This window comes from Tenacibaculum aestuarii (assembly GCF_964510395.1).
GTDB classification, from domain to species: domain Bacteria; phylum Bacteroidota; class Bacteroidia; order Flavobacteriales; family Flavobacteriaceae; genus Polaribacter; species Polaribacter aestuarii.
In genome coordinates, this window is record NZ_CAZEFY010000002.1 from 57,672 (window position 1) to 115,342 (window position 57,671).

Consider the following 57,671-nt stretch of genomic DNA (forward strand, 5'->3'; position numbering starts at 1 on the left):
AATTTTGTATATAGAATCTTGGTTGATGGGACAAGGGGCAGCTGCTTTGTATAATTTAATGGAAGATGCAGCAACTGCCGAAATTTCTAGAACACAGGTATGGCTATGGTTGCAAAAAAATGAATTGTTAGAAGATGGTAGAACATTTACTAAAGGAATGTATGAGCAATTCAAAAAAGAAGAAATTCAAAAAATTAAAAACCTTTTAGGAGCAGATAGATTCGCGGACGGAAGGTTTAATAAAGCCATAGAGTTATTTGACAGTTTAGTATTGTCAGAAGAATTTGAAGAATTCTTAACCTTACCGGCTTATCAATATTTTTAGAGTAAGCTGTTTTTGGTATAAGTCTAGAAGATACTTATAGAGAAAAACATTCTAAATTAAAGACTAAAATCGAAATAGTTAAATCTCGATTATCGAAAAAAAAGCCCTTAAAAATGCGGCAACATTTAAAAGGGCAAGCTATCAATATAAATTAATAACCTTATCAATTACAAAATTATGAAAAATTTAGCACACGCTAATTATAGTTCTGCTTTACAAACTGTAAAAGAATTAAAGAAAAAGTACGGGACAACTTGGAACTCAGTTTCTTCTGAAAATGCTGCTAGAATGGTAGTGCAAAACCGTTTTAAAACAGGTTTAGATATCGCTAGATATACTGCTGCTATCATGCGAAAAGATATGGCAGCTTACGACGCAGATTCGTCAAATTATACACAATCGTTAGGGTGCTGGCACGGATTTGTAGCGCAACAAAAAATGATTGCGGTGAAAAAACATCATAAAACAACGAGTAAACGATATTTATACCTTTCAGGATGGATGGTTGCTGCGTTACGCTCTGAATTTGGACCGTTACCAGACCAATCGATGCATGAAAAGACAGCGGTTCCAGCCTTGATTGAAGAAATTTATGACTTTTTACGTCAAGCGGATGCAGTTGAGTTGAATGATTTATTCCGAAGATTAGAAAACGGAGAAGATGTGCAAGACGAAATCGATAATTTTGAAACGCATGTGGTACCTATCATAGCTGATATTGATGCTGGTTTTGGAAATGAAGAAGCAACATATTTATTGGCTAAAAAAATGATTCAAGCTGGTGCTTGTGCTATCCAGATAGAAAACCAAGTTTCTGATGCCAAACAATGCGGACATCAAGATGGAAAAGTAACTGTACCCCATGAAGATTTTATAGCGAAGTTAAATGCAATTCGATATGCTTTTTTAGAGTTAGGAGTAGAGGATGGGGTTATTGTAGCTAGAACCGATTCGGAAGGAGCTGGGTTAACTCAAAAATTACCCGTAAGTCAAGAGCCAGGAGATTTAGCTTCTCAATATTTAGCCTTTGTAGAAGCTGAAGAAATTACAATTGATGAAGCAAAAGAAGATGATGTATTGTTGAAACGTGATGGAAAATTAGTGCGTCCTGTACGTTTAGCTAACGGATTGTACAAGTTTAGAGAAGGAACCAATATTGATAGGGTAGTATTAGATTGTATTACTAGTTTACAAAACGGAGCTGATTTATTATGGATTGAAACGCCAACACCTCATGTAGGACAAATTGCACATATGGTAAATAGAGTACGAGAAGTAGTTCCTAATGCGAAGTTGGTGTATAACAATTCACCTTCGTTTAACTGGACGTTGAATTTCCGTAATCAAGTATATGATGAAATGGTTGCAGAAGGAGAAAATATGACGGGATATGACAGAAACAATTTAATGAATGCAGCTTACGACGGAACAGAACTGTGTCACAGGGCTGATGAGAAAATCCGTACTTTCCAAATAGATAGTGCAAGGGAAGCAGGAATTTTCCATCATTTAATTACATTACCAACTTATCATACCACAGCATTGCACATGAACGATTTAACCGAAGGTTATTTTGGTAGCGAAGGAATGTTAGCCTATGTAAGAGGAGTACAACGACAGGAAATTAGAAAAGGAGTTTCGTGTGTAAAGCACCAAAGAATGGCAGGTTCTGATTTAGGAGATGATCATAAAACATTTTTTGCTGGAGAAAATGCTTTAAAAGCAGGAGGAGAAAAGAATACTTCTAATCAGTTTGAAACTTCTTCAAAAAATAAAGAAGCAGTAGAAGAGGTAGCAGAAGTACTTTAATAGTTAGTGTATAAATAATCTTAGTTGTCTGTAAATTTCCCGTTTATGTTTAGTTTGTTTCAGTTGTTTGTTTGCATAGCGGGAAATTTTATCAAGTACTAAAAAATTAAAAAGTTTAAATTTATAATTAGTAGTTGTAAATTTTATTTTGAAGTTTACTCCCTTAATTTTAAGGGAGTTTTGTTTTTAGCTCCATTTTAATATTACATCGTTCGTACGGACAATTTTCTTCTACAGGAATTTCTACAAAACCATATTTTCTATAGATATAAATAGCATTTTCTAAAACAGTGTTTGAATATAAAACAAGTTTGTCAAAGTTGTTTTTTTGAGCAAAATCAATACAGTGTTGCATTAGTTTTTGTCCTATTTTGTGGCCTCTATGATAAGGTGAAACAGCCATTTTTGTTAATTCATAAACATTTGGTTCATTCATAGGCATTAAGGCAACAGTTCCTACAATTTCATCATTTAATTTGGCAAAGAAAATGTATCCGCCTTTGTCAATAATGTATTTGTTAGGGTTGCTTAAAACTTCTTCATCATATGATTCTACATAGAAAAAAGTTCGTAGCCACTCAATATTCAAATTGTAAAAACTTGAAGCGTATTTTTCTTTATAATCAATTATTTCCATCAGTTTAGTTTATTCCTATAAATATATAAAGATAATTTAGAAATTAATTAATTACCGTGTTTTTATATTCCATGGTATGTATTTGTTTTTTTTTCCATACATTTGTAATGAATTTAAAAACTAACAAAATGAAAAAAGACAAAATTATTTTTTATGTAGCTACTGGTTTGTTAACCTTATTAATGTTTTTCTCGTCAGGAATGTACTTTTTTAATTATGAAGAAGTAGCTAAAATGTTTGGCGCATTTGGGTATCCAACTTACATTATTTACCCGTATGCAGTAGTTAAATTGTTAGGATTGGTAGCGCTATGGTTTTTTAGAGGTAAGTTTTTAAATGAATGGGCGTATGCAGGGTATTTCTTTGCGTTTATTTTGGCATTTTTTGCTCATTTTATGATTGGAGATGGTGAGCAAATGGGAGCTATAATTGCCATGATTCTATTAATAGTTTCATATATTTATAGTAAAAAAATATAATGAGCAATAATCCGACTTCAAAAGTAACTTTAACAAATCGTAATTATTTGGCAGAAGCAAAAATGAGAAATCATTTTGCGATAATTGACGAACCTCTAGACAAAGGAGGAGATGATAATGCCCCCACACCTGTAGAGTATTTGTTAACTGCAATAGGTGGTTGTGTTTCTATCACTTTGCGTATGTATGCAGAACGTAAAGGTTGGGATTTAGGAAAAATCACGGTAAATGTGAGTCAAAAAGAACAGCTAACTCCCGAAGGAATAAAAAAATCATTGATTGAAGAAATTTCTTTTGAAAAAGAAGTTACAGATGAACAACGTACCAAGTTATTAGAAATAGCAGGTAAGTGTCCTGTAGCAAAAATGGTAAAAGGAGAAACAGAAATAAATTCAAAAATAACAACATAAATGAAGAAAATTATTGCATTTGCAGGTAGTAACAGTAAAAAATCCATAAACAAACAATTGGTGGTATATGCCTCTAGTTTATTAAATGACTTTGAGGTAGAAGTTTTAGATTTGAATGATTACCCACTACCAATTTATGGGGTTGATGAAGAAATGGAGAATGGTTTTCCTGAGAATGCAGTAATCTTTTTAAACAAGCTTAAAGAAGCTGATGGTATTATGTTATCATTAGCAGAACATAACGGAAATTTTACAGTGGCTTTTAAGAATATTGTAGATTGGATGTCGCGCATAGAGCAAAAACTTTGGAATAACAAACCAATGTTGCTGTTATCTACATCACCTGGAGGAAGAGGAGGAGCTTCTTCTATGGCGATTGCTAAAAACGGATTTCCGCATATGGGAGCAAATATCATAACCGATTTTTCTTTACCAAAATTTTATGATAACTTTAAAGACGGAAGTATTGTAAATGAGGAGTTTAATGAAGACTTGATAAAAGCAGTGAAGACTTTCGAGAAAGAGGTGTAGAGAAAGAGGTGTAATTCTTAAAACATAAAGTCATGTCAGGAGCTAAAGAAATTATTAAAAAGTACAGTAATGATGATATTACTGTAGTTTGGCAACCCAATAAGTGTATCCATTCTAAAAAATGTTGGAAAGGATTAATACAAGTATTCAATCCGCAGAATAAACCTTGGATTAATATGGACGGAGCTTCTACTGATAAAATAAAAAAGCAAGTAGAAGAATGTCCGTCAGGAGCATTATCCTATATATCTAAAAAGGAAGGGAGTCAAGCAGCTGCACATACTGAAACAAAAGTAGAAGCTTTAGAAGATGGTCCGTTATTAATTTACGGAACATTACATGTTACCAATTCTGATGGAAAGGTTGAAAAGAAAAGTAAAACAACGGCCTTTTGTAGGTGCGGTGCCTCTCAAAATAAACCCTACTGTGATGGAGCTCATGTAAAAGTTGAGTTTAAAGGATAATATTCCCTATAGAAAAGGGTAGTGAAAAATATTCCATTTAATTATTTGAAATAGAGTTATTTTCCTTGGTAAATAATTAAGGGTTGTTGTATTTTTGCAAAAAGAAAGGAGATTAAAATGAAGATAGTTTTATACGGAAGAAAAGGTCATGCGCATACTGTAGCTTACAAGAACTTTTTAAATTCTGCAGAAGTACCTTTTGTATACAAAGATGTTTCTATAGATGAAGAAGCTAGAGAACACAGTAAAGAATTGTATGAAGGGCAAGTAAAGTATCCAACTTTATTTATTGATGATGAAGTGTACTTAACACCAACATCAGATACATTTAACAAATTAATGCAAGATTTAAAATTAAGAGGGTAGTTAGTAGTAGCTAGCACATTTGTTATTAATTAACAGCTAAGAGCAAACAGCCAATAACCAAAACTATGGGCGATATTTCAAAAGACATCAATTCCAAATTTCCAAATGATAGAATTAAAGCATTTATCAATATAAAATATACTGCGAATTGGGTAAGTAGTAAAGAGAATGAGTTTTTTAAACAATACAGTATCTCTTCGCAACAATTTAATATTTTACGTATTTTAAGAGGAGCTAAAGAAGCAATTAAAGTGCAAACAATCAAGGATAGAATGATTGAACGCGCGCCAAATGCTACAAGATTAATGGATAAACTTTGTGAGAAAGGCTTAATTAATCGTATACGTTGCGAACATGATAGAAGAGTAGTTTACATTAATATTACTAAGAAAGGAGAGGAGTTATTGGAAGAAATTGATAAAAACTTACATTTAGATTTTATTGATAACCTTACGGAAGAGGAAGCAACGCAGCTTAGTAATTTGTTAGATAAAATAAGACAGTAATCACCGTTTTTTACTCCTTTTTTATAGCTATAATTGAGGTTGTAATTTAAAAGTTGTATCTTTAAAAGTGAGCTAAAAAGATTACAATTATGTATACATACGACACACTTTCAGAAGCCTTAAATGATTTACAAAAAAGAGGCTTTACGCATGATTTTAACCTCACTTATACACAAATAGAAAGTAAAACAACCAAAGAAGTTTATTCACCAGAAGTTTTTGAAGTAGTTGAGGTATATCGTTTTGAAGGTATGAGTAGTGCAGGTGATAATTCGGTTGTTTATGCCATTGAAACTTCACAAGGAATTAAAGGTGTTTTAGTTGATGCTTACGGAATGTATTCAGATTCCCTTTCTCCTGAAATGATTCAAAAACTCCATTTTAGTAGATAATAAAATATAAAGCTCGAAGATGTAAACTTCGAGTTTTTTGTTTTCCAAAAAATCGTATCTTGCCATTTATTATGCGTGCATAATATTTTAATACTAGAATAATGAAGTACAAACATATTTTTGAGCCATTAGACCTAGGTTTTACTACTTTAAAAAACCGAGTGTTAATGGGGTCTATGCATACGGGTTTAGAAGAAGAAAAAAACGGAATAGAACGTATTGCTGCTTACTATGCTGAACGTGCTAGAGGTGGAGTAGGGTTGATTGTTACTGGAGGAATTTCGCCTAATATTCAGGGGTGGACTGCGCCTTTTTCTGCTCGTATGAGTACTAAAAAACATGCACGTGAGCACAAAGTAATCACAGAAGCAGTGCATAAAGAAGGCGGGAAAATATGTATGCAAATTTTGCATTCAGGTCGCTATGGGTATCATCCGTTTAATGTAGCTCCTTCAAAAATTCAATCGCCAATTACACCGTTTAAACCATTTGCGTTAAAACAATCAGGAATACGAAGAACAGTAAAAGATTTTGTTAACTGCGCAAAGTTATCGCAAGAAGCAGGGTATGATGGAGTTGAAATCATGGGATCTGAAGGTTATTTAATCAATCAATTTATTGTTACAAGAACCAATAAAAGAACTGATGAGTACGGAGGAGAATATGAAAATAGAATCCGTTTAGCTGTTGAATTGGTGCGTAAAATTAGAGAAGCAGTAGGTGAAAACTTTATCATCATCTATCGTTTGTCAATGTTAGATTTGGTTGAACAAGGAAGTTCTTGGGAAGAAGTAGTACAATTAGGTAAAGAAATAGAAAAAGCTGGAGCAACCATTATCAATACAGGTATTGGTTGGCATGAAGCGAGAATACCAACTATAGCAACATCGGTTCCTAGAGCAGCATTTACTTGGGTTACCAAAAAAATGAAAGAGGAGTTGTCTATTCCATTGGTGACTTCCAACAGAATTAACATGCCAGAAACTGCTGAAAAAGTGTTAGCAGAAGGTCATGCAGATATGATTTCTATGGCTCGTCCATTTTTAGCGGATCCAGAATGGGTAAACAAAGCAAAAGAAGAAAGAGTAGATGAAATAAACACTTGTATAGCTTGTAACCAAGCTTGTTTAGACCATGCTTTTCAGAAGAAAGTGGCTAGTTGTTTGGTAAATCCGAGAGCTTGCCATGAAACGGAATTGAACTATAATCCGACTTCAAAAAAGAAAAAAATAGCAGTAGTAGGAGCAGGTCCAGCAGGTTTAGCAGCTTCAACAGTAGCAGCTCAAAGAGGGCATCAAGTAACTTTGTTTGATGCCGATTCAGAAATAGGAGGGCAATTTAATATTGCAAAGCAAATTCCAGGGAAAGAAGAATTTTACGAAACAATTAGATATTTTAACAAGCAGTTAGAGTTACATAAAGTAGATGTAAAATTAAACACGCGAGTTTCTGCAGAAGATTTATACAATGCAAATTTTGATGAGGTTATTCTAGCGACAGGAATTACTCCAAGAACTCCTAGAATTGATGGAATAGAGCATGAAAAAGTATTGAGTTATATAGATGTTGTAAAATTAAAGAAACCTGTTGGTAAGCGTGTAGCTGTTATTGGTGCAGGTGGTATCGGATTTGATGTATCTGAATATTTAGCTCATGAAGGAGAAAGTACTTCTTTAAATATTGATACTTGGTTAGAAGAATGGGGAATTGATAAAAAGTTAGAAGCACGTGCAGGAATAGAAGGTGTAACACCTAAAATTCATCCTTCTCCAAGAGAAATATTTATGTTTAAGCGTAGTTCAGGAAAGTTTGGTGGTAACTTAGGAAAAACTACAGGTTGGATTCATCGTTCTGTATTAAAAAAGAAAAAAGTACAGTTTATTAATGAAGTACAATACACAAAAATTGATGATGAAGGATTGCACTATATTCAAAATGAAGAACAAAAAGTGTTACCAGTAGACAATGTAATTATTTGTGCAGGTCAGGTACCTTTTAAAGAATTATTAGAGCCATTAGAAGCTAAAGGGATGAAAGTTCATGTAATAGGAGGTGCGGATGTTGCTGCAGAATTAGATGCAAAGAGAGCGATAAATCAAGGAAGCAGATTAGCTGCTGAAATTTAGTTTTATATAAATTTAAAATCACTAAAAAAGTCTTGCTCACGCAGGACTTTTTTTATGCGTATTATAAACATGAATAAGTGTAAATAATTACCGATATTTGTGGCTCACAATTTTTTTGAAAAAAGTAAATTATGGCAATGAACAAAAACACTGTCCTAGGTTGGGCAACGCTTATAATGATTTTAATGGGAATATTACTTATTGGATTAGCAATATTCAAGTATGATGAAATAGCTGGATATGGCTTTGGTGCTGTTGGTTTAGGTTTTTTTGCAAATGCATGGGTATTTAATGCCCTTAAAGGTAGAGTTTAATTAAGAAAATACAAGAAAATGAGCGACGATAAAAAAGTCATTTTTTCAATGAATAAGGTCTCTAAGACCTATCAAAGTACAGGAAAACAAGTTTTAAAAGATATTTATTTAAGTTTCTTTTACGGGGCTAAAATTGGTATTTTAGGTTTAAACGGTTCTGGTAAATCTACACTATTAAAGATTATTGCAGGGGTAGAAAAGAACTATCAGGGAGATGTAACGTTTTCTCCAGGATATAAGGTTGGATACTTAGAGCAAGAACCGCAATTAGATGAAGAAAAAACTGTTTTAGAGGTTGTTAAAGAAGGAGTAGCAGAAACGGTTGCTATTTTAGATGAATATAACAAAATAAACGACATGTTTGGATTAGAAGAAGTGTATTCTGATCCAGATAAAATGGATAAGTTAATGGCGCGTCAAGCGGAGTTGCAAGATAAGATTGACGCTTCTAACGCTTGGGAATTAGATACCAAGTTAGAAATAGCTATGGATGCGTTACGTACGCCTGAAGGAGACAAAAAGATCGGAGTATTATCTGGTGGAGAGCGTCGTCGTGTAGCATTATGTCGTTTATTATTACAAGAACCAGAAATTTTATTATTAGATGAGCCTACCAACCACTTAGATGCTGAGTCGGTACATTGGTTAGAGCATCATTTAGCACAATATAAAGGAACGGTAATTGCGGTAACGCACGACCGTTATTTCTTAGATAATGTAGCAGGTTGGATTTTAGAACTGGATAGAGGTGAAGGTATTCCATGGAAAGGAAACTATTCTTCTTGGTTAGATCAAAAATCTCAACGTTTAGCACAAGAAAGTAAAACTGCTTCTAAGCGTCAAAAGACCTTAGAGCGAGAGTTAGAATGGGTTCGTCAAGGAGCTAAAGGTCGTCAAACAAAGCAAAAAGCACGTTTGAAGAACTACGAAAAGTTAATGAGCCAAGACCAAAAGCAAACGGAAGAAAAATTAGAAATTTACATTCCGAATGGTCCACGTTTAGGAACCAATGTAATAGAAGCTACAGGTGTTTCTAAAGCATATGGAGATAAATTATTATACGAAAACTTAGAATTTAATCTTCCACAAGCGGGGATTGTAGGTATTATTGGTCCGAACGGAGCAGGTAAAACGACTATTTTCAGAATGATTATGGGAGAAGAAACTCCTGATGCTGGAAACTTTTCTGTTGGAGAAACAGCTAAAATAGCATATGTAGATCAGTCGCATTCAAATATCGATCCTGAAAAAACTATCTGGGAGAACTTCTCAGAAGGTCAGGATTTAGTGATGATGGGAGGAAAGCAAGTGAACTCTAGAGCATACTTAAGTCGTTTTAATTTCTCAGGAAATGAGCAAAACAAAAAAGTATCTACATTATCAGGAGGAGAGCGTAACCGTTTACACTTAGCTATGACGTTAAAGGAAGAAGGTAACGTGTTGTTATTAGATGAACCAACAAACGATTTAGATGTAAATACCTTACGAGCGTTAGAAGAAGGTTTAGAAAATTTTGCAGGATGTGCTGTGGTAATTAGTCACGATCGTTGGTTCTTAGATCGTATTTGTACACATATTTTAGCTTTCGAAGGAGATAGCCAAGTGTATTTCTTTGAAGGTTCTTTCTCTGATTATGAAGAGAACAAAAAGAAACGTTTAGGAGGCGATTTAATGCCAAAACGTATCAAATACAAGAAGTTAATTAGATAATAATTAGTTATTATAAATTAGATAAAACAAAACTCGAAGTTAGCAGCTTCGAGTTTTTTCTTTTTCTATAACAATTATCCCCCCAATGTTAAACTGTTTTGTAGATAGTTTTTCATAGTAATGGTATTATGTTACTGTTTTAAATTTTTACAATAATCATTCCGAAATGTATATTTTTTTGGTTTAATCGTTGTTTAAACTGTAATTTATAATGGTTTTAATTAAGGTATTTTAAAAAATGTAATTATTGAAAAAACAAAAGCCCACCAATGGTGAGCTTTGTATATTTTAAGGTTGAGAACCTAATGTTTAAGTCTGATAAATAAATAGAGATTAAATGGTTCTCTAGTTGTGTACTTCCTTTTTTACTGATGATAAGCAGCGTTATGCGCTAAATCTCCATTACAACTGTTACACTTTCCAGCAGCATCTCCACCACCGGCACAACCATTAGTACAAGTATAATGATATTGTCCAGAAGCATTTGGTCCACTAGTAGTAGTTGGAGCTATAGGTGTTGATATTGGTGTGTTTGAGTTCGTGTTTTGAGAATTGTGAAACGCTTGATTATGAGCAAGAGGAGTTTTACAAACAGGACAAGCGGTACCTTGGATACTTGATGTACCTCCTTCACAATTTTTAGGACATATATAATGTGCTCCTCCAATAATATTAACAGTACTATTGTTAGCATTTGGAAGTTGAGGAGCTGGACGTTCGTTAAAAGGAACTGTTAACGGATTTACTGGTGCTTTCTTTTCTTCTGTTTTACAAGAATAAAAACAGCATAATAAAACGAATAGTGTGAATATTTTTTTCATATTTCAAATATAAAAAAAACCTCACCATTTTGGTGAGGTTTGTCTATCTTTATGTGTTTTCTAAAATCTAGAAATTCAATAATCTGAATATCTATATTTTATAAGTGAATTACTTCGTCATAAGCATCAGCAACAGCTTCCATAACCGCTTCACTCATAGTTGGGTGAGGGTGGATTGCTTTTAATACTTCGTGACCAGTAGTTTCTAATTTACGACCTAATACAGCTTCAGCAATCATATCAGTTACACCAGCACCAATCATGTGGCATCCTAACCATTCACCGTATTTAGCATCGAAAATAACTTTTACAAATCCGTCAGGAGTACCTGCTGCTTTTGCTTTACCAGACGCAGAGAATGGGAATTTTCCAACTTTTAATTCGTAACCTTTTTCCTTTGCTTGCTCTTCAGTTAAACCAACAGAAGCAATTTCAGGAGTAGCATAGGTACAACCAGGAATGTTACCGTAGTCAATAGTTTCAGTATGCAATCCAGCGATTTTCTCAACACAAGTAATCCCTTCTGCAGAAGCAACGTGTGCAAGTGCAGGACCAGGAGTTACATCACCAATAGCGTAATATCCAGGAATGTTAGTTTGGTACCAGTCGTTTACTAAGATTTTATCTCTATCAGTAATAATTCCAACATCTTCTAAACCGATGTTTTCAATATTAGTTTTAATTCCAACAGCAGATAATACGATGTCTGCTTCTAAAACTTCTTCTCCTTTTTTAGTTTTTACAGTCGCTTTTACTCCGTCACCAGAAGTGTCAACAGACTCTACAGAAGAACTCGTCATCACTTTAATTCCAGCTTTTTTGAAAGAACGTTCCATTTGTTTAGAAACATCTTTATCCTCTACAGGAACAATTGTTGGCATAAATTCAACAACAGTTACATCAGTTCCCATTGAGTTATAGAAGTGAGCAAACTCAACTCCAATAGCACCAGAACCTACAACAATCATCGATTTAGGTTGTGTTGGTAAACTCATCGCTTCACGGTAACCGATTACTTTTTTACCGTCTTGAGGTAAACTCGGTAACTCACGAGAACGAGCTCCAGTAGCAATAATAATATGATCCGCAGAATACTCAGTTACTTTACCATCTTTATCGGTAACATCTACTTTTTTTCCAGGTTTTACCTTACCAAATCCGTCGATGATATCAATTTTATTTTTCTTCATTAAGAACTGAACACCTTTGCTCATTCCTTCAGCAACACCACGACTACGTTTAATTACAGCTTCGAAATCTTTATCGATAGCTTCTGCTTTTAAACCGTACTCATCAACATGTTTTAAATAATCATACACTTGAGCAGATTTTAATAAAGCTTTGGTAGGAATACACCCCCAGTTTAAGCAAATTCCACCTAAGTTTTCTTTCTCTACTACAGCGGTTTTAAACCCTAATTGAGATGCTCTAATTGCAGTTACATAACCTCCAGGACCGCTTCCGATTATTAGTACGTCGTATTTCATGTTGTTTACTTTTTACTTGTTGTTTGTTAATTTTTTACATTCTTTCAGGAACTTGAATTCCTAATAATTTGAATGCAGATTTTATAGTGTCAGCTACTTTTTTAGATAACTGAACTCTAAATACTTTTTTATCTTGATTTTCTTCTCCTAAAATTGATACATTTTGATAGAATGAGTTGAACTCTTTTACCAAGTCGTAGGTATAATTCGCAATTACAGCAGGAGAATAATTGCTAGCAGCTTGTTGAATTACTTCAGGATATTGCTCTAATTGCTTGATGAGTTCTTTTTCTTTTTCGTGTAATTCTACCGATACTGATGAAGAATAGTCAAAATCAGCTTTACGTATGATAGACTGAATTCTTGCATAGGTATACTGAACGAAAGGTCCTGTATTTCCTTGGAAATCTACCGAAGCTTGTGGGTCAAATAAAATTCTCTTTTTAGGGTCTACTTTTAAAATGAAGTATTTTAAAGCACCTAATCCGATAGTTTTATATAACTCTTCCTTTTCTTCTGTTGAATACCCTTCTAGCTTTCCTAATTCCTGAGAAATTTGACGAGCTGTATCGGTCATTTCATCCATTAAATCATCGGCATCAACTACAGTTCCTTCACGAGATTTCATTTTTCCAGAAGGTAAATCTACCATTCCGTAACTTAAGTGGAATAATTGTTTCGCCCAAGAGTATCCTAGTTTCTGTAAGATTAAGAATAATACTTTAAAGTGATAATCTTGTTCGTTACCTACAGTATATACCATTCCATTTACATCAGGGAAATCTTTAGAGCGTTGTACAGCTGTACCAATATCTTGGGTCATATACACTGCAGTTCCGTCAGAACGTAAAACTAACTTTTCATCTAAACCTTCTTCAGTTAAATCACACCAAACAGAACCGTCTTCTTTTTTGTAGAAAACTCCATTCTGTAGTCCTTCTTCAATAATATCTTTTCCTAATAAATAGGTGTTACTTTCGTAGTATAGTTTGTCAAAGTTAACTCCGATGTTTTCATAAGTAACGTCGAAACCTTTGTATACCCATCCATTCATCATTTCCCAAAGAGTTACAACTTCCTTATCTCCAGCTTCCCATTTACGAAGCATTTCTTGTGCCTCAACAAAAAGTGGAGCTTGTTTTTTAGCGTCGTCTTCAGAAATTCCTTTGGCAACTAATTCAGCTATTTCTTTTTTATACTCTTGATCGAACTTTACATAGTAATTACCAACTAGTTTATCACCTTTTAATCCTGTAGATTCAGGCGTTTCGTTATTTCCAAATTTAGCCCAAGCCAACATTGACTTACAAATATGGATACCACGATCATTGATAATTTGTGTTTTGTAAACTTTATGTCCTGCAGCTTTTAAAATTTCAGCAACCGAATATCCTAATAAAACATTACGAACATGTCCTAAGTGCAAAGGTTTGTTCGTGTTAGGGGAAGAATACTCTACCATACGTGCATCTGTTTCGTCTTCTTTTACGAAGCCATAAGTTGCATCAGCAGCTATTTGATTAAAAAAGTTTACATAGAAAGAATCATGAACTACCAAGTTTAAAAAACCTTTAACTACATTGTAGCTATTAATTTCGTTGATGTTTTCAACTAAGTATTTACCTAAATCTTCACCAATTTGAACAGGGTTTCCTTTTTTGTACCGTAGCAATGGGAAGACAACAACAGTAACGTCTCCTTCAAAATCTTTACGGGTTGCTTGAAATTCTACATTAGGAATTTCTACATCATACAAGGCTAAAAATCCTTCTTTTACTTTCGCTTCAATTAACGATTGAATATTCATTGGTTCTTTTTAGATTATCGGACAAAATTAGTGTTTTTAATTTTTTATTCCCACGATTTCACCCATGATTTTTTGAAGCACTTCTATAGCATACTTCAATACTGCTTTTGTACCTTTGCGGTATGGATAAAGACCTAGAAAACTTATCGAAATTAGCGAATGACGCTTTACAAGAAAATAAGAAGTATTTTCAAAAGTTAAAAAAGCGTACACCAAAGCGTTTAGATTTATTAATGCAAGAGTTGCATGATGAAGAATTTGAGCGTACTGATTGTTTAGCATGTGCTAATTGTTGTAAAACGACATCACCTATTTTTACAGAAAAAGATATAGAGCGCATTGCAAAGCACTTTAAAATGAAGGTGGTTGATTTTACTAAGCAGTATTTAAGAAGAGATGAAGACAATTTTATGGTGTTACAATCTGCTCCTTGTACTTTTTTAGACGAGTCTGATAATACATGTTTTATTTATGATGTGCGCCCGAAAGCCTGCTCGGAATATCCACATACCAATCGCAAGAAATTTATTCAGTTAGCTGATTTGACGATTAAAAACACAGAGGTTTGTCCTGCTACTTATAGGATTGTAGAAGAACTTAAAAAAAGGTTGCCTCAGTAAAGTAGAAAGGAAGAAAATCATATATTTTTTCTATTTTTAGAGAAAATATATCATTGTGGAAACCCTTATACATTATTTTGAAACAATTCCTTCTAGTCATAGAAGTATTATTTTAGTAGGTGGAATTGCTTTTTTTTGGCTACTAGAAGGTGCTGTACCGTTATTCAATTTTAAATATAATAAATGGAAGCATGCATGGCCTAATTTGTTTTTTACTGCAACTACGGTAATTGTCAATTTCGTTTTGGCTTTTTTATTACTAAAAACAGCCGATTGGGTACAAGCAACTAATTTTGGCTTGATTAATTTGTTACCAGAAATGCCGTTGTGGTTGTATGTGTTATTAGGGGTATTGTTTTTAGATTTCTTCGGAGCTTATCTAGCACATTTGGTAGAGCATAAAGTAAAACCTTTGTGGATGGTACACTTGGTACATCATTCAGATCATAAGGTAGACACTACCACTGCAAACCGACATCACCCGATAGAGAGCGTTATCCGTTTTACATTTACTTTGCTAGGCGTTTTTTTAGTAGGAACCCCAATAGGTATAATTATGTTGTATCAATCAATGTCATTGGTATTTACGCAATTAACACATGCTAATATTAAGATGCCAAAAAAATTAGATAAAGTATTAAGTTATGTAATTGTATCACCAGATATGCACAAAGTCCATCATCATAATTTTTTACCCTATACCGATTCTAACTATGGGAATATTTTTTCTATTTGGGATCGCTTATTAGGAACCTATATGGAACTAGATAGAGAAAAAATAGTGTATGGTGTAGATACCTTTCCCGATGAAGAAAAGAACTCTAGTTTAAAAGAGTTATTAAAGCAACCTTTTCAAGGGTACAGAAAACCTACGAATTTGGAAGAATAGTGAACTTTTTTTACTATTGCATAAAAATTAATGCTAAAAAATTGATATTATGAAAAAAATCATTCTTTCTATTGTGTTTTTCGTGGCTGTTATTCAACAGTCAAATGCTACTCAATGGATGACTTCTTTTGAAGATGCCAAAAAACTATCTATTGCTACCAATAAATTAATTGTAATTGATTTTTGGGCTACTTGGTGTAAACCTTGTATAAAAATGGAGTCTGATACATGGAATCAACCAGAAATACAAGAGCTTTTAAATGGATTCGTGCCTTTAAAAATTGATATTGATGTTTTTAGGAAGGTATCAAATAAATATTCAGCAAATAGAATTCCGTATGTATTAATTGTAGATGCTAATGGTGAGGTTATTTATAACGAAACAGGTTATAAAGATAAAAGCCAAATGTTAAAAGTATTGAAGAAGTTTACAATTAATACGTCTGCTCTTCAATCAGATTATGCAAGCTTTAATAAAGAGCCTAATGCAGAAGCTGCAATGTCTATAGCTGAGAAATATTATGATACATCTATTTATGTAAATGACGATGTAGAGAATGATTACATGAATTTAGCATCAAACTATTTACGAATGGTTAAAAAGCTTTCAACCAAAAAAGAGTATAAAGAAAAATACGAACAGAAAGTAGATTTGTTAGATGATGCTTATCGATTGCTATTAAGAGGAAAAAGCGAAAAAGTATTAGAGATTTTAAAAAATAAATTTAAAGAATCGGAAATAGCATCTGAAAATAAAGGACTATTTGATTTCATACATTTTGTAGCTTATAAAAAATTAGAAGATAAAGACAATGCCAAGTTGTGGTATGATAAATTAAAGACAGATAAAAATTATAAGTTTTATCTTTTAAAGTCAAGAAAAATATAAACAAAAAACGAGGTGTTTCACCTCGTTTTTTGTTTTTCAATCAACTCTAATATGTGTCTTCCTCTAGCTTTACAACCTTTACTTTCATGAATCACTTTAGTACGAATAACATGTTCCAATTCAGGATGTACCCAGTCTTTTTGTAAACCTAATAAGTATAAAGTATTCATGGTGTAAGCTTTAACTGCTATTTTCTGATTGGTAATTAACCAGTCAAATCCAGTTTCAATAATTAAATCTATATGTTTTTGAGTGAGTTGTTGCTGGACTTTATTTTCTGTCTTAGAAGTATGCGCAATAGCTAAGTGTTCACAAATTTTAGCACAAGGTCTTACAGCACTATCAAAGTGTACTTTGGAAATATTTTGAGTAAAAATTTCTAAATAAGGAAGAATATACTCAATTCCGTGGTGAGTGCAAATCCATTCCAATACCCAAGCAGCTTTGATGGATAGTTTATTATCGACATCAAAAGTAAATTCTACTAAGTTTTTTACTAGTATTGGATTTTGTAATACAATATTTGAAGCTTTTTCTCTGTTTATTCTAGCAGCAGTATCAACGTCATTTAAAACAGAAATTAAAAAATCAGCATTCATATTGGTATGGTTTATGTAAATTTGAATAGTAAAAGAAATAATAGCATGATAAATATAAACAGGATATTTTCAACAGCACTTCTATTGTCAGCATTTTTTATAAGCACTGCGCAGGCACAAAAAATAAATCAGTTAGATGCTAACGGGAAGAGAGATGGAGTTTGGAAAAAATATTATGACGAAGATAAAAACGATGTTCGATATACAGGACAATTCAAAAACGGTAAAGAAATAGGAACTTTTAAGTTTTATGAACCAAATTCTTATGGTGTTCCGTCTATGATTAAAGAGTTTTCAACAAAATCTGATAGTGCTTTTGTTCAATTTTTCACCCCAAAAGGAAAAGTGAAAACAGAAGGTTGGATGATAGGGAAAAAGCGAGTGGGTAAATGGACGTATTATTTTACTGATGGAAAATTATTTTCAGAAGAAGAATATGTGGATGGTAAGTTAGATGGAGTAGTAAAAAATTATTACAGAAACGGAAAACTAACCGAAGAAACCTATTATAAAGAAGGGAAAAAAAGCGGAATGTCTAAAATATTTACCGATTCAGGTATTATGATTGAAGAAGTTAATTATGTAGATGGAAAACTTGAAGGTGAAGGTAAATACTACGATTTAAAAGGAAACCTAAAAGAAAAAGGGATGTATAAAAACGGAAAAAGAGACGGTAAATGGGAGTTTTATATGGATGGAGAAGTCGTTACCGATAAAAGAAAAAGAACCGTACATTCAATACCCAAAAATTAACAGCTAGAGATAGTAGATACAAAATTAAGTTTATAAGAAATGATGATGGACTCAGGTATACTTGAGTCCATCAATTTTTATAATGATGCCATCAAATATTTCCATAATAAAAACATTTATTATTTCGTAAATTTGCAGCTTCAAAAGTACAAAATGAAAAGAGTAGTAGTAGGACTTTCAGGAGGTGTAGATAGTAGTGTAACAGCTTATTTACTAAAAGAACAAGGGTATGAAGTTATTGGGCTGTTTATGAAAAACTGGCACGATGACTCAGTAACTATTTCCGATGAATGTCCGTGGTTAGAAGATAGTAACGACGCAATGATTGTTGCTGAAAAATTAGGAATTCCTTTTCAAACGGTTGATTTAAGTGAGCAATACAAAGAACGTATTGTTGATTATATGTTTAACGAATACGAAAAAGGACGCACACCTAACCCTGATGTATTGTGTAATCGCGAAATTAAGTTTGATGTGTTTATGAATATCGCACTAAGTTTAGGAGCTGATTATGTAGCAACGGGACATTATTGTAGAAAAGCAGAAGAAATTATTGATGGAAAGCCTGTATATAAATTATTAGCAGGAAAGGATACCAATAAAGACCAGTCGTACTTTTTATGTCAGTTATCACAAGAACAATTATCAAAAGCATTGTTTCCAATAGGTGAGTTGACAAAACCTGAAGTTCGTGAAATAGCGAAAGAAGCCGATTTAATTACTGCCGATAAAAAAGATAGTCAAGGATTATGTTTTATCGGAAAAGTAAGACTTCCTGATTTCTTACAGCAAAAATTACAGCCTAAAGAAGGAGAAATAATTCAAATTCCTACAGATTTTGAACAGTACAATCGTACAACTCCTCAATTTGAGAATAAAGAAGCTGAGTTAGCTTACTTTTCTACACAGTTTTCTTACAACAAAGAAGATGGAAAAGTTGTAGGTAAGCATCAAGGAGCGCATTATTTTACAAAAGGTCAACGTAAAGGTTTAGCAGTTGGAGGAACTAAAGAACCGTTATTTGTTATCGAAACAGATGTAAATACCAACATTATTTATACAGGAGAAGGAAAAAATCACCAAGGCTTGTATCGAAGTGTATTGTTTGTGTCAAATGAAGAATTGCACTGGGTACGTGAAGATTTAGCATTACAAACTGGTGAAACGATGGAAGTAGAAGCACGTATTCGTTATCGTCAACCTTTGGAAAAAGCAACGTTACATAAAGTAGAAAAAGGCTTGTATGTTGAGTTCGAAAATCCTCAATCTGCTATTCAAGAAGGACAATTTGTGGCTTGGTATCAAAATGAAGAGTTGTTGGGCTCGGGAGTGATTTCGTAATCTTTCAATCTAAGTAAAATATAAAATAAAACCTCGATTTTCTCGAGGTTTTTTTGTGCTTCCTAGCTAATGATTGTACATTTACGAGATGCAAAATAAAATTACTAAACTATTTAATATACAGTATCCAATCGTTCAAGGTGGAATGATTTGGGTTTCAGGATGGAGACTAGCTTCAGCAGTATCTAATGCAGGCGGATTAGGATTAATCGGAGCAGGTTCTATGTATCCTGATGTATTACGAGAACATATTCAAAAATGTAAAAAAGCAACTGATAAACCTTTTGGAGTAAACGTACCAATGTTATATCCTGATATTGAAAAAATTATGGATATCATTGTTGAAGAAGGTGTAAAAATTGTATTTACTTCTGCAGGAAATCCGAAAACCTGGACTTCTTTTTTAAAGGAAAAAGGAATTACTGTAGTGCATGTAGTAAGTTCTGTGAAATTTGCTTTAAAAGTGGAAGCTGCTGGAGTTGATGCTGTAGTTTGTGAAGGTTTTGAAGCAGGAGGTCATAACGGACGAGAAGAAACCACAACATTTACGTTAATTCCGATGGTAAAAGAACAAGTGAAAATTCCAGTAATAGCGGCAGGAGGAATCGGATCGGGTAGAGGTATGTTAGCAGCGATGGTATTAGGAGCAGATGGAGTACAAATAGGAAGCCGTTTTGCTGCAACTGTAGAATCGTCAGCACATGAAAACTTCAAGAAAACAATTGTAAATGTAAAAGATGGTGACACGCATTTAACATTGAAAGAATTAGCGCCTGTTCGCTTGGTAAAAAATAAATTCTATCAAGAAATACAAGAATTATATCAACAAAACCCAACGATAGAAGATTTAAGAGAGTTATTAGGACGTGCTCGTGCTAAACGAGGAATGTTTGAAGGAAATTTAGATGATGGTGAGCTAGAAATTGGACAAGTAGCAGGATTGATTCACGAAATTAAACCAGCGAAAGAAGTGCTGGATGCTATAATTGCTGAATATGAGCAAGTAAAAAAAGAGCAATTGTTTTAATCGCAGGACGATTGTCAAAAAAAAGAAATTCGTCATTCCGAACGAGGTACGAGGAGGAATCTTAAAATTGAGAAATAAACATTCTTAAGATTTCTCTCTTCGTTCGAAATGACAACTTTTTATGAATTACTTTTAGCCTTTATAAAATCAGAAATTAGATAGCTGATATATTTTCCAACTTGTCCGTTAGCAATTTCATCTTTAACTACTGCGGGAGCACCTTCACAAACATGCAGATATGAGGCGTTTTGTAGTTTCCCAAAATAATGTGTAAACCTACGTGCTTGCTGTGGTGTAAATCCACTCGGAGTCATTGCACTACTTGGGAAATGTTGAATACAATCCAAGTCTATTTCAATACCAAAAGGCTGCTCTTGAATAAAGTTTTTAGCGCGTTGTAATTCTCCATCAAAAGAAGTAGATTGATAGACTTCTAGTTCTTCAAAAGTATTGTATTCTAGGTTTAAACTGTCATGAATCATTTCAAAAATATACTGAGGTGTATAGTTTTCATGCAACCCGAACATAAAGTAATTTTGAATAAAACCTTCTTGTAAGGCGTACGAAAACCCGTTACCACTATGACGTTTTTCTAAACGACGTAAATCGGTATGCGCATCTAGGTTAATTACATTTACAGGTTGATTTTTCCCTTCAGAAAGCCCTTTAATATTTCCGTAAGCATTGTTATGTCCACCCCCAATGATAATAGGAATTTTACCACTTTCAACAATTGTTTTGATAAGTTTAGAAAGCTCTTGATCTATTGCTTTTACTAATAAATCACCTTTTTCTCTATCAGAAGCATCAAAACTATATACATCATCCAAACAATCTAAATATCCTAAAACTAGGATGTTATTTCCGTCAATAAACTGATTCTGCTGTGTATTTAAAAATGCTTTTAAAGCAGGAACAAAAGCAGTATGTGCGCCTCCATTTCCGCCATTCATACGAACACCAATATCTTCTGGAACTCCTAAAATAACAAAAGTTGCAGTTGAGTTTTCAAGAGCTAATTGTAGTTCTTTTTTAGAGTCGATTACAGCAACGCACTGTCCTAATTTTGTTTCGCCTTCACGAGGGGTTACAAACTCTTGTATGTCTTTTTCGTTGAATATTGTTAGCATATTATTGTATTGTCATTCCTGCGTAGGCAGGATTTTTTTTGTTAGTTATACCAGTTTTTAGTTAAAGCTAGCAATTTTTTATATACGATGTTTGAAGTAGTTATTCAATTCTTTTTAATAATCTATAATATATAACATTCCCATTTCCATCGTCCAAAGTCATCATTAAATTCCCCTTTTTAAGAAAGTCATTAATATCAATAGCGAATAAATTCACTCCCCATAGTTCTCGATAATTTTTAATTTCTTTATTGTCAATGGTTAAAAATTGTCCTTCCAGTTTATAGTTAGGTGTCATTTCAGATGGTAAAACACCAAATGTTTTCTTTAAGTCTTCTACAGAATAGTCATAATCTGTATCAGACATCATTGAGTAAATTTTACCATTTTCATAAAATGCAAACCATTGATATTTTTGAGGCCAAGGGTTTTCTTGATTTAGTTTATCCTCATTAGGAAGTTCAACTTTTTTCCAAAAACCGATAAGTTCAGGAAGTTTTGGTGGTCCACCTGCTTCTGACTTGTTTTCTTGAGCGAATAATGAGAATGAAATAAAGCTTAGTAAAATTAATATTATGTTTTTTTTTCTCATTTTTAATCTTGATTTGTAATGTTAAGCCCTTTTTGTTTAAGGCTTGTTGTGTTTTAATTACTATTAACACCAATATATAAATACCTTCTTTTTGTAAATATAATATTGATGATTGGTTTTATGCAACTTAATATCCTATAAGAGATTCTTGCCTAGGCAGGAATGACAAGCTTTGTTAAAATGTCATTTCGAACTGAAGTGTAACGAAAGGAGAAATCTCAAGAATGTTTGTAAATCACCTTAATGAGATTTAGCTTCGTTGAACCTTAGGGTTTCTTGTTATCACTCGGAATGACAAGGTATAATTTACAGCTCTTTTCCGTTGATGTACACTGAATCGATTAAATTACTTCCGAAGGAATACGGTAAAAATCCATACGAAGGAATTTCTTTGGTAAGAATTAAATTCGCTTTTTTTCCTTTGGTAATACTTCCAACTTCATCAGATAGGTTCATCGCATATGCTCCGTTAATCGTTGCTGCATTAATCGCTTCTTCAGGAGTCATTTTCATTTTAATACAAGCCGTTGCTACGACAAAATTCATGTTACCAGAAGGCGTTGAACCCGGGTTGTAATCAGTAGCTAAAGCAAGAGGTAATCCTGCATTGATAATATCGCGAGCAGGCGTGTACGGAATACTTAAAAAATATGAACACGATGGTAATGCCACAGGCATAGTTTGTGTTCCTTTCAACGCTTCAATATCTTCTGTATTCATTACTTCTAAATGATCTACCGACAACGCATTGTGTTTTATACTTACCTGAACTCCACCAATGGTAGTAAACTGATTTACGTGTACTTTTGGTACCAATCCATATTGTTGTGCCGCAGTTAAAATTCTATCGGTATCTTCTACCGAGAAATAACCAGTTTCACAGAAAGCATCTACAAAATCTGCTAAATTTTCTTCAGCAACCTTAGGCAACATTTCTTCAATAATTAAATTGATATAGCCTTCTTTGTTGTTTTTATATTCGGTAGGGAAAGCATGTGCTCCTAAAAAAGTAGCTTTGATAGGAATATTGTAGTTTTCGCGTAGTTTTTTAATAACACGTAACATTTTTAACTCAGCATCAACAGTTAAACCATATCCTGATTTTATTTCAACTGCTCCCGTACCTAAAGCAATCACTTCCTCCAATCGTTTTGCCGATTGTTGGTATAGTTCTTCTTCTGAAGTTTCTTGTAATTTCTTGGCAGAATTTACAATACCACCACCACGATTGGCAATTTCTTCATAACTCAAACCGTTAATTCTATCCACAAACTCTTGTTCACGATTGCCAGCATATACAATGTGTGTATGCGAATCGCACCAAGTAGGTAACATCATTTTACCAGTACAATCTACAGTTTTATCAGCAGAAGTAGGGGCTTTTTTCATACTACCATAATCGATAATAACATCGTTTTTAACCAATAAAAAAGCGTTTTTTATGGTAGGTAAAATGTTCATCGCAGCTCCTGATACTTTTTTGGTATCTGTTTCTCTGATTTGGATTAATTCTTTGATGTTTATGAATAAAGTTGTCATGTTAAATGCTTAAATTTGTTAGACAAACTTACGGTAAAAACTACAATTTATGGTACATTTTTTAGGAGTGATTTGTGTTTTAATTCTCTTTTTTATCTCGTTAATTCACGTTTATTGGGCTTTTGGCGGAACTTTATGGGTAGATGCAGTAATACCAACCAAAACAGCAAATGAAAAAGCAGTGAATCCGCCTAAACTACTAACGTTTTTGGTAGCTATAGTTATCAGTGGTTTTGCAGTAGTGTATGCAGAAAAAATACAGCTTTTTACGTTAAGCTCAATTCCCACATGGCTACAAGATTATGGACTTTATGTCGTGGCTAGCATTTTTCTTATTAGAGCTATAGGCGATTTTAACTATGTCGGTTTTTTTAAGAAAGTTACAACAACAGAGTTTGCTATAAACGATACCAAGTATTTTTCTCCACTGTGTTTGTTTTTAGGCGTGGTTGGGTTGTTGATAGTGTTTTTGGGATAATTTAGTTTGGTAACGGTTTGGCTATGATTTCGGCGTAGATAAATCCGCAGGATTTGTCCGCAGAGAAATTAGCTTAAATATATGTTTTTACTTTCAAATTTTTACTATTGCCACGCTGAATTATAGCCGGTGTTACCTGCTGGCTTTTATTTTTTCGTTCCAGGTTTTATTTCAAAATTACTGTTCAAATGGTATTTCCAGTCGTCGGTAAATTCCAAATAATATTTTCCGTCTTCTGTGGTCAGAATTAATCCTTCCCAACCTCCAGCAATATTAAATTCCTCCCAATTCTCAATAAAGTCAGTTGTTTTAACACGAACAATTGGGTCGTCTCCAGAAAGCCAAGTCAAGAGCGTTTTATAGTCAGATATTGGACTTTTTTTTAGCCAATTTTTAATTTCCGTCTCATTATTCTCATAATCGAAGAAGAATTGAAAATGGTTATCCGTTAAATTCCAATCAATTGTTGAGTGGTCATCGTCCCAACTTTTTCCGCCAACTTTAATTCCAAGTTGTTTTAATAAGTTCTCAAATCCACCGTTTCCACATTCTTGTCCGTATGATTCAAGAAAAGTCAGATGTTCATGAAGAAAATGCTTTTTGTTATTTATGATGCTCATTTTTCAGCTTGCAGGTAACTTGTTATATGTCAAACTTTATTTGTTTTATCCCGACAATAACATGGGATATAATGAAGTTTAGCAATTTTTATTCTCCCAAATATAAAAAAATAACATGAGAAGGAATGTAGCTTTTATTTTTCGTTAACCCAGTTTAAAAAATCTTTAAAAACAGTGTCCCAATGTTTTTCATATTTTCCATTTTCTAATTTTTTTCCAAAACCATGATCTAAACCTGGATAAACCTTGAAAGTCAGGTTGTTTTTTTGGTTTCTAATAAATTCTATTGGAATTAAGTAAGCAGATTCAAGTGCTACAGCTTGGTCATTTGTTCCAATAGTAACAAATAAAGGCTTTGAAATTTTTAATAAATTATCAATAGGAGGTTCAGAAAAAGAACTCCATCTTTTGTAGCTGTTATTTTTACCTGCCCAAAATTTGTCTATGGCATTTGGATCTGACATTATTTTTTTGAAATCTTCTAAAGTAGAATTTATTTCTTTTAGCGCTTCTTCTTCACTAAGTAATCCTTTAGTTACCTCTCTTCTAATAAACGTAATAAAGTCAATAAACTGTGTGTTTCCTCCTCCAGACCAATATCCAAAATGAGTTATGCTTGTATTTGCGGTTCCTAATTTAGCAACGACATCACTTCCTTCTGAGTGTCCAAGAGCAATAATCTTTTTGAATTTATTAGGGTAGTTCTTGGTTATATTGTTAATTACTTCATTCGCTTGGTAAGTTCTATATGCTAGTGTTTGGTTCTCATAATATGATTTTGGAATAAGGAAGTCTTCGTCCATTTTAGTTAAGAAAGGAAAGCCTTTTTTAGATATAACAACAAATAGGTAATTATCGGGTAATAGATTAAAATCAAGAGGTAATGTCGTACCAACATACGTTTTTCCATTTTTTTCCATTGTTTGGTATAAGGACATTGCTTTTGAACCTTGAATATATAATAGAAGAGTATTTGTTGTTTCAATGCCTTTTTTAGAGTACGTATGATAGTTAATAGTATCGTTATGTGTTATTACAGAATGATGCTTAAAAGTCTTTAAGTCTTTTGTTCTTTGGCTGAAGGATGTAGAACAAATGTATAGCGATACAAGTATTGCAAATAGTTTCATATTAATCTTTTTTAATTTTTTATACCATAAAAGACTGAAAAGAAAAAAGGATGTTGCAAAAATTATACTTTCTTGGTTTTCAGTTTGATAATTTTGTAACTTAGTGTGGGTTTATAAAAACTAATAGTTATGCATTATCATGATGGACATTTTTGGGGTATGCACTTTGCTTGGTGGATTGTTTGGATAGTAATAGGAATATTCTTTTTCTTGTTTTACAGTTCTTCATTTCAAGTAACAAAGAAAGAGACGCCATTAGAGATTCTTAAAAGACGTTTTGCAGAAGGCGAAATTACGAAGGAAGAATACGAAGAAGCTAAAAAAGTACTTACTTCAAAAAAGTAGCTAAAAAAAATCCCCTTGTAAAAATACAAAGGGAATTTACTTTTTAATATTCTATTTTATCTTCTTTCTCAGACCATTTCTGAAAAGGTTCTAAGGCTATATTACGTCCAATTTGCTCAAACGGAATACTTCTTTTTTCGTATGGTAATGGAATTTCTTTGTATATAAATTCATCATCAAAACCAATATTAGCAGCATCTTGCTGGTTGCTTCCGTAAAAAACTTTATCAGGACGTGCCCAATAAATAGCGCCTAAACACATAGGACAAGGTTCGCAAGAGGTATATACAATACATCCATCTAATTGAAAAGAACCTATGTTTTGACAAGCATCACGAATGGCTGTTACTTCTGCGTGTGCAGTTGGGTCGTTGGTAGAAGTAACCTTATTGTTTCCTCTTCCGATGATTTTTCCATCTTTAACAACAATACAACCAAAAGGTCCTCCTTCGTTGTTCTGCATTCCTTTTAAAGCAGCTTTTACAGCTTCGCTCATATATTCTTCGTGTGTATTCATTGTTTAATTTTTTATAAAAAAAAGGAATACAAAGCTAAGTCTTTTCTTTCATTTATGAAGTAACGCACAATTTTAATTGTAGATAGGTTTTATTAAAAAAGTAAAAAGACACTCGATCTTTAAAAAGAGTATGTTGTAACTATAATTAGATAACTCATGACATCTTTTTTAACATTTAAGCAGGATTTATATAACTTGTTATTTAAAATCAAAAACTAATCAATCATGAAATTAACATCAAAGTTTATTTTAAACACACTACTTGTAATGAGCATTGTGTTTTTTAATTCTTGTAAGAAAAATGAAAAAGAAGCTGAAAAAAAAGTTGAAGAAGTAGCTTATAATAAAACAGCACCCCAAAGTTTATGTGAAAATGATTGGTTCCCTCACTCACAAACACCAGCCCCAGAAGAAGGAAAAGGAAGTCCGTTTGATGTATCGAGTACAACCAATGCAATTTTTCATCAATGGTCTTGGCAAAAGTTTTTATGGCTAACCAAACCAGAATATCAAATAGAAAAATTACTAGTAAAACAAGAAGGAAAAGATGTTCCGTTATACGTAAGAGAAACGTTACCATTGTTTTTAAATCCGAAGAAAATGCATCAAGTAACAGCTCATATGCAAGATGTAAAACAAAAGAAAGGAGCTGCTTTGGTATTGATAGATACTGCTCAGGCGGGATCAGGAGGTACGTTAAAGACAAATCCCGCTTATAACGAAGATGGGGTTTCAGAAACAGTGTTTTACTCAATTCATATAAGTCCTACAATGAGAGAAGCATCAAGAAAGTATAGAGATTCAATTGTTAAAGGAAAGCTAAGTGAAGATAATCAAGCTTCTTTTCCTGTAGGAGCTTTAGAGCTAAAAGTATCATGGACACCAGTGAGTGCAATTGCTGAAGAAGAACTAAAAAATTATTATACTACAGTAGCAGCATTAAGTAGAGACGGAAAAACATATACCAATACAGAAGTAGCTTTACTAGGAATGCATGTTGTAGGAATTGTAGAGAATCATCCAGAATTTATTTGGGCTACATTTGAACATGATGATTTAGCGCCAAACTATAATTGGAAAGACAGTAACGCAATTTCTACATCAGATAAATTATTATTTGCGGAAGGTACTACCACAGGAATTGATGGAATTGTATGGAGTAACGGTAATGCAAAGTTACCTTACAAAGCATACGATTTATTTCAGTATGGAGTTCCAAGAGATAGTGTAGGGAACTTTATGAAAACAAGTCAATCAGAGCCTATAAACTTTGATAATATTGAAAATATTAATGCTTGTGTAAAGCAGAATTTAGATGATGTTTGGAAAAATTATTTTTATAATGGTTCTCTTTGGATTGATACTGATGGGCTGACTCCTGAAGAGCAAACAGCTACAATAAATAGTTTAGGAGGTAACATAGGAAATGCGACACCTGATAGTACTTCAGTGGCAAGAGGATCAGTAAACTGTGCAAATGTTACTATGGAAACGTATACACAAACTTTTAAAAGTAGTTTAAAAGATATTGACGCTGCTAACCTAGCAAACTGCTTTAGCTGTCACAATGCTGTAAATTTTTCAACAAATAAGAAATCACCACTATATATAAGCCATGTTTTTAATGCTTACTTATTAAGAGGGGAAGGAAAAACATTTAATGAAGTAGAAGCTATTAAGGCAAAACAAGAAGTAGAAGACTTTATGAGAAATAGTTTAAAGTAGAGTTTTTAGATTGACTTTACAAAAAAGCCTCCTCAGTTTGTTAAATTACTGGGGAGGCTTCATTAGTTATAGAGTTTTATAAAATCTTCTCTAGTAATAAGAGCTTATTTTAAACTTCCAATCATATCTTCTGGTTTAACCCATTCGTCATATTGTTCTGGAGTTACATATCCTAAACGTACTGCTTCTTCTTTTAAAGTAGTTCCGTTAGCGTGTGCTGTATTTGCGATTTCAGCAGCTTTGTAATATCCAATTTTAGTGTTTAATGCCGTAACTAACATTAACGAGTTGTTTAATAACTCAGTAATTCTTGTTTGGTTTGGTTCAATACCAGCAGCACAGTTTACATCAAATGATACACAAGCATCTCCAATTAATTGAGCTGATTGTAATACGTTAGCAGCCATCATAGGTTTGAATACGTTTAACTCGTAGTGACCTTGCGTACCACCAACAGTTACTGCAACGTCGTTACCCATAACTTGTGCACAAACCATAGTCATAGCTTCTGCTTGTGTAGGGTTTACTTTTCCTGGCATAATAGAAGATCCAGGTTCGTTAGCAGGAATGATGATTTCTCCAATTCCAGAACGTGGTCCTGAAGCCATTAAACGAATGTCATTGGCTATTTTATTTAAAGAAACTGCTAATTGTTTTAACGCTCCGTGTGTTTCAACTAAAGCATCGTGAGCAGCTAAAGCTTCAAATTTATTTTCAGCAGTTATAAATGGTAATCCTGTAAACTCAGCAATGTATTTAGCAACTAACACATCGTAACCAGCAGGAGTGTTTAATCCTGTTCCAACAGCAGTTCCTCCTAAAGCTAATTGTGCTAAATGCGCTAAGGTGTTTTTTAAAGCGTTTAATCCGAAGTTTAATTGCGCTACATATCCAGAAAACTCTTGTCCTAAGGTTAGGGGAGTAGCATCCATTAAGTGTGTACGTCCAATTTTTACAACATCTTTAAAAGCTTCTGCTTTTGCTTGTAACGTATCGCGTAATTGCTCAACACCCGGAATGGTTACTTCTACAACTTTTTTGTAAGCAGCAATGTGCATACCTGTTGGGAAGGTATCGTTAGATGATTGCGATTTGTTTACATCGTCGTTCGGTTGGATAGTTTTTTCACCTTCACCAATTACTTTTCCAGCAATTTCATGAGCACGGTTTGCTATAACCTCGTTAACGTTCATGTTACTTTGTGTACCAGAACCTGTTTGCCAAATTACTAAAGGAAATTGATCATCATGCTTTCCTTCTAAAATTTCATCACATACTTGTGCAATTAAATCACGTTTTTCAGCAGCTAAAACACCTAACTCTGCGTTAGTGTAAGCAGCAGCTTTTTTTAAGTATGCAAATCCGTATACTACTTCTAAAGGCATAGAGGCAGCGGGACCAATTTTAAAATTGTTACGAGAACGCTCAGTTTGTGCTCCCCAATATTTATCAGCAGGTACTTCTACCTGTCCCATAGTGTCTTTCTCAATTCTATATTTTGTCATTATGAAATGATTTAAAATGCTAAAAATTAATGATGTCCAAAATTACAAATTCTTATAGTTTTTACGAGTGATTTTTATTAGATTTTATTGGAAGAAAAGAAAAATAGTTATAATTTTGTGGCATAACAATTATTAACAAGAAACAAATGTTAGATTTTTCAGAATTCTCAGGATTAGTATTATTCATGTTTATTTTTACAGCTGGATTTTGGCTGTTAATTTTCTTATTAACATTTGTAGTTCCTTACTGGATTGGTGGAACTATCTGGGAAAACATGAAATTAAAAAGAGAAGCTAAAAGAGCTGCCGAAGAAGGTAAGTAATCTTTAGATACAATAAATACAATATTTAGACCACGCCTTTTAGCGTGGTTTTTTTGTGCTTTTATTAAACTAGAAATAAGTTTTTAAAACTAAGTTTTTAAAACAAAAAAGAGAGCTGATTGTTCAGTTCTCTTTTTTTATTGTGTTTGAATGAAGTATTAAAATCCTTCACCGCCACCATCGTAATCTCCGTTTCGTTCAGGACGTTCACGTTTTTTCTTTTGATTAAAACGGTAGGTGAAACTTAACGTTATTTGACGTTCTCTCCACTGAAATTCTTGGTATGATCTTACATCTTCAGTATTGGTATAGCCTTTTCTTTTACGTTCGTTAAATAAGTCACTAACATTTAAGACTATAGAAGCCTTTTCTTTAAAAATGTCTTTGCTAAAAGCTAAGTTTGTTACAAAAATACCTTCTCTACTTCCTTGTGCATCATCTTGAGGACCACGATACATTAATCGTGTTTGCCAATCGATTTTTGCAGGTAAGGTAATTCTAGAATTAAAACGAGCAAACCAACTACTACTATTAACTTCGGGTAATGTTTTTGTTTCTGTTACTGTATTACCAGTATCAGCGTCTATATAAGAAAAAGAGTAATCAAAAGCATCAGTATTAAACTTAAAATAGTTAAAGGTTGCTGATAAACGTGCCCATTTAGCAGGATTATAGTTAGTGGTTAATTCAAAACCGTAACGATTTTCATCATTTAAGTTTAAGAATTGACGAACAAATACGTTTCCGTTATCTCTAGTTTCTACTCTTGATACAGGTCTAATTAAATCTGTTGAAAATTGATAATATAAAGATGAGTTTAAAGTAATTTTACTAACTCGTGTAGTATATCCTAAATCAAAAGAACTAGTGTAAGCAGGATTTAAATCAGGGTTTCCTTTAAAAACATTAGTGCTAGAACTTCTAGTTTCAAAAGGGTTTAAAAACCAGTGACGTGGTCTTTGTAATCTACGAGCATACCCTAAAGTTAAATTATCAGTTTCGTTAAATTCATACCCTAAATTAACGGTTGGAAACCATTCAGTGTAGTTTTTGTCAGAAAAGTCTCCAGTATTTAAAACTTTTAAATCTATATCTGTGTATTCAGCACGTAACCCTAAAAGGTAAGAGAATTTATCTATTTTACTACCATATTGAGCATAGTAGGCATAAATATATTGTTTAAAATCAATAGCGTTTGAAGGATCAAACTCAAAAGGTTGCCCATTTGCATCACGTACTTTAAAATCAGAAGTTAGATCTTGTAAATCAGCTTTATGTCCTAATTCTAACTGGCTTTTTTCACCAAAAGGTAATACATAATCTATTTGTAATAATCTGTTCTTAGATTTAGTGATTTGATTATTTCTTTCAGTTAAAACAGAATTGTTTGTAATGTTAGCATATTCATCTTCTTCGTTTTCGCTATACTGTAAGTCGATGATTAATTTTTGACCTTTGTCATCTATATTGTTCGTATAGTTTAATGAATATTGGGTATCGACATCATCTTCTGTTTCAAACTCAATTCTTTCAGAACTCCTGATAAGAGATTCATCTGGAGCATAAGTACGGGTGTTGTTGGTTGCGATATCTTCTCCATCATTATTTCTATAGAAAACAGTACCTGTAATAGAGCTTTTATCATTTAAATAGTATTCTAGTCCAAAAGAACCATTAAAGTTTTTATTTTTTCTATCAAAAACTCTTTTTTCTGTACTTAAACTATCGATTACACCATCAGATAAATAAGTGAAGTCACTAAAAGAATTTCCTGGACCTTTTCTGTATGAATACCCTAGGTTAGAAAAGATATTAAATTTTTTTGTACGGTAGTTTAAGTTACTACTTACTTGATATAAGTCAGGATCTCCTACTGAGAAGTTTACAGATCCGTTAAATCCTGTAATTTTTCCTTTTCTAAGAATAATATTTAAAATACCTGCAGTACCCTCAGCATCATATCGAGCAGAAGGAGAGGTGATTACTTCTACTTTTTCTATAGCGTCAGCAGGAAGATTTCTTAAAGCATCTGTACCGCTTAAACCAACTAAAGCAGAAGGTTTTCCATCAATTAAAATACGAACATTTTCATTTCCTCGTAAGCTTACAGCTCCCTCAGCATCTACGTTTACAGAAGGGACGTTATCTAGCACATCAGAAGCATTACCTCCTTTAACAGTCATATCTTTACCAACATTGTAAATCTTTTTATCTAATCGTATTTCTACGGTCGACTTTTCTGCAATAATTTCAACTTCATCTAAGGTTTCGGTATCTTCTGAAAGAGAAATTACACCTAAGTTTTTATTTTCGGTTAGCGTGTGGTTTCCTAAGTTTTTAGATTTAAAACCAATAAATTCAACTTTTACAGCATAAGTACCCGATGAAGCATCTATAGAAAAGTTTCCATTAGCATCAGTTACTCCTCCAACAACTTGTTGATTGCTAGTGTTTGTTAGAACTAAAGTTGCATACTCTAGTGGTTGTTTTGAGTTGGTTTCAACAACTTTTCCTGTTAAAGTAATTTTTGAACTACGTTGGGCAAAAGTTGTAAAACTAATTAGTAAAATAATAAGTAAGGTAAATTTCTTCATTACGTTGATTTATAAAGCTTGTTTGACCGCAAATTTGCCGAAAGGTTTAATGGTGTTTAGTTAAAAGAATGTTAAATCAGAAATGGAAGTAAAAAAGAAGAAATTAACAGCGAAAAATAGAAAGGATAAAAATGAAAAACCAACTTTTTCATCGATTAGAAAAAGTTGGTTTTTTAAAATTGAATTACCTAAAGTTAGGCAGTTTATTTTTTCTTACCACGTTGTTGTGCAGCTTGTTGTTCTTGAGCTTGCTTCATCGCAGCGTCTAAACGCTCACGGAATTTACTTTTTTTAACAGGCTTCTTTTTGTTTTCTTCAATTTGAGCGTGAATTTTATCTTCATCAATTACGTAGTTTTTAATAATAAACATAATTGCAATAGTTAACAAGTTAGAAATGAAATAGTATAAACTTAATCCACTTGCATAGTTGTTAAAGAAGAATAACATCATGATAGGAGAGAAGTAGATCATCCATTTCATCATTTTGCTCATATCTGGCATTCCTTCTTGAGTTGGAGCCTGCATATTAGCTTGTTGACTTTGGTTCATTTTCATATAGAAGAAAATTGCCACAGATGCTAAAATTGGGAATAAACTTACATGATCTCCATAAAATGGAATCTTAAAAGGAAGTTGAAAAACCGTATCATAAGAAGATAAATCAGTAGCCCATAAGAATCCTTTTTGTCTAAATTCGATATTCGTAGGGAAGAATTTAAATAAAGCAAAAAACACTGGCATTTGCATTAATGCAGGAATACAACCAGACATCATGTTAACTCCAGCTTTTCGCTGTACCGCCATTATTTCTTGCTGACGCTTCATAGCGTTTTCTTTACCTGGGTACTTTTTGTTAATTTCTTCCATTTCTGGACGAATCACCTTCATCTTAGCACTAGATAAATATGATTTGTATAATACAGGAGACATTAGAATACGTACAACAATCGTCATTAAAATGATGATTAATCCGTAGTTACCAATAAATCCTTTTAACATGTTAAATACAGGATAGAATACTGTACGGTTTAAGAAACCGAAGATTCCCCAACCTAAATCAGCGATTTCGTCAAGGCTTGTTCCTTCGTAAGATTTTAATAAATTATAATCTGTTGGTCCGTAAAACCATTGCATGTTATAATTTAATTCCCCGTTAGTTAAAGCTAAAGGAGCTTTTATTCCGTAGGTTTTAGTATAAATGCTATCTACATCTTCGCCAGCAAAATCAACAGATTTTAACATAGCATTGTTTAAAGGAGTCTCTGAAGTTAATACAGATGAAAAGAAGTGTTGTTTAAACGCAACCCAGTCTATATCATTAATCACTTCATTATCGTTCATTTGTAAGTAATCTACTTCATCATCAGCTTTATAATAGTAGTAAGAATACATGTTTTCGGTTTTTAAACTCTTTTCATGTCTAAAACCTTTTAAGTTCCAATCTAAGTTGATTTCTTGAGAACTGTTGATAACATTACTCAAACCTTGTGAACGAACAGCGAAATCTACACGGTAATCACCTTCCTTCATTTCATAACGGTACTCTAAGAATTTATCTTCAGCAACCTTTAACTTCATAGAAAGTACTTGAGTATCTCCATTTTTAGTAAGGGAAGGAGTGAATAGTAAATCTTTGGTGTTTAAAATTCGGTTGTCAGTAGTACCGAAATTGATGTTGAACGATGCGTTTTTATCTTTAACTAAGTATAAAGGTAACGAATCGTACGTTTTATAGTTTTTAATTAAAGCTTCAATGATTTGTCCACCTTTGTTATCTACCGTTAACTTAACAAGATTGTTTTCAATAGTGGTACTACCTTCTTTAGTTGTTGAAGCACCATAAGCAAAGGCTCCAAACTTATTTTGTAAAGCAATTTGCTGTAACGAATCGTTTAAAACGGTGTTTTCAGTTAAGTTGTTCTGAACGTTTTCGGTAGCGTTAGTGGTTTGTTCTTTTTGAGTAGTGGCTTCAGGAGTTTCGTCTGGTTTTTGGGTATTCATCCACCAAAGCATAATTCCTCCTAATAAAAGCATTCCGATAAAGGAATTTAAATCAAATTTTTTTTGTTCCATTGATATATGTTAAAATGTCAACTTGTCACTTAAAGTTTTCCTAGTTGTCTGAAAAACCCGACAAAGGTAGTAAAACCCCAAAGATTATCAGAGGATTTACAATGATTAATTTTGTTAAGAATAGTAGTTCAAACAGTATTCCAATTTTATTGAGAAATAAAAAATCCTGTAATTTTGGTTACAGGATTTTTGAAATTATTTTTTAGAGTGTTTTAAAGCGGCTTTGATAAAATTCACAAATAAAGGATGTGGATTTAATACCGTACTCTTATATTCTGGATGATATTGAACACCAACAAACCATGGGTGAGAGTCGATCTCAACAATTTCTACCAATCCAGTTTTAGGATTGACACCCGCAGTTTTCATTCCTGCTGCTTCTAATTGTTCTTTATATTCGTTGTTGTATTCGTATCTGTGACGGTGACGTTCACTGATTAATTCTTCTTTATATGCTTGAAAAACTTTAGAATCATGTGTTAATTGACAGTCCCAAGCGCCTAAACGCATTGTTCCACCTTTTTCAGTAACATCTTTTTGCTCTTCCATTAAGTTAATAACAGGATGTGCAACTTTAGGATCCATTTCGGTAGAGTTAGCATCTTTTAAGTTTAATACGTTACGAGCAAACTCAATAACTGCCATTTGCATACCTAAACAAATTCCTAAAAACGGAATGTTGTTTTCACGTACATATTGTACTGCTGCAATTTTTCCTTCAATTCCTCTATCACCAAATCCTGGGGCTACTAAAACACCGTCTACACCTTCTAATTGTTGTATCGCACTTTCGGGAGTTAATTCTTCTGAGTGAATCCAACGAACGTTAACTTTGGTTTTATTGGCAGCACCCGCGTGAATAAATGCTTCGGTAATTGATTTATAAGAGTCGTGTAACTCTACATATTTTCCTACTAAACCAATTTCAATAGTAGAAGTAGGGTTTTTATGACGCTCTAAAAAACGGTTCCAAGCAGTTAACTTAGGTTGTTTACGAGTAGATAAACGTAATTTGTCTAAAACAACATAGTCTAATCCTTCTTTAAACATTAAGTTAGGAACATCGTAAATAGTTTCAGCATCTAACGATTGAATTACGTTTTGTTTTTTAACATTACAGAATAATGCCAGTTTACGTTTAATGTCATCAGAAATTTCATGTTCTGAACGACACACTAAAATATCAGGGCTAACACCACTTTGCATTAACATTTTTACAGAGTGTTGTGTAGGTTTTGTCTTTAATTCACCAGCAGCAGCCAAATAAGGCACTAATGTTAAGTGAACAACTACAGCATTGTCTTCACCTAAATCCCACTGTAATTGACGAACAGCTTCAATATAAGGTAATGATTCAATATCACCCACAGTTCCTCCAATTTCAGTAATAACGATGTCAAAATCACCAGTATTTCCTAAAATTTGAACTCTGTTCTTAATTTCATCTGTAATATGAGGAATTACCTGTACAGTTTTTCCTAAAAATTCTCCTTTACGTTCTTTATTAATTACAGATTGATAAATTCTACCTGTAGTTACGTTGTTTGCTTGTGAAGTAGGAATGTTTAAGTAACGCTCGTAGTGTCCTAAATCTAAATCGGTTTCGGCACCATCATCAGTAACATAACATTCTCCATGTTCGTATGGATTTAATGTTCCTGGATCAATATTAATATATGGATCTAATTTTTGAATAGTTACAGAGTATCCTCTTTCTTGTAATAATTTAGCTAAAGAAGCGGCTATAATTCCTTTTCCTAGTGATGAAGTTACGCCTCCAGTTACAAAAACGTATTTTGTGTTGTTCATGGTGTTGTTAGGTTTGCGCAAAAGTAAGAAGTCTGGCAATTACAGCAAATAAAAAAAGAGAAAAAAGATAGTTTGAGTTTTAGTATTTTTGCCAAACCTACTTTTTTTGAAAAAAAATAAAAATAGGGTTTGCCAGACTGAAAAACTGTTGTATATTTGCCCACGCTTTTAGCAGACGGAATTTCACAAAAAGCAAAACATTATTTAAAGAAGATATTTAAGATATACTGTAATGAGTAAAAGAACGTACCAACCATCGAAAAGAAAAAGAAGAAACAAACACGGTTTCCGCGAAAGAATGGCTTCTGCTAATGGACGTAAAGTATTAGCTAGAAGAAGAGCAAAGGGAAGAAAAAAGTTGTCTGTTTCATCTGAATCAAGACCAAAGAAATAATGATTAACTATTGTTAATATTTAAAGGCGTTACTAATAAGTATCGCCTTTTTTTATAACCAAACAATTTTTATTTTTACACCACAACACAACACGAACTAAAATGCCTAAAAGACAAGACCTTAAATCGATTTTAATTATTGGATCAGGACCAATTGTTATTGGTCAAGCATGTGAATTTGACTATTCAGGATCACAAGCATTAAGATCGTTGAGAGAAGATGGAATTGAAACTATCTTAATTAATTCGAACCCTGCAACGATTATGACAGACCCATCAATGGCTGATCATGTATACTTGTTGCCGCTTAATACAAAGTCGATTGTTCAAATTTTAAAAGAACATCCGCAAATTGATGCTGTTTTACCTACAATGGGAGGGCAAACAGCCTTAAACCTTTGTATTGAAGCTGATGAAAAAGGAATTTGGAAAGATTTTGACGTAGAGATTATTGGAGTAGATATTGACGCAATTAATATTACGGAAGATAGAGATAAGTTCCGTTTATTAATGGAAGAAATTGGAGTGCCAATGGCGCCTCAAGCTACAGCTACTTCATTCTTAAAAGGAAAAGAAATAGCACAAGAGTTTGGTTTTCCATTATGTATTAGAGCTTCGTTTACTTTAGGAGGAGCAGGAGCTTCTATCGTTTATAATGAAGAAGAGTTTGAAGAATTATTATCAAGAGGATTAGAGATTTCTCCAATCCACGAGGTAATGATTGATAAAGCAATGATGGGGTGGAAGGAGTACGAGTTAGAGTTATTACGTGATGATAACGATAATGTTGTAATTATCTGTTCTATTGAAAACATGGATCCTATGGGAATCCATACAGGAGATTCTATTACAGTAGCTCCAGCCATGACGCTTTCGGATAAAACATTCCAAAAAATGCGTGACATGGCAATTAAAATGATGCGTTCTATTGGTGAGTTTGCAGGAGGATGTAACGTTCAGTTTGCGGTTTCACCAGACGAGAAAGAAGATATTATTGCAATTGAAATTAACCCACGTGTATCTCGTTCATCTGCATTAGCATCAAAAGCAACTGGATATCCAATTGCAAAAATCGCAGCTAAACTAGCTACAGGATATACGTTAGATGAGTTAGATAACCAAATTACAAAGTCAACTTCAGCATTATTTGAACCAACATTAGACTATGTAATCGTAAAAATTCCTCGTTGGAATTTCGATAAATTTGAAGGATCTGACAGAACATTAGGATTACAAATGAAAGCGGTTGGAGAAGTAATGGGTATTGGACGTTCGTTCCAAGAAGCGTTACACAAAGCAACACAATCGTTAGAGATTAAGCGTAACGGAATAGGAGCAGACGGTAAAAGTTATAAAGATTACAACCAAATTAAAGACAAGTTAAAATATGCTTCTTGGGATCGTGTATTTGCTATTTATGACGCTATTCAAATAGGAATGCCGTTGAGTAAAATCCACGAAATCACTAAGATTGACATATGGTACTTACGTCAATATGAAGAGTTGTATATGTTAGAAAAAGAAATTTCTACTTATACAATTGATACACTTGATAGAGAATTGTTATTAGAAGCTAAACAAAAAGGATATGGTGACCGCCAAATCGCTCACATGTTAGGTTGTTTAGAAAGTGAAGTGTACAAAAAACGCGAAGAGTTAAAAATAAAACGTGTTTATAAATTAGTAGATACGTGTGCTGCGGAATTCAAGGCGCAAACTCCATATTACTATTCAACTTTCGAAAGTGAAATTGAAACTGCTAACGGAGAAGTTTCAGTATCAAACGAAAGTGTGGTTTCAGACAAGAAAAAAGTTATCGTTTTAGGATCAGGACCTAACCGAATTGGACAAGGAATTGAATTTGATTACTGTTGTGTTCATGGGGTATATGCAGCAAAAGAGTGTGGTTACGAAACCATTATGATTAACTGTAACCCAGAAACAGTTTCTACCGATTTTGATACGGCTGATAAGTTATACTTCGAGCCAGTTTTCTGGGAACACATCTACGATATTATCAAGCACGAGAAACCAGAAGGAGTTATCGTTCAGTTAGGAGGACAAACAGCCTTAAAATTAGCTGAGAAATTAGAGCGTTATGGAATTCCAATTATCGGAACAAGCTATAAAGCGTTAGATTTAGCGGAAGATAGAGGTAGTTTCTCAACATTATTAAAAGATAACAATATCCCTTACCCTGAGTTTGGAGTTGCAGAAAATGCAGACGAAGCTTTAGCGTTAGCAGATGAATTAGATTTCCCAATCTTAGTACGTCCATCATATGTATTAGGAGGTCAAGGAATGAAGATTGTAATCAATAAAGAGGAGTTATTAGAGCATGTCGTAGATTTATTACGTAAGATTCCTAATAACAAATTATTATTAGATCACTACTTAGAAGGAGCTATTGAAGCAGAAGCAGATGCTATTTGCGACGGTGAAAATGTGTACATCATCGGAATTATGGAGCACATTGAGCCTTGTGGAATTCACTCAGGAGATTCAAATGCAACTTTACCTGCGTTTAACTTAGGAGAGTTAGTATTAGAACAAATTAGAGAATACACAAAAACAATTGCTTTAGCACTGGATACGGTAGGATTAATCAACATTCAGTTTGCTATTAAAGATGATAAAGTATATATCATTGAAGCTAACCCGCGTGCATCTCGTACAGTTCCATTTATAGCAAAAGCATATAAAGAACCTTATGTAAACTACGCAACTAAGGTAATGTTAGGAGAGAAAAAAGTAACTGATTTTGATTTCAATCCACAATTAGAAGGATTTGCAATTAAGCAACCAGTATTCTCTTTCAATAAATTCCCTAATGTAAACAAGAAATTAGGACCAGAGATGAAGTCGACAGGAGAAAGTATCTTATTTATTGAAAGTTTAAGAGACGATCAGTTCTATGATTTATACGCAAGACGTAAAATGTATTTGAGTAAATAAATTTTAGAAATAAAATAAAAAAACCGAAGTCATAACAACTTCGGTTTTTTTATGATTCAATTTTATCTAATGTTTTGTAGAGTTTATAAAACTCGCTAATAAAAAATAGGTTACTCAAAAATAGCAACAGCTCTTACAGGAGAACCAGTTCCTCCCTTTATTTTTAGAGGTAAGGCTATAAAGCGGAATCTACCTCTACCTATTAATTTATCTAAATTAATCATATTTTCATAGTGTGTAAACCCCATATCACCACAAATGTGATGCACTTCTTTGTTAGAGATTTTAGGAATACCAGGAGACATTGTTTCTACACCAAAAGCTGCTATTTTTTGTTCACCTAACCAAGTAGCACATTCGGCAGTAATACCAGGTCCTTTTCCCCAGTTTTCTGTGTTAAAATGTTTAGCGTAATGGTTGGTACAAAAAAGAATAGTATCACCTTCTTTTATGTCGAGTTTTTCCTTTTGTAATTGTTCTTTAACTTCTTTAGAAGTTATTAATTCTTGTAAGTTTTTATGAGAAAAATCTAAACAAATACCTTCTGTATAAAACATAGAAAGTGGCATAGTGTCAATCGATTTTCCTTTATGTTTAGCTGCCATATGGTTTAAAGCATCGACATGAGTACCTGTATGCTCACCCATTTCCAGCTTATAAACAGCAGGAGTTAGAGTTGTAGGGTTTTCTATACCATCCCATTCTTCGTGAGTATTATGAACTGACATTTTAACTTGAGGAAGACTCTTGTAAACAGGCATTCCTTCAAAGATTTCTTGGCTTAAATCTATAATTTTAGGCATATTATAACTCAATCTTTACATTGTATTTTTCTAAATCTTCAATGTAATTTTCAGCAACAAAATTATCGCTATTAAATTCTTCTTGTCGTTTCTTTTTCATTTCTAAGCGTTTTATAGCTTCTAAAAAACGACGCATTTCTTTTTCATTGTTAATAACGATTCCAGGAACAGTTACTTGTTTGTCCTCATCACTTTTGGCAACCATAGTAAAGTAAGAAGAGTTACAGTGCTTAACCTTGCCAGTTTGTATATTTTGTGATTCTACACGAATACCAACTACCATAGAGGTTCTTCCTACGTAATTGATAGAAGCTTTCATAGTAACTAATTCACCAACATCTATCGGGTTTAAAAAATCAACCGTATCTACTGATGCTGTAACACAATAGGTTCCAGAGTGTTTCGATGCACAAGCAAAAGCTATTTGATCCATTAGTTTTAAAATGTATCCACCGTGAATTTTACCACTAAAATTGGCATGAGATGGAAGCATAAGCTCAGAAATGCTAATGCGAGTGTCTTCTATATTTCTAAAAATATTATTCATTATCATTGTTTATTCCTCTGAAATGAGGAGATTGCTCTTCTTCAACTTTTGTGATGAAATATTTGGTATCACCAAGCCAAAAGAAAGTACCAAAACGTTCTTTGTAAGTAACTTTCACATAGCGACCTTGGTATTTTTGAAGTTTATCAATAACTTCTTTTTGATTATCTTCAACTGAAAAAGCAAAAATTTGAGCACCAGAAATTCCTTGGCTAATTTCTCCTTCCCAAGTTTTTACAACTACACCTTTATAACTAATTTTTATGAGCTCTCCAGAACGAACACCTTCGCTATAAGGAACAAAATAAATAAAAGCATAGTATAACGCCGCTATAAGGGCAATACCAATTAAAATTAGACCTAAAATTTTTTTCATAGTGTTTAATTGAAGAATGTATAATAACAAAAGTAAGATTTATATTTTGACTTGTAAAATGAATTGAAAGTGGTAAGTTTGTGTTGCTTCAAAAAATGATGATTATGAATTATATTTTATTTGATGGTGATGTGCGTACTGCTTTATTACCATTTACATATACAAGACCCGTAGCAGATATAAGAGTTGGAATTTTAACTATTAGAGAAAAGTGGGAAAAGCATTTGGGTTTAACCACTACTACAGTAACCGAAGAATATTTAGAAGAGAAATATCCAATGGTTGAAATGGAAGAAAATGTATTGCTAAATGCTTCTTTTTTACCAACAAAACCTTTGGTTGAAATGGTAAAGAATTTACAAGAAAATCAAGCTATATTTAAGGGAGAAGATGTTATAGCTTTTTTTACTTCAGATAATCAAGAAGAAGTAGACTTTTCTTCTTACGAGCATATAGAGTTTGAAGATGATATTATTCAAATTAAAAATACATGGGATATTTTTTCTTTAAATGATAAGGCGATTCGTGCTGATTTTGATTTAATTACAGAAGGAAGAAAATCACAACCAATTCCTGAAACAGTTAATTGTATAAATAGAGATGATATTTTTGTAGAGAAAGGAGCAAAGTTAACTTTTGCTACTTTAAATGCTTCAACAGGTCCTATTTATATTGGTAAGAATGCTGAAATTATGGAGGGTGTTGTTGTACGTGGAGCGTTAGCAATGTGTGAATATTCAGTGTTAAAATTAGGAGCGAAAATATACGGAGCAACTACGTTAGGTCCTCATAGTAAAGTGGGAGGAGAGGTGAATAATTCTGTGTTATTTGGATATTCTAACAAAGGGCATGATGGGTTTTTAGGAAATTCAGTTTTAGGAGAATGGTGTAATATTGGAGCTGATAGTAATAATTCGAATTTGAAAAACAATTATGCTGAAGTTCGTTTATGGAATTACGAAACTGGTCGTTTTGCTAAAACAGGATTACAATTTTGTGGTTTAATGATGGGAGATCACTCAAAATGTGGAATTAATACCATGTTTAATACCGGTACTGTTGTTGGTGTTTCTGCTAATATTTTTGGTAGTGGATTTCCAAGAAACTTTGTGCCATCGTTTAGTTGGGGGGGAGCATCAGGTTTTACAGAATATAAAACGAATAAAGTTTTTGAAGTAGCCGAAGTGGTAATGGAAAGGCGTGGTATTGTATTCGATGATCAAGAAAAACAGATTTTAGAACACGTTTTTGAAGAAACGAAACAATATAGAAATTATTAATAAAAAAAGGCTCTACTTTTTAGTAGAGCCTTTTTTTATTAAAAGCTAACACGAAAAACTAAATTAGGTGTTATTCCTAAAGAAACTTTATCAACTTGTTCTAGTTGGTATTCAAGCTCATTATCTGAATTTATAGTAGGAATAGCATTGTAAGTTCTGCTTAAGATATTTTTTTGATTATAAATATTTAAAACAGATAGTCCTAGTTTACCCTTCCAGTTTTTTGAAAAATTAAAACTGTAAGTCATTGAAGCGTCTAAACGGTGATAATTAGGTAGTCTAAGAGCGTTGATATTGTCAGAATCTAAGTCGATTACAGGAAAGCCATTTTCTGTATTGTAAAAATCTTTTACAGCAGTATAGGGATTTCCTGTTCTGTAAATCCATCCTAAAGAAAATTCATAAGAATTTAACTTATAGGCATGAGACCAAGAAAAGTAATTTGTAATATCATGGTTGGCAGGGAAATATTTATTTTCTAAATCTAAAAATATAAATCTGTTTTTAGTGTAAGAATAATTAACCCAAGTTCTGTAATTATTAAATGTTTTATTAACTAAAATATCAATACCATATATTTTGCCTTCACCGTCAGAAAAGTCGTCTGTTTGATCGTTATAACCACTAGTTTGTGAGGTCATACCAGTAACTTTCTTATAATAGGGTTCTATGTCTATTTTCCAATTATCTTTATTAAAAAGAATACCAGAAGAAAACTGTAAACTTTTTTGAAGAGGAATATCGTCGTTGTTTACTTGTACCCATATCTGATTTTCTAGATCAAAGCCTAAACTAGAACTTTGAAATTCTATTATTTGACTTAATGTTTGATGTTTTTGTTCAAAAGAGGCTTTAAAGCTAAAGCTAGTATTTAATTTTTTTTCAAGATATATTCTAGGTTCTAAAACGAATTTATTAATTTTTGAAAAGTAGTTGAAACGTATACCAGTATTTATGTTCCAATTATCAGAGTCATATAAATATTCTCCAAAAATAGAGTGAGTATCGTTTGAGCTTTCATCACTTTGTTGAAAGTTGTATTGATTTTGTCCTTGTAAGCTGTATAAATATTCTAAATTATATTCGGCATCTGTAGAGGTGTAATCATACCCTAAAAGTATATCAGTTTTATTATTAATAGAGTAGTTTACATTATAAGAAACACCAACATCATTTAAAGTATTGCTTTTACTTGAATGTTCTAAGAGATAATTTTGAAAGTAGCTATAATTGGCACTATAGTCTAATGTAAATGTTGAAAAATAACTTTTTATGTTATGAGTCGTTTTTTCATTGGTTTCTTTTTTCCAATTAGCGCTCATACCAGTGTTCTTAATGTTTATTAGGTCATTGTATTTATCTTCATAGTCAGGAACAGTAAAATCATTGTACATTTTATTTTTAGTATGTAAAAAACTAAAGGATAAAGATTCTTTTTCAGAAATGTTGGTCATGAATTTTGCTGTGTAATCAGAAAAATTAAATTCATTATCTCTGCTAAACTTTATGTTTTTATCAATGATGTTGTTTTCTTGGTTATTATTGAATGTTTGAAATACTCTTGTAGATAATTTATTAAAGGTGAAAGTTTTTAAAAAGTTAGAATAAGAGCTTCGTGCAGAAAATGATAAAGCAGTTTTTTTAGACAAAGGAATATCAATATTAGCATCTGCATGAGTCATATTTAAACCAAAACTTCCTGTTACTTTTTTAGGGATTTCTTCAGAGGTTTTTATATCAATAACACCAGAAACTCTATTTCCATATCTAGCACTTGTACCGCTTTTAGACAAGACAATTTCTTTTGTAGTGTATGGATTAAAAGCAGAAATCATTCCGAAAAAATGACCTAAATAGTAAGTTTTTATTCCATCCCAAAGTACTAAATTTTGATTAGGAGTTCCTCCTCTAATATAGATTCCCGAAGCAGTTTCATCAGGACTTTGAACTCCTGGAATAATTTTTAAACTTTCTAAAACATCTGGTTCAGTTAATCCGGGTAATACTCCAAGTTGCTTTGGTAAAATAGAAATAGCTCCATTTTTCTTTTTGTTAATTCCCGATGTTATGTAGTTGGTAACAAGAATTTCGTTTAGAAGCGTGTAGTTTTCATCGCTAAGAGCTGTTTTTTTAGTAATATAATAGTAACGGTCGTTTATTTTTTTAAAAATAAAGGAAGTTTGACGCTCAATTTCCCCTAAGAGATATACTAATTCACAGTTTTTCTGAGAAAACGAAAAAATATCTTCTTGAATTATTTCAGGGTTATACGAAAATTTAACCCCAAAATTAGCTTCCGTTTGTTTTAGAACGTCTAATAAAGGAGTGTCTATAAAAGAAATGTCTATCTTTTCCTGAGAAAAAATAGACATTGCTAAGCATATAAAAAGTATACTTAATTTTATATTCATTAATTATATGTCAATATAACAGTACTATTTTTTGCTAATTTATAAGAAATTTTCATAGGAGCAAAAACAGTTTGTAATGCTATATTAACATCTTCATGTGTATAAGTACCCGTAAATCGTTTTTCGGTATCTATTTTTGAAGAATCAAACTTTAAGTTGAATTGGTTTTCTAATGCTTTAATTACTTGATATAAAGGAACATTAGTAAATGAACTTTCACCTTTTAACCAAGAAGGACTATCTGAGTTAAAAGTCCATTTTTCAGCTTTTTCATTATAATTTCTGTAGGCTTTTCCTAAAGTTAAAATCGCTTCATCATTACTTTTAGAAGTTACTTTCACTTTTCCTTCATAACAAAGAACTTCAAAATAATTTTCAGAAGTATTAACTGTAAATTTAGTTCCTAAAACAGTAACGTTACCCTCAGTGGTATTTACAGTAAAAGATTTACCCTTTTCAACTTCAAAAAATGCTTTTCCTTTTAAAGATAACTCTCTATTACCATCCCACTTGTATTTTTTGTAGCTAACAGTAGAGTTAGGAGAAAGATGTACAGTTGAATTATCTGGTAAAGTTATAGTTGAATACTCTCCGTAACTTGTAGAGATGTCATTTGTACTATAATTAAAGTAAAAAAAGCTAATTAATAAAGCTATAGAAGCAGCTGCGCCGTACATCCAATTAGGAATTAATTTCACGACTTTTTTATTTGCCTCTTTAGACTGTAGTTTGTTTTGAATTTGAGTAAGAGCTTCTTTCTGATTATAATCAGGGGCTTTTAACAACTGTGAAGCATCATCAATAGCTTTAAATTGATGATAAACATCAGACTGTTGAAATTCTTCCAGCTCCTTAGGAGAAAGCTCATTGGCTATCCATCTAGCTAAAAAAGTCTCATCTTTATAATTTATTTTCATTTCCTATTATTCGTGCTATTTGTATTAAAAACAATTAAAAAACTAATTACCCTACTACAAATAGTATTTTTTATTACACTTTACCTATTTGTTCTTTTAAAGTAAGTAATGCCTTACTCATTCTTTTCTCTACAGCCTTAACAGAAATACCAACTATCTCAGCAATTTCACTGTATTTTTTCTTATCTATTCTGCTTAGTAAAAAAACTTCTCGCTGCCTTTCAGGAAGGTCGGCAATCGCTTTTTTTAATTTTTTATGAAATTCATCTTCTTCCAATATAAACTGAGGAGTTTCTATTGATGTATTATTGGTAGTATTTTGTTTTTGATATTCTAATACCACTTTTTTATGAGCCACTTCATTTAAAAAGTGATTGTTTGCCACGGTATATAAAAAGGATTTAGCTTTTTCAAAAATTACTTTCGCGCAATTATTCCACAATTTGATATAGGCTTCCTGAACAATATCTTCAGCTTGCTGAGTATCGCCACATTTATAGTAGATATAATTTCGTAAGGTTTGTGAATGTTTATTGAAGACTTCTTCAAAGTTCTGTTGTTCACAAACGGATTTTAAGGGCTCTTTATTCATCAGATTAATTTCCTAATCAATAACAAAAATATAAAAATGTTACAAAGAGGTTTGCTAATTGTTAATATAACTTAAAAATAGGTAGTTTTTTATGAGCTTTTTCATAATGAGGGGTTTTTGTATAAATCCAATACAATTGCGTTTGTGGATTTTTGGCAAAACTCTCATCGGTGCTTAGCTTTTCTTCAAACTGTTTCTTAATTGAAGGGTTTTCTTGTAAAAAAGCTTCAGCAATGTCCTCAAAAACATAGGCAGAATAGCCTTCTTTTTGTTGTAAAATAGTATCGAAGAAATTCCAGTTGAAGAAAGAATCTACCGCCTCAGCTTCCAAGGTTTCTAAAATATAGCGAATAGCTGTTTGATTGGTAGGAATATAAATATCTCCTTTGTTAAATTGAATTTGCTGATTCTCTGTTTTGGTAATTTCGGTGTTGTAGTGCAAATAATGACCTTCGTAAGCAGTGTTTCGAGTTTCAAAATTTTTGATGTGCTGTATTTCTACCGTTAAAACAGTATCATTCTTAAAACGAGTAAATTCAATATTGTTATTTTGTAATCGCTCCACAACTTTGTGCCAACCTTGTTCTAAAATATAAGCTTTAGGTATGGTAACTTCTTTTGTTGAGATATAATTGTTGTAATATGGAATTTCTTTAGTGTAAGGTTTTGTTCTATCATAAAATAAACGCTTTCCGTTAGTAACCTTACTATCTATAAAAACACCTTCATATCCTTTAAAATTAAGTGTAGATGGATTCTCTTTATCAACTGAAAAAGCAATAGGATATGTTTTTTTATTGATAATTTCCTGTACAGCATTTTTACGTAATTCTTTTATCTTATTGCTGTTTTCTTTGGAAAAATCTAACGTTGAAAATAGTAGTTCATAAGTTTGCTCTACACGTGTTTTATAAGGTTTAAGCATGTGTGTTTCTACCATTAAACCTAAGGTGTTGAATAGACTAGTGTACCCAGTAGAATATCTTGGAGAGTCAAAAAATTGAGACCAACCACTTTCAGGAGTTGTTCCCCAAACATTTACATACGGAGTTATAATAATATCTTTTTGAGCTAAGGATTGTTCAATTTCAGGTCGCATTTCCTTTTCAATAAACTCTCCTAACTTTCCACCTAATTGGTTGTGTTGTGTAAATAGATGGGTAATAGCATATTGATAGTCGGCACCATTGCTTACATGATTATCAATAAAAACATCTGGATTTACAGTGTGAAATATTTCAGCAAATGCTGCTGCATTTTTAGTATCTTGTTTTATAAAATCACGATTTAGGTCATAGTTACGTGCATTACCTCTAAAACCATACTCTTTAGGTCCATTTTGATTGGCTCTAGTGTGTGAGTTTCTGTTTAAAGCCCCACCTATATTGTATACAGGAATAACACAAATTAAAGAGTTTTTATACTTGCTTTTTAAGGAGTCATTTTGAACAATATCTCTTAATAGTAACATTGAAGCATCTATTCCGTCAGATTCTCCAGGGTGAATTCCGTTATTAATTAAAACTCTGTTTTTTGAAGAGTTCTTAATTTGATTGATGTCTGTTCTTCCATCTATATTAAAAACAGCTAAGTGTAAAGGTTTACCAATATCTGTAGTACCAATTTCAAATAAAGAAATTTCAGGATATGTCTCAGCCAAATCTTTGTAATAAGAAATTACCTCTTTATAAGTAGATGTTTCTGTTCCGTTTGATGTTTCAAACAGTGTCGTAAAATCTTTTGTTTCTTTTGTTGATTCTTGTTTACAAGCAACAATAATTAGTAGTAATAATACAGCTAGCTTTTTCAATGAATAATATTTTAAGTGTTTAGAGGAAACCTAGTTAATTAAACCTTTGGCTATCGCTCTGCGATTAAATTCTAACAGCATCAGGAACCAGACCTGTGTAATCTCCTTCGTTTCGGATAACATCGCGAACAATAGAGGATGAGATATAACTCTTACCAGAAGAGGTTAGTAGGAAAACAGTTTCAATTTCTGAAAGTTTTCTATTGGTATGGGCAATTGCCTTTTCGAACTCGAAATCGGCTGGATTTCGTAAGCCTCTTAAAATAAATTGAGCATTTTGCTCTATACAAAAGTTTACGGTAAGTCCGCTGTAAGTTAGTACCTTTATTTTAGGTTCATGCTTAAAAGTTTCTTCAATAAAGCGTTTACGTTCTTCTAAAGAAAACATATATTTTTTATCAGCATTTACACCAATAGCGATGATTAACTCATCAAAAAGCGTAACACCTCGTTCAATAATATCTACATGTCCTAAAGTGATTGGGTCGAAAGATCCTGGGAAAATAGCTCTTTTCATTGTTAATTAGTTGTTTAAAGCCATTTCAATAGCATTTCCAAATAACTCAGTTAAAGAGATACCTGCATGATTGGCTTGTTGTGGTAAAATACTTGCTTCTGTTAATCCAGGAACAGTATTCATTTCTAAGAAATGAGGAACGTCATTTACAAGAATATATTCAGAGCGCGAAAATCCGCTCATATTTAAAATTTCGTACACGCGCTTAGCAATGTTATTTACGCTCTTCTCTTGAGCTTCTGTTAAACGTGCTGGAGTAATTTCTTGCGATTCTCCTTCATATTTAGCTTTATAGTCGAAGAAGTCATTATCAGAAACAATTTCAGTAATTGGTAATACTTTAGTTTCTCCTTTGTACTGAATTACACCCACAGAAACTTCGGTTCCATCTAAAAAGCTTTCAATTAAGATTTCAGAATCTTCTTCATAGGCTTTTTCAATAGCAGGAATTAATTCTTCTTGTGTATATACTTTAGAGATTCCGAAGCTAGAACCCGCATTATTTGGTTTTACAAAACAAGGTAATCCTACTTTTTCAATGATGGTATTGGTGTTGATTTCATCTCCTTTATTTAAATAAACAGAAATTGCAGCAGGAATACCATATTCTTTTACGACACTTAAAGTATCTCGTTTATTAAACGTCAATGCCATTTGATAGAATGGGGCAGAGGTATGTTTTAATCCGATAAGGTTAAAATAAGCTAAGATGACTCCGTTTTCACCCGGAGCACCATGAATCGCATTAAAAACAGCGTCAAAAGTGATATTGGTTCCGTTTATTTCAGCAGAAAAATCATGTTTATTAATAGGGTGTTCATTTTCATCATCATCAACCAAAACCCATTTATCTTTTAAAATAAGAACTCTATACGGGTTGTATTTTTCTTTATTAAGATGTTTGTAAACTACATTACCACTTTTTAAAGATATACCTACTTCAGAGGAATATCCTCCCATAATAATAGCGATGTTTTTTTTCACTTTATTTATATTTCAATTACTGTTTTGTTGTTGTTTTCTTAAAATCCCAATGTAGGATTATACAAACTTACCAAAAAAACTCGTTTAAGACTTGTTGATTTGAAAATAGTACTATTTTTACTGTACATTTGTGCGATCTTACAAAAAAATGATATGAGTAATTTAACAGAAAAGTCTGGAGGTTTATTTCAATTTATTAAAAGTAAATCTTTTTTAACAAACGTAATTATAGCAGTTGTAGCAATATTTATATTCGTATTCGGACTACAATGGTGGCTTGGAGTAACGACAAACCATAACCAAAAAATACAAGTGCCAAACTTGCACAAAATGTCTTTAGATGAAGTAACACAAAAGCTAGACGAATTGAACTTAGATTTTGTAGTGATTGATAGTGCTAGTTATAACCCTGAATATCCTAAAAAATCGATTATTGAGCAAGATCCAGAAGCAGGAGATTTTGTGAAAGAAAAACGTAAAATATATTTAACATTAAATCCGTCTAAGTACAGAGATGTTGTAATACCTGATTTAAATGGACGCACAAGACGTCAAGCAACTACACATTTACGTTCTATAGGATTCAAAGTAGGAAGCAATGTTACTTGGGTACACGATATAGGAAAAGATGTAGTTCGTGGATTAAAACATAACGGACAAAAAATAGAACCAGGAACAAAATTACCAAAACAAACAACCATCGATTTAATTTTAGGAGATGGTAATGGAAACTAATTTTAATATTGATTGATGCAGGAAGAGACGACTCCAGATTTTGAGAATGATGAATTATACGAACACCATCGGTTTGTAGCTACTGATGGTCAAGTACCTTTACGAGTAGATAAGTTTTTAATGAATTTTATTGAAAATGCTACTCGAAATAAAATACAACAAGCAGCCAAAGCAGGAAATGTGTTGGTGAATGATGTTGTAGTAAAACCAAACTACAAAGTAAAACCAAAAGATGTGGTTAGAGTAGTGTTAACCTATCCACCACATGAGAATTTATTGGTTGCTGAAGATATTCCAATTGATATTGTGTATGAAGATGACGAGGTAATTGTTGTAAACAAACCAGCAGGTATGGTAGTACATCCAGGTCATGGAAATTATTCAGGAACATTAGTTAATGGATTAATACACCATATAGAAAACTTACCTAAAAACTCGAATGAACGTCCAGGTTTGGTGCATCGTATTGATAAAGATACTAGCGGATTGTTAGTTGTTGCAAAAACTGAATATGCAATGGCACATTTATCAAAACAGTTTTTCGATAGAACCACTGAACGTTTGTACTATGCTTTAGTTTGGGGAAATATAGAGGAAGACCAAGGTACTATAGAGGGTAATATAGGGCGTAGTTTTAAAAATCGCTTACAAATGGATGTTTTTCCTGATGGAGAACACGGAAAACATGCGGTAACACATTATAAAGTTATAGAGCGATTAACGTATGTAACTTTGGTACAATGTAAGTTAGAAACGGGTAGAACACATCAAATTAGAGCTCATTTTAAACATATAGGACATACCTTATTTAATGATGAGCGTTATGGAGGCGATACCATTTTAAAAGGAACTACATTTACTAAGTATAAACAATTTGTTGAGAACTGTTTTAAGGTTTTACCAAGACAAGCGTTACATGCAAAAACGTTAGGGTTTACGCATCCAACTACAGGAGAGTTTTTACAATTTAACTCTGAAATCCCTGAGGATATTGAAGCATGTTTGGCAAAATGGCGTACCTATTCTGAAAACTCTAAATTAGAAGAATAGGAATTTATCTATTTTGTTATTTCTGAACTTTTATATTCTTATCAAATAAGTTTACACCACCTTTTACTCCAAAGTCAAGGGTGGTTACTGGATAAGCAATGGAAATGTTTTCTTGTTCAAAACGTTTTTTAATATGCATAATAACATCGTTCATTCCTTTACAGAAATCATCATTAGACTCAAACTTAACCCAATAACGAAGCATAAAATCGTAAGTAGAACCACCAATATCAGTAAAATAAAAATCGATACCTTCTTCTGGAAGATATTCTTCTATTTTTTTAACTTCATCTAAAGCAACTGATCTAACGTGTTCTAAATCGTCACCATACGAAACTCCGCTTCTTAAAATGATACGTCGTTTTCCCCAAGTAGAATAATTGGTAAAAGTACCATTGTAAATAATTTGGTTGGGTACAAAAACTTCCTGACCTGGTACGGTTTTTATTTTAGTTGTAAGCCAGCTAATATCTAACACAACACCATATTTTCCATCAATCTCAACCCAATCTCCAACTTTATAAGGGCGTTGTAAATCAACCAAAAGTCCAGAAAACATATTAGAAGCGATGTCTTTTAAAGCAAAACCAGCAATAATACCCACAACACCAGCCCCTGCTAGTAGTTTTTCAAACGGTTTGTCTAAACCTAAAATATGCAGTGCTAATAAAACACCTGTTGCAAAAAACAATGCGTAAAATAAAGAGGCTATGATCCTTTCAATATTCAGGTAGTTTTCTTTAAAAGCTTTTCGGTATACATTAATGCATATTTTTTTAGCTCCACTAGCTACAAGCGCAAAAAGAATAATTATAATTAAAGCTAATACAACTTTAGGTATATGCTCTAAAACATTTTGTTGAAATTCTTTCCAAATTTGAGTGATGTTATCAACCATTTTATTTGTAGTTTTTTAGCTTTTTGTTTCACTTTTCTTATAAAACCATTCAATAATAAAACAAAGGAGAATAATTCCAAGAGAAACAAAAACTCCGACTAGATTGGATTGAAGTTGTTGTTTTATTAGAATAAATAGGGCAATTACACATAACAAACAACCAAAAAAAGGAATTACTTTATTACTACCAGTTTCTTTTGAGAGTTTAAAGCCTACATAATTTACAATTCCAAAAATTAAAATGAATCCAACACTACCAGCAGTAGAAATACTTTCAAGATTTAAAGTATTTACAAGTACAAGTGTAGCAATAGCAGTAATTAATAAACCGATAGGTTGATTCCAGAATTTAGATAAAAAATGGTGAGGTAATTCATCGTCTTCAGCAATTTCATAATTTACTTTACTACCTCCGTACAAAGAAGCATTAATTGCAGAAAAAGTAGAAATTAAAGCAGCAATGGTTATGATGGTGAAACCGAGTTGTCCTAACATAGGTTTTGCAGCTTCTGCCAGTACATAATCTTGAGCTTTTGCAATTTGATTGAAAGGTAATGACCCCACCGTAACCAAAGCAATAATGATATACAGAAAAATGACAAATATGACAGAATAATAATAGGCTTTTGAAATATTTTTCTCGGGATTTAGAATATCAGGAGCCGCATTAGCAATTAATTCAAAACCTTCGTAAGCAACGAAAATAACCATTCCTCCAGCAAATAGTTTGATAGGGTTTTCCCAGTTACTAATGGATAGTTGTGCCATATTAGGATTTTCTATGAGTCCATAGGCACCAATAGCAATAAAACCAATAAGAATTATAAGTTTTATAACTACCGCGTATGATTCAATTTTTCCTACTACAGCAATACTGTAATAGTTAATAGCTGTAGCTATAATAATAATAGCACTGGCGTATATATGAAAGTTGATCGTTTTATTTTGTGTTATTTCCCATAGGTTAGGAGCATAAGAACCAAAAGCCGAGGCATATAAGGAAAGCATAACGATATAACTTATCCATAAAAGGTTGTTGATAGCTCCGCTAAAAATTGTTTTTCCAAAACCTTGATTGATAAATTTTACGGTTCCTCCTCTGTCTGGATATTTTTTAGACAAATGTACATAGCTATAAGAAGTTATAAGTGCGAGAATACCAGCAAGTAAAAAAGCAATTGGAGTTCCTCCTTTGGCAAGTAAAACGGCAAGACCTAAAACGGCAAAAATACCACCACCCACCATACCTCCAATACCTATAGATATGGCTTCTTTTAATCCTATTTTTTTAGACATAGTACTGTATTAGTTGATGTAATAGTTACTAAAATAACCAATATTTTGAGAAAACCTTGCATAAGAGCAAGGTTTTAAGTTAGTTAAGAAGTGGTTGGTGGCTTTTTCTAATTAGTTAAAGTATCAGGATTGTGTTTTCTAACCTTAATCTTAACATGCTTAGAAGCTGGCATGTTACTTCCTGCTACTACATTGTGAATAGATACCAATACATTAGTTTCAGGGAAATACGTAACTGTATTTTTTTCAGGAATAGGATATTCAACAATAATGAAAAGTGGAGCAACACGCTCGGTATTATTGTCATAGTTGAATAAATCTACTTTATCACCAGTTTTAAATCCAGCTTTTTCTATATCTTTTTTATTCATAAAAATTACACGACGCTCGTTATAAACTCCGCGGTAGCGATCATCTAATCCGTAAATAGTGGTGTTAAACTGATCGTGTGTTCTTACAGTAGCCATTAAATATTCATCGTCGGCAAGTGTGTTTTGAGGTAATTTAGTTATAGAAAACGGAACACGGTCACCAAACTCTTTTGTTTTAAAGCTTCCTTCACGAGCACCGTTAGGTAGGTAGAACCCACCTTTTTGTTTTACACGAACATTGTAGTTTTCAAAACCAGGAATACATTTTTCAATATCATCTCTTACAGCATCATAACTGTTCATGTAACGATTCCAATCAACTACACTTTTATTTCCTAAAGTAGCTTTTGCCATTCGACAAACGATATGAGTTTCGTTGATTAGTTTATCTGAAATTGGCTGTAACATTCCTCTTGACCATTCTACAATTCCCATAGCATTTTCGGTACTTACATGTTGTAATTCGTCATTTATAATATCTGTTTCACTTCGGGAAATTGTAGGTAAAATTATAGATTCTTTACCGTGAATTAAATGGGTCCTATTAAGTTTAGTAGAAACAGAAACAGATAAGTCTAGTTGTCTTAATCCGTTTGCTGTATAGGTAGTGTCAGGAGTAGCTGATAAGAAATTTCCACCCATGCTAAAGTGTACTTTTATTTTTCCTTCATTCATTGCTTTTATGGTGTCAACCACATCATAACCGTTTTCTCTTGGCGGATTAAAACCAAAAACTTCTTCAAGCTTATCTAGTTGTTCTTGGGAAGGATGATTATTGATGAGCATTGTTCTGTTTCCTTGTACGTTACTATGCCCGCGAACAGGACAAGAACCGGCTCCAGGTTTACCGATACTTCCTTTTAGGAATAAAAGGTTTAAAACTTCTTTTAAAATATCAACTCCGTTAGGTTGTTGGGTAAGTCCCATTCCCCAGCAAATAATAATTCTATTTTTATAAGCTAACATTTCTGCAGCTTTACGGATATCCTCTAATAAAACACCAGAAGCTTTTGCTAGCTCCTCAAGGTCATAGTTTTCTACTTGTTTGATTAGTTCTTCATAACCAACCGTTTTATTTTTAATAAAATCTTGATCGAAAACTTTTCCAGGGGTTTCCTTTTCAAAATATAATAGTAATTGTTCAATTGCTTTTAGAAGGGCTAAATCTCCGTTGATTTTTACAGGAAGATACAAATCTGCGAGTTGAACTCCTTTTCCTAAAATACCATTTACTTTTTGAGGATCTCTAAACCCCATTAAACCTGCTTCAGGAAGTGGATTAATAGCAATAATTTTAGCACCGTTCTTTTTCCCTTTTTCAAGAGCGCTCAACATTCGTGGTGAGTTTGTTCCAGGGTTTTGTCCGATAATTATTACAATGTCAGTATCATAAAAATCATTTAAAGTAGCAGTTCCTTTTCCAATACCTGTTGTTTGAGCTAGGGTAAAACCAGAGGTTTCATGGCACATGTTAGAGCAATCAGGAAAGTTGTTGGTTCCGAATTCGCGAACAAAAAGTTGATATACAAAGGAAGCTTCATTACTTGTTCTTCCTGAAGTGTAAAAAGCAGCGTTATTAGGAGATTCTAATTTGTTTAAGTGTTCAGCAATTTTGCTAAAAGCATTATCCCAACTTATAGGTTCGTAGTGGGTACCGTCTTTTGGAAGATACATAGGTTCAGAAAGTCGACCTAAATGTCCAATTTCATAATCAGTTAGTTGAGATAAATCATACACAGAATTTTGTTTGAAAAAATCTGCAGTAATTCTTTTACTAGTGGCTTCTTCAGCTAAAGCTTTGGCTCCGTTTTCACAGTATTCAGCAATAGGAGAGCGTTCATCGTCAGGATCAGGCCAACCACAACTAGGACAATCAAAGCCATCAAATTGATTCATTTTAAACAAGGCTTTACCTCCTCTGGTTAACGTTTTATCGTTAATAAGGCTTTTTATAGAGTGTACTACAGCAGGAATACCAGCAGCCCAATCTTTTGGTTTACCAGTTCTTAGACTTAATAACTTATACGGTGGTTCAGCAGAAGCTTGTTTTTTAGGTTTATTCTCCATGATTTTTCTCTAATCTTAAGAAGATAAAGTTAAGAAAAAATAAAGGAGGTTGCAGTAGGTTGATTGATTTTGTATTTGGCATCAATAATGTAACCTACAATAGAATTAGCTTTTAAGAACCACTTTTTTAAGTAGTTTCTTTTTCTTTTTTGAAGCTTTTAAAAGTCGGATAAGATTGTTTATTCCAATAACAACTAAGATAGAAATACAGGCAGCCGTTCCTAATGCGCCTCCATAACCATTAAAAAAATCAGGGCTAACCGTATATATGAATCCGAAAACTATTCCAGCAAAAATAATTGAAATATAGTTTCGAGTAAGTTTTCCAGAAGTCATTCCAACAAAAGAAGCACCAAAAAATACCCAAGGAATTTGGTTGGTTATATCTTCTAAAAATATCTCAGGAAAAAGGAAGCATACACCAGCGACAATAAGAGTTAATAGGGCAGAGGCTCTCACAGGACCTTGTTTGTATTTTGTGCTTACTAAAAAGGTTAAAAAAGCTCCGAGTATGCTTGTTAAATATATTGATATGGTAGTTAGCATTATGAGAGAATTAACAATAATAATGATGAGATAACAACGCTACCAAAAGCAAGAGTACCTAATTTACCGCCAACTCCATGAAACAGATTTTTTGAAAACATATAAAAGATACCAGCTATCATACCTGCAATGAGTATAAAACTATAATCGATTACAACGTGTTTTTGTGACATTCCTACAAAACAACCACAGTATATAGCATTAGGTATGTTTTGTAAAACCTTAGATTTTTTATTCAAATTGGGTAAAAAGGAAGCGGTTGTTCCGATAAGTGCTGCTGCTAAAATAGAATTCAAAGGAGTAAAAAGATGTAAATAACTTGTAAGTAGCGCACCAGCGATAACAAAAATCATTACATAGAGAGGCTCAAAATCTACTTCTTTAATTTTAAAGAATTTTATGTAGGTGTAAATTATGAGTGCAGTAATAAGTGTTGTT

56 protein-coding genes (2 of these 56 cut by a window edge) are annotated in these 57,671 nt (G+C 32.8%); 27 read left to right on the forward strand and 29 right to left on the reverse strand.

What is annotated here, in order from left to right; genetic code table 11:
* Both aceB and ACKTSU_RS05570 read left to right on the forward strand, forming a co-directional pair.
* A protein-coding gene (aceB, locus tag ACKTSU_RS05565) for a malate synthase A (RefSeq protein WP_408035381.1) crosses the window boundary here: on the forward strand, positions 1 to 325 show its 3' portion. The gene continues 1,271 nt to the left of window position 1, outside the view; only the last 325 of its 1,596 coding nucleotides appear in the window; its start codon lies off the left edge, out of view; the stop codon is at positions 323 to 325.
* A gap of 177 nt (positions 326 to 502) precedes the next feature.
* Complete coding sequence (locus tag ACKTSU_RS05570) at positions 503 to 2,134, forward strand: isocitrate lyase (RefSeq protein WP_408035382.1); 1,632 nt, start codon at positions 503 to 505, stop codon at positions 2,132 to 2,134.
* Positions 2,135 to 2,303: 169 nt separating this feature from the next.
* Here ACKTSU_RS05570 and ACKTSU_RS05575 read toward each other — a convergent pair whose 3' ends face one another.
* Positions 2,304 to 2,771, reverse strand: a complete 468-nt coding sequence (locus tag ACKTSU_RS05575; RefSeq protein WP_408035383.1) for a GNAT family N-acetyltransferase — start codon at positions 2,769 to 2,771, stop codon at positions 2,304 to 2,306.
* 128 nt (positions 2,772 to 2,899) lie between these two features.
* Between ACKTSU_RS05575 and ACKTSU_RS05580 the strand changes: the two genes are divergently transcribed.
* The 10 genes from ACKTSU_RS05580 to ettA all read left to right on the forward strand — a co-directional run bounded on the left by ACKTSU_RS05580 (position 2,900) and on the right by ettA (position 10,069).
* Positions 2,900 to 3,250: a DoxX family protein gene (locus ACKTSU_RS05580; RefSeq protein WP_408035384.1), complete on the forward strand. Its 351-nt coding sequence runs from the start codon at positions 2,900 to 2,902 to the stop codon at positions 3,248 to 3,250.
* Positions 3,250 to 3,660 (forward strand): OsmC family protein, encoded by a 411-nt coding sequence (locus ACKTSU_RS05585; RefSeq protein WP_408035385.1) that lies wholly within the window; start codon positions 3,250 to 3,252, stop codon positions 3,658 to 3,660. Before ACKTSU_RS05580 ends, ACKTSU_RS05585 begins: the two co-directional genes overlap by 1 nt.
* Entirely contained in the window at positions 3,661 to 4,191 is a 531-nt protein-coding gene (locus ACKTSU_RS05590; protein ID WP_408035386.1) for an NADPH-dependent FMN reductase, read from the forward strand. It abuts the gene before it with no gap.
* 32 nt (positions 4,192 to 4,223) lie between these two features.
* Positions 4,224 to 4,655, forward strand: a complete 432-nt coding sequence (locus tag ACKTSU_RS05595; protein WP_408035387.1) for a (4Fe-4S)-binding protein — start codon at positions 4,224 to 4,226, stop codon at positions 4,653 to 4,655.
* 117 nt (positions 4,656 to 4,772) lie between these two features.
* A complete protein-coding gene (locus ACKTSU_RS05600) occupies positions 4,773 to 5,021 on the forward strand; it encodes a glutaredoxin family protein (RefSeq protein WP_274633511.1) in 249 nt (82 codons plus the stop codon).
* Positions 5,022 to 5,086: 65 nt separating this feature from the next.
* Positions 5,087 to 5,527: a MarR family winged helix-turn-helix transcriptional regulator gene (locus ACKTSU_RS05605; protein ID WP_408035388.1), complete on the forward strand. Its 441-nt coding sequence runs from the start codon at positions 5,087 to 5,089 to the stop codon at positions 5,525 to 5,527.
* An 89-nt stretch (positions 5,528 to 5,616) separates the two neighbouring features.
* Positions 5,617 to 5,919, forward strand: a complete 303-nt coding sequence (locus ACKTSU_RS05610) for a phosphoribosylpyrophosphate synthetase (RefSeq protein ID WP_408035389.1) — start codon at positions 5,617 to 5,619, stop codon at positions 5,917 to 5,919.
* 101 nt (positions 5,920 to 6,020) lie between these two features.
* Positions 6,021 to 8,045 (forward strand): oxidoreductase, encoded by a 2,025-nt coding sequence (locus tag ACKTSU_RS05615; protein ID WP_408035390.1) that lies wholly within the window; start codon positions 6,021 to 6,023, stop codon positions 8,043 to 8,045.
* A gap of 137 nt (positions 8,046 to 8,182) precedes the next feature.
* The gene (locus tag ACKTSU_RS05620) at positions 8,183 to 8,359 is read left to right on the forward strand and encodes a CAL67264 family membrane protein (RefSeq protein ID WP_231517298.1); all 177 of its coding nucleotides are present in this window, start codon (positions 8,183 to 8,185) and stop codon (positions 8,357 to 8,359) included.
* Positions 8,360 to 8,377: 18 nt separating this feature from the next.
* Positions 8,378 to 10,069 (forward strand): energy-dependent translational throttle protein EttA, encoded by a 1,692-nt coding sequence (ettA, locus tag ACKTSU_RS05625; protein ID WP_299002582.1) that lies wholly within the window; start codon positions 8,378 to 8,380, stop codon positions 10,067 to 10,069.
* A 365-nt stretch (positions 10,070 to 10,434) separates the two neighbouring features.
* On the opposite strand, the gene ACKTSU_RS05630 is transcribed toward ettA, so the two are convergent.
* From ACKTSU_RS05630 to argS, 3 genes are all read right to left on the reverse strand, one after another.
* On the reverse strand, positions 10,435 to 10,890 hold the full coding sequence (locus tag ACKTSU_RS05630) for a hypothetical protein (RefSeq protein ID WP_408035391.1): 456 nt from the start codon (positions 10,888 to 10,890) through the stop codon (positions 10,435 to 10,437).
* Positions 10,891 to 10,988: 98 nt separating this feature from the next.
* Positions 10,989 to 12,377, reverse strand: coding sequence for a dihydrolipoyl dehydrogenase (gene lpdA / locus ACKTSU_RS05635; RefSeq protein ID WP_408035392.1), 1,389 nt, complete (start codon positions 12,375 to 12,377; stop codon positions 10,989 to 10,991).
* 34 nt (positions 12,378 to 12,411) lie between these two features.
* Complete coding sequence (argS, locus tag ACKTSU_RS05640) at positions 12,412 to 14,184, reverse strand: arginine--tRNA ligase (protein WP_408035393.1); 1,773 nt, start codon at positions 14,182 to 14,184, stop codon at positions 12,412 to 12,414.
* Positions 14,185 to 14,306: 122 nt separating this feature from the next.
* On the opposite strand from argS, the gene ACKTSU_RS05645 reads away from it, so the two are divergent.
* From ACKTSU_RS05645 to ACKTSU_RS05655, 3 genes are read left to right on the forward strand one after another with little or no spacing between them, the layout of a single operon-like run.
* Entirely contained in the window at positions 14,307 to 14,804 is a 498-nt protein-coding gene (locus ACKTSU_RS05645; protein ID WP_408035394.1) for a YkgJ family cysteine cluster protein, read from the forward strand.
* Positions 14,805 to 14,859: 55 nt separating this feature from the next.
* On the forward strand, positions 14,860 to 15,693 hold the full coding sequence (locus ACKTSU_RS05650; protein ID WP_408035395.1) for a sterol desaturase family protein: 834 nt from the start codon (positions 14,860 to 14,862) through the stop codon (positions 15,691 to 15,693).
* 49 nt (positions 15,694 to 15,742) lie between these two features.
* Positions 15,743 to 16,582, forward strand: a complete 840-nt coding sequence (locus tag ACKTSU_RS05655; RefSeq protein WP_408035396.1) for a thioredoxin family protein — start codon at positions 15,743 to 15,745, stop codon at positions 16,580 to 16,582.
* A gap of 17 nt (positions 16,583 to 16,599) precedes the next feature.
* On the opposite strand, the gene ACKTSU_RS05660 is transcribed toward ACKTSU_RS05655, so the two are convergent.
* Positions 16,600 to 17,181 carry an adenylosuccinate lyase gene (locus tag ACKTSU_RS05660; protein WP_408035397.1) on the reverse strand — a complete coding sequence of 194 codons (582 nt, stop codon included), beginning with the start codon at positions 17,179 to 17,181 and terminating at the stop codon, positions 16,600 to 16,602.
* A 45-nt stretch (positions 17,182 to 17,226) separates the two neighbouring features.
* On the opposite strand from ACKTSU_RS05660, the gene ACKTSU_RS05665 reads away from it, so the two are divergent.
* The 3 genes from ACKTSU_RS05665 to ACKTSU_RS05675 all read left to right on the forward strand — a co-directional run bounded on the left by ACKTSU_RS05665 (position 17,227) and on the right by ACKTSU_RS05675 (position 20,302).
* Positions 17,227 to 17,934 (forward strand): toxin-antitoxin system YwqK family antitoxin, encoded by a 708-nt coding sequence (locus ACKTSU_RS05665; protein ID WP_408035398.1) that lies wholly within the window; start codon positions 17,227 to 17,229, stop codon positions 17,932 to 17,934.
* Positions 17,935 to 18,087: 153 nt separating this feature from the next.
* A complete protein-coding gene (mnmA, locus tag ACKTSU_RS05670) occupies positions 18,088 to 19,275 on the forward strand; it encodes a tRNA 2-thiouridine(34) synthase MnmA (protein WP_408035399.1) in 1,188 nt (395 codons plus the stop codon).
* A gap of 88 nt (positions 19,276 to 19,363) precedes the next feature.
* Positions 19,364 to 20,302 (forward strand): NAD(P)H-dependent flavin oxidoreductase, encoded by a 939-nt coding sequence (locus tag ACKTSU_RS05675; RefSeq protein ID WP_408035400.1) that lies wholly within the window; start codon positions 19,364 to 19,366, stop codon positions 20,300 to 20,302.
* Between the two features lie 119 nt (positions 20,303 to 20,421).
* Here the strand turns inward: ACKTSU_RS05675 and ACKTSU_RS05680 are convergent, their stop codons facing one another.
* The 3 genes from ACKTSU_RS05680 to hutI all read right to left on the reverse strand — a co-directional run bounded on the left by ACKTSU_RS05680 (position 20,422) and on the right by hutI (position 23,563).
* A complete protein-coding gene (locus tag ACKTSU_RS05680; RefSeq protein WP_408035401.1) occupies positions 20,422 to 21,432 on the reverse strand; it encodes a formimidoylglutamase in 1,011 nt (336 codons plus the stop codon).
* A 100-nt stretch (positions 21,433 to 21,532) separates the two neighbouring features.
* A complete protein-coding gene (locus ACKTSU_RS05685; protein ID WP_408035403.1) occupies positions 21,533 to 22,024 on the reverse strand; it encodes a hypothetical protein in 492 nt (163 codons plus the stop codon).
* A 306-nt stretch (positions 22,025 to 22,330) separates the two neighbouring features.
* A complete protein-coding gene (gene hutI, locus ACKTSU_RS05690) occupies positions 22,331 to 23,563 on the reverse strand; it encodes an imidazolonepropionase (RefSeq protein ID WP_408035405.1) in 1,233 nt (410 codons plus the stop codon).
* Between the two features lie 49 nt (positions 23,564 to 23,612).
* Between hutI and ACKTSU_RS05695 the strand changes: the two genes are divergently transcribed.
* Positions 23,613 to 24,041 carry a DUF3995 domain-containing protein gene (locus ACKTSU_RS05695; protein WP_408035407.1) on the forward strand — a complete coding sequence of 143 codons (429 nt, stop codon included), beginning with the start codon at positions 23,613 to 23,615 and terminating at the stop codon, positions 24,039 to 24,041.
* 146 nt (positions 24,042 to 24,187) lie between these two features.
* Here the strand turns inward: ACKTSU_RS05695 and ACKTSU_RS05700 are convergent, their stop codons facing one another.
* Positions 24,188 to 24,661 (reverse strand): hypothetical protein, encoded by a 474-nt coding sequence (locus tag ACKTSU_RS05700; protein WP_408035408.1) that lies wholly within the window; start codon positions 24,659 to 24,661, stop codon positions 24,188 to 24,190.
* Between the two features lie 134 nt (positions 24,662 to 24,795).
* Entirely contained in the window at positions 24,796 to 25,791 is a 996-nt protein-coding gene (locus ACKTSU_RS05705) for a dienelactone hydrolase family protein (RefSeq protein ID WP_408035409.1), read from the reverse strand.
* A gap of 129 nt (positions 25,792 to 25,920) precedes the next feature.
* On the opposite strand from ACKTSU_RS05705, the gene ACKTSU_RS05710 reads away from it, so the two are divergent.
* Positions 25,921 to 26,136, forward strand: coding sequence for an SHOCT domain-containing protein (locus ACKTSU_RS05710; RefSeq protein ID WP_408035410.1), 216 nt, complete (start codon positions 25,921 to 25,923; stop codon positions 26,134 to 26,136).
* 43 nt (positions 26,137 to 26,179) lie between these two features.
* Here the strand turns inward: ACKTSU_RS05710 and ACKTSU_RS05715 are convergent, their stop codons facing one another.
* Positions 26,180 to 26,653 carry a nucleoside deaminase gene (locus ACKTSU_RS05715; RefSeq protein ID WP_408035411.1) on the reverse strand — a complete coding sequence of 158 codons (474 nt, stop codon included), beginning with the start codon at positions 26,651 to 26,653 and terminating at the stop codon, positions 26,180 to 26,182.
* 225 nt (positions 26,654 to 26,878) lie between these two features.
* Here ACKTSU_RS05715 and ACKTSU_RS05720 point away from each other — a divergent pair, with 225 nt between their 5' ends.
* Complete coding sequence (locus ACKTSU_RS05720; RefSeq protein ID WP_408035412.1) at positions 26,879 to 28,378, forward strand: hypothetical protein; 1,500 nt, start codon at positions 26,879 to 26,881, stop codon at positions 28,376 to 28,378.
* Between the two features lie 104 nt (positions 28,379 to 28,482).
* Here ACKTSU_RS05720 and fumC read toward each other — a convergent pair whose 3' ends face one another.
* Entirely contained in the window at positions 28,483 to 29,883 is a 1,401-nt protein-coding gene (gene fumC / locus ACKTSU_RS05725; RefSeq protein ID WP_408035413.1) for a class II fumarate hydratase, read from the reverse strand.
* A 146-nt stretch (positions 29,884 to 30,029) separates the two neighbouring features.
* On the opposite strand from fumC, the gene ACKTSU_RS05730 reads away from it, so the two are divergent.
* Positions 30,030 to 30,206 carry a hypothetical protein gene (locus ACKTSU_RS05730; RefSeq protein ID WP_028891109.1) on the forward strand — a complete coding sequence of 59 codons (177 nt, stop codon included), beginning with the start codon at positions 30,030 to 30,032 and terminating at the stop codon, positions 30,204 to 30,206.
* A gap of 158 nt (positions 30,207 to 30,364) precedes the next feature.
* On the opposite strand, the gene ACKTSU_RS05735 is transcribed toward ACKTSU_RS05730, so the two are convergent.
* From ACKTSU_RS05735 to ACKTSU_RS05745, 3 genes are all read right to left on the reverse strand, one after another.
* Positions 30,365 to 32,800: a TonB-dependent receptor domain-containing protein gene (locus ACKTSU_RS05735; RefSeq protein ID WP_408035414.1), complete on the reverse strand. Its 2,436-nt coding sequence runs from the start codon at positions 32,798 to 32,800 to the stop codon at positions 30,365 to 30,367.
* A gap of 203 nt (positions 32,801 to 33,003) precedes the next feature.
* Positions 33,004 to 34,875 carry a membrane protein insertase YidC gene (yidC, locus tag ACKTSU_RS05740; protein WP_408035415.1) on the reverse strand — a complete coding sequence of 624 codons (1,872 nt, stop codon included), beginning with the start codon at positions 34,873 to 34,875 and terminating at the stop codon, positions 33,004 to 33,006.
* 195 nt (positions 34,876 to 35,070) lie between these two features.
* Positions 35,071 to 36,684 (reverse strand): CTP synthase, encoded by a 1,614-nt coding sequence (locus ACKTSU_RS05745; protein WP_408035417.1) that lies wholly within the window; start codon positions 36,682 to 36,684, stop codon positions 35,071 to 35,073.
* Positions 36,685 to 36,916: 232 nt separating this feature from the next.
* Here ACKTSU_RS05745 and rpmH point away from each other — a divergent pair, with 232 nt between their 5' ends.
* Both rpmH and carB read left to right on the forward strand, forming a co-directional pair.
* On the forward strand, positions 36,917 to 37,078 hold the full coding sequence (gene rpmH, locus ACKTSU_RS05750) for a 50S ribosomal protein L34 (RefSeq protein ID WP_028891113.1): 162 nt from the start codon (positions 36,917 to 36,919) through the stop codon (positions 37,076 to 37,078).
* Positions 37,079 to 37,180: 102 nt separating this feature from the next.
* The gene (gene carB, locus ACKTSU_RS05755) at positions 37,181 to 40,033 is read left to right on the forward strand and encodes a carbamoyl-phosphate synthase large subunit (RefSeq protein ID WP_408035419.1); all 2,853 of its coding nucleotides are present in this window, start codon (positions 37,181 to 37,183) and stop codon (positions 40,031 to 40,033) included.
* A 110-nt stretch (positions 40,034 to 40,143) separates the two neighbouring features.
* On the opposite strand, the gene ACKTSU_RS05760 is transcribed toward carB, so the two are convergent.
* The 3 genes from ACKTSU_RS05760 to ACKTSU_RS05770 are packed head-to-tail and all read right to left on the reverse strand — an operon-like array spanning position 40,144 to position 41,759.
* Positions 40,144 to 40,836: a cyclase family protein gene (locus ACKTSU_RS05760; RefSeq protein ID WP_408035421.1), complete on the reverse strand. Its 693-nt coding sequence runs from the start codon at positions 40,834 to 40,836 to the stop codon at positions 40,144 to 40,146.
* Between the two features lies 1 nt (position 40,837).
* On the reverse strand, positions 40,838 to 41,383 hold the full coding sequence (locus ACKTSU_RS05765) for an acyl-CoA thioesterase (RefSeq protein ID WP_408035422.1): 546 nt from the start codon (positions 41,381 to 41,383) through the stop codon (positions 40,838 to 40,840).
* Positions 41,376 to 41,759: a 6-phosphogluconate dehydrogenase gene (locus ACKTSU_RS05770; RefSeq protein WP_408035423.1), complete on the reverse strand. Its 384-nt coding sequence runs from the start codon at positions 41,757 to 41,759 to the stop codon at positions 41,376 to 41,378. Before ACKTSU_RS05770 ends, ACKTSU_RS05765 begins: the two co-directional genes overlap by 8 nt.
* Before the next feature lie 104 nt (positions 41,760 to 41,863).
* On the opposite strand from ACKTSU_RS05770, the gene ACKTSU_RS05775 reads away from it, so the two are divergent.
* The gene (locus ACKTSU_RS05775; protein WP_408035424.1) at positions 41,864 to 43,039 is read left to right on the forward strand and encodes a GlmU family protein; all 1,176 of its coding nucleotides are present in this window, start codon (positions 41,864 to 41,866) and stop codon (positions 43,037 to 43,039) included.
* A gap of 38 nt (positions 43,040 to 43,077) precedes the next feature.
* On the opposite strand, the gene ACKTSU_RS05780 is transcribed toward ACKTSU_RS05775, so the two are convergent.
* From ACKTSU_RS05780 to ACKTSU_RS05805, 6 genes are all read right to left on the reverse strand, one after another.
* Complete coding sequence (locus ACKTSU_RS05780) at positions 43,078 to 45,450, reverse strand: TonB-dependent receptor plug domain-containing protein (RefSeq protein ID WP_408035425.1); 2,373 nt, start codon at positions 45,448 to 45,450, stop codon at positions 43,078 to 43,080.
* A complete protein-coding gene (locus ACKTSU_RS05785; RefSeq protein ID WP_408035426.1) occupies positions 45,450 to 46,367 on the reverse strand; it encodes a FecR family protein in 918 nt (305 codons plus the stop codon). The genes ACKTSU_RS05780 and ACKTSU_RS05785 overlap by 1 nt, the downstream gene beginning before the upstream one ends.
* Positions 46,368 to 46,440: 73 nt before the next feature.
* A complete protein-coding gene (locus ACKTSU_RS05790; protein WP_408035427.1) occupies positions 46,441 to 46,959 on the reverse strand; it encodes an RNA polymerase sigma factor in 519 nt (172 codons plus the stop codon).
* A 61-nt stretch (positions 46,960 to 47,020) separates the two neighbouring features.
* The gene (locus tag ACKTSU_RS05795; RefSeq protein WP_408035428.1) at positions 47,021 to 48,769 is read right to left on the reverse strand and encodes a M14 family metallopeptidase; all 1,749 of its coding nucleotides are present in this window, start codon (positions 48,767 to 48,769) and stop codon (positions 47,021 to 47,023) included.
* 64 nt (positions 48,770 to 48,833) lie between these two features.
* Complete coding sequence (gene coaD / locus ACKTSU_RS05800) at positions 48,834 to 49,286, reverse strand: pantetheine-phosphate adenylyltransferase (RefSeq protein WP_274634514.1); 453 nt, start codon at positions 49,284 to 49,286, stop codon at positions 48,834 to 48,836.
* 6 nt (positions 49,287 to 49,292) lie between these two features.
* Entirely contained in the window at positions 49,293 to 50,270 is a 978-nt protein-coding gene (locus ACKTSU_RS05805; protein WP_408035429.1) for a D-alanine--D-alanine ligase, read from the reverse strand.
* 153 nt (positions 50,271 to 50,423) lie between these two features.
* On the opposite strand from ACKTSU_RS05805, the gene ACKTSU_RS05810 reads away from it, so the two are divergent.
* Together ACKTSU_RS05810 and ACKTSU_RS05815 are read left to right on the forward strand one after the other, a co-directional pair.
* On the forward strand, positions 50,424 to 51,005 hold the full coding sequence (locus ACKTSU_RS05810; RefSeq protein ID WP_299002262.1) for a PASTA domain-containing protein: 582 nt from the start codon (positions 50,424 to 50,426) through the stop codon (positions 51,003 to 51,005).
* Positions 51,006 to 51,020: 15 nt separating this feature from the next.
* On the forward strand, positions 51,021 to 52,055 hold the full coding sequence (locus ACKTSU_RS05815; protein ID WP_408035430.1) for an RluA family pseudouridine synthase: 1,035 nt from the start codon (positions 51,021 to 51,023) through the stop codon (positions 52,053 to 52,055).
* Between the two features lie 16 nt (positions 52,056 to 52,071).
* Here the strand turns inward: ACKTSU_RS05815 and ACKTSU_RS05820 are convergent, their stop codons facing one another.
* The 5 genes from ACKTSU_RS05820 to ACKTSU_RS05840 all read right to left on the reverse strand — a co-directional run.
* Positions 52,072 to 52,953: a mechanosensitive ion channel family protein gene (locus ACKTSU_RS05820; RefSeq protein ID WP_408035431.1), complete on the reverse strand. Its 882-nt coding sequence runs from the start codon at positions 52,951 to 52,953 to the stop codon at positions 52,072 to 52,074.
* A gap of 15 nt (positions 52,954 to 52,968) precedes the next feature.
* A complete protein-coding gene (locus ACKTSU_RS05825) occupies positions 52,969 to 54,249 on the reverse strand; it encodes an APC family permease (RefSeq protein WP_408035432.1) in 1,281 nt (426 codons plus the stop codon).
* A gap of 107 nt (positions 54,250 to 54,356) precedes the next feature.
* The gene (locus tag ACKTSU_RS05830; RefSeq protein ID WP_408035433.1) at positions 54,357 to 56,687 is read right to left on the reverse strand and encodes an FdhF/YdeP family oxidoreductase; all 2,331 of its coding nucleotides are present in this window, start codon (positions 56,685 to 56,687) and stop codon (positions 54,357 to 54,359) included.
* A gap of 105 nt (positions 56,688 to 56,792) precedes the next feature.
* The gene (locus tag ACKTSU_RS05835; protein ID WP_408035434.1) at positions 56,793 to 57,233 is read right to left on the reverse strand and encodes a hypothetical protein; all 441 of its coding nucleotides are present in this window, start codon (positions 57,231 to 57,233) and stop codon (positions 56,793 to 56,795) included.
* Positions 57,233 to 57,671 carry the 3' portion of a hypothetical protein gene (locus ACKTSU_RS05840; protein WP_408035435.1) on the reverse strand. Its footprint extends 113 nt past the window's final position, so only the last 439 of its 552 coding nucleotides appear in the window; the start codon falls outside the window, past its right edge; it ends in the stop codon at positions 57,233 to 57,235. The genes ACKTSU_RS05835 and ACKTSU_RS05840 overlap by 1 nt, the downstream gene beginning before the upstream one ends.

What these genes read in the sequence shown, in the direction of transcription:
- ACKTSU_RS05760 (WP_408035421.1), bottom strand. Translation starts at nt 40,836, where the DNA reads ATGCCTAAAATTATAGATTTAAGCCAAGAAATCTTTGAAGGAATGCCT.
- ACKTSU_RS05765 (WP_408035422.1), bottom strand. Translation starts at nt 41,383, where the DNA reads ATGAATAATATTTTTAGAAATATAGAAGACACTCGCATTAGCATTTCT.
- yidC (WP_408035415.1), bottom strand. Translation starts at nt 34,875, where the DNA reads ATGGAACAAAAAAAATTTGATTTAAATTCCTTTATCGGAATGCTTTTA.
- ACKTSU_RS05790 (WP_408035427.1), bottom strand. Translation starts at nt 46,959, where the DNA reads ATGAATAAAGAGCCCTTAAAATCCGTTTGTGAACAACAGAACTTTGAA.
- ACKTSU_RS05585 (WP_408035385.1), top strand. Translation starts at nt 3,250, where the DNA reads ATGAGCAATAATCCGACTTCAAAAGTAACTTTAACAAATCGTAATTAT.
- ACKTSU_RS05615 (WP_408035390.1), top strand. Translation starts at nt 6,021, where the DNA reads ATGAAGTACAAACATATTTTTGAGCCATTAGACCTAGGTTTTACTACT.
- ACKTSU_RS05745 (WP_408035417.1), bottom strand. Translation starts at nt 36,684, where the DNA reads ATGAACAACACAAAATACGTTTTTGTAACTGGAGGCGTAACTTCATCA.
- ACKTSU_RS05830 (WP_408035433.1), bottom strand. Translation starts at nt 56,687, where the DNA reads ATGGAGAATAAACCTAAAAAACAAGCTTCTGCTGAACCACCGTATAAG.
- ACKTSU_RS05600 (WP_274633511.1), top strand. Translation starts at nt 4,773, where the DNA reads ATGAAGATAGTTTTATACGGAAGAAAAGGTCATGCGCATACTGTAGCT.
- ACKTSU_RS05645 (WP_408035394.1), top strand. Translation starts at nt 14,307, where the DNA reads ATGGATAAAGACCTAGAAAACTTATCGAAATTAGCGAATGACGCTTTA.
- coaD (WP_274634514.1), bottom strand. Translation starts at nt 49,286, where the DNA reads ATGAAAAGAGCTATTTTCCCAGGATCTTTCGACCCAATCACTTTAGGA.
- ACKTSU_RS05590 (WP_408035386.1), top strand. Translation starts at nt 3,661, where the DNA reads ATGAAGAAAATTATTGCATTTGCAGGTAGTAACAGTAAAAAATCCATA.
- ACKTSU_RS05695 (WP_408035407.1), top strand. Translation starts at nt 23,613, where the DNA reads ATGGTACATTTTTTAGGAGTGATTTGTGTTTTAATTCTCTTTTTTATC.
- ACKTSU_RS05825 (WP_408035432.1), bottom strand. Translation starts at nt 54,249, where the DNA reads ATGTCTAAAAAAATAGGATTAAAAGAAGCCATATCTATAGGTATTGGA.
- ACKTSU_RS05610 (WP_408035389.1), top strand. Translation starts at nt 5,617, where the DNA reads ATGTATACATACGACACACTTTCAGAAGCCTTAAATGATTTACAAAAA.
- ACKTSU_RS05620 (WP_231517298.1), top strand. Translation starts at nt 8,183, where the DNA reads ATGAACAAAAACACTGTCCTAGGTTGGGCAACGCTTATAATGATTTTA.
- ACKTSU_RS05665 (WP_408035398.1), top strand. Translation starts at nt 17,227, where the DNA reads ATGATAAATATAAACAGGATATTTTCAACAGCACTTCTATTGTCAGCA.
- ACKTSU_RS05735 (WP_408035414.1), bottom strand. Translation starts at nt 32,800, where the DNA reads ATGAAGAAATTTACCTTACTTATTATTTTACTAATTAGTTTTACAACT.
- ACKTSU_RS05675 (WP_408035400.1), top strand. Translation starts at nt 19,364, where the DNA reads ATGCAAAATAAAATTACTAAACTATTTAATATACAGTATCCAATCGTT.
- ACKTSU_RS05580 (WP_408035384.1), top strand. Translation starts at nt 2,900, where the DNA reads ATGAAAAAAGACAAAATTATTTTTTATGTAGCTACTGGTTTGTTAACC.
- ACKTSU_RS05820 (WP_408035431.1), bottom strand. Translation starts at nt 52,953, where the DNA reads ATGGTTGATAACATCACTCAAATTTGGAAAGAATTTCAACAAAATGTT.
- ACKTSU_RS05715 (WP_408035411.1), bottom strand. Translation starts at nt 26,653, where the DNA reads ATGAATACACACGAAGAATATATGAGCGAAGCTGTAAAAGCTGCTTTA.
- ACKTSU_RS05685 (WP_408035403.1), bottom strand. Translation starts at nt 22,024, where the DNA reads ATGAGAAAAAAAAACATAATATTAATTTTACTAAGCTTTATTTCATTC.
- ACKTSU_RS05835 (WP_408035434.1), bottom strand. Translation starts at nt 57,233, where the DNA reads ATGCTAACTACCATATCAATATATTTAACAAGCATACTCGGAGCTTTT.
- ACKTSU_RS05810 (WP_299002262.1), top strand. Translation starts at nt 50,424, where the DNA reads ATGAGTAATTTAACAGAAAAGTCTGGAGGTTTATTTCAATTTATTAAA.
- ACKTSU_RS05730 (WP_028891109.1), top strand. Translation starts at nt 30,030, where the DNA reads ATGTTAGATTTTTCAGAATTCTCAGGATTAGTATTATTCATGTTTATT.
- rpmH (WP_028891113.1), top strand. Translation starts at nt 36,917, where the DNA reads ATGAGTAAAAGAACGTACCAACCATCGAAAAGAAAAAGAAGAAACAAA.
- ACKTSU_RS05775 (WP_408035424.1), top strand. Translation starts at nt 41,864, where the DNA reads ATGAATTATATTTTATTTGATGGTGATGTGCGTACTGCTTTATTACCA.
- ACKTSU_RS05655 (WP_408035396.1), top strand. Translation starts at nt 15,743, where the DNA reads ATGAAAAAAATCATTCTTTCTATTGTGTTTTTCGTGGCTGTTATTCAA.
- ACKTSU_RS05660 (WP_408035397.1), bottom strand. Translation starts at nt 17,181, where the DNA reads ATGAATGCTGATTTTTTAATTTCTGTTTTAAATGACGTTGATACTGCT.
- ACKTSU_RS05570 (WP_408035382.1), top strand. Translation starts at nt 503, where the DNA reads ATGAAAAATTTAGCACACGCTAATTATAGTTCTGCTTTACAAACTGTA.
- mnmA (WP_408035399.1), top strand. Translation starts at nt 18,088, where the DNA reads ATGAAAAGAGTAGTAGTAGGACTTTCAGGAGGTGTAGATAGTAGTGTA.
- ettA (WP_299002582.1), top strand. Translation starts at nt 8,378, where the DNA reads ATGAGCGACGATAAAAAAGTCATTTTTTCAATGAATAAGGTCTCTAAG.
- ACKTSU_RS05720 (WP_408035412.1), top strand. Translation starts at nt 26,879, where the DNA reads ATGAAATTAACATCAAAGTTTATTTTAAACACACTACTTGTAATGAGC.
- ACKTSU_RS05605 (WP_408035388.1), top strand. Translation starts at nt 5,087, where the DNA reads ATGGGCGATATTTCAAAAGACATCAATTCCAAATTTCCAAATGATAGA.
- argS (WP_408035393.1), bottom strand. Translation starts at nt 14,184, where the DNA reads ATGAATATTCAATCGTTAATTGAAGCGAAAGTAAAAGAAGGATTTTTA.
- ACKTSU_RS05630 (WP_408035391.1), bottom strand. Translation starts at nt 10,890, where the DNA reads ATGAAAAAAATATTCACACTATTCGTTTTATTATGCTGTTTTTATTCT.
- ACKTSU_RS05770 (WP_408035423.1), bottom strand. Translation starts at nt 41,759, where the DNA reads ATGAAAAAAATTTTAGGTCTAATTTTAATTGGTATTGCCCTTATAGCG.
- ACKTSU_RS05785 (WP_408035426.1), bottom strand. Translation starts at nt 46,367, where the DNA reads ATGAAAATAAATTATAAAGATGAGACTTTTTTAGCTAGATGGATAGCC.
- ACKTSU_RS05680 (WP_408035401.1), bottom strand. Translation starts at nt 21,432, where the DNA reads ATGCTAACAATATTCAACGAAAAAGACATACAAGAGTTTGTAACCCCT.
- carB (WP_408035419.1), top strand. Translation starts at nt 37,181, where the DNA reads ATGCCTAAAAGACAAGACCTTAAATCGATTTTAATTATTGGATCAGGA.
- ACKTSU_RS05595 (WP_408035387.1), top strand. Translation starts at nt 4,224, where the DNA reads ATGTCAGGAGCTAAAGAAATTATTAAAAAGTACAGTAATGATGATATT.
- ACKTSU_RS05780 (WP_408035425.1), bottom strand. Translation starts at nt 45,450, where the DNA reads ATGAATATAAAATTAAGTATACTTTTTATATGCTTAGCAATGTCTATT.
- ACKTSU_RS05705 (WP_408035409.1), bottom strand. Translation starts at nt 25,791, where the DNA reads ATGAAACTATTTGCAATACTTGTATCGCTATACATTTGTTCTACATCC.
- ACKTSU_RS05710 (WP_408035410.1), top strand. Translation starts at nt 25,921, where the DNA reads ATGCATTATCATGATGGACATTTTTGGGGTATGCACTTTGCTTGGTGG.
- ACKTSU_RS05815 (WP_408035430.1), top strand. Translation starts at nt 51,021, where the DNA reads ATGCAGGAAGAGACGACTCCAGATTTTGAGAATGATGAATTATACGAA.
- ACKTSU_RS05700 (WP_408035408.1), bottom strand. Translation starts at nt 24,661, where the DNA reads ATGAGCATCATAAATAACAAAAAGCATTTTCTTCATGAACATCTGACT.
- hutI (WP_408035405.1), bottom strand. Translation starts at nt 23,563, where the DNA reads ATGACAACTTTATTCATAAACATCAAAGAATTAATCCAAATCAGAGAA.
- fumC (WP_408035413.1), bottom strand. Translation starts at nt 29,883, where the DNA reads ATGACAAAATATAGAATTGAGAAAGACACTATGGGACAGGTAGAAGTA.
- lpdA (WP_408035392.1), bottom strand. Translation starts at nt 12,377, where the DNA reads ATGAAATACGACGTACTAATAATCGGAAGCGGTCCTGGAGGTTATGTA.
- ACKTSU_RS05575 (WP_408035383.1), bottom strand. Translation starts at nt 2,771, where the DNA reads ATGGAAATAATTGATTATAAAGAAAAATACGCTTCAAGTTTTTACAAT.